At 64.4% G+C, this 54,716-nt stretch carries 58 protein-coding genes, 1 pseudogene and 1 riboswitch (1 of these 60 running past the window's edge); of the genes and pseudogenes, 29 read left to right on the top strand and 30 right to left on the bottom strand.

Annotation, left to right across the window (positions count from 1 at the left end):
* The first annotated feature begins 264 nt into the window (after positions 1-264).
* Entirely contained in the window at positions 265-774 is a 510-nt protein-coding gene (locus AB5T46_RS12690) for a hypothetical protein (protein WP_370564351.1), read from the top strand.
* Positions 771-980 carry a hypothetical protein gene (locus AB5T46_RS12695; RefSeq protein WP_370564352.1) on the top strand — a complete coding sequence of 70 codons (210 nt, stop codon included), beginning with the start codon at positions 771-773 and terminating at the stop codon, positions 978-980. The genes AB5T46_RS12690 and AB5T46_RS12695 overlap by 4 nt, the downstream gene beginning before the upstream one ends.
* A gap of 528 nt (positions 981-1,508) precedes the next feature.
* Here AB5T46_RS12695 and AB5T46_RS12700 read toward each other — a convergent pair.
* A complete protein-coding gene (locus AB5T46_RS12700) occupies positions 1,509-2,150 on the bottom strand; it encodes an NAD(P)-dependent oxidoreductase (protein WP_370564353.1) in 642 nt (213 codons plus the stop codon).
* A 30-nt stretch (positions 2,151-2,180) separates the two neighbouring features.
* Positions 2,181-3,137, bottom strand: a complete 957-nt coding sequence (locus AB5T46_RS12705; RefSeq protein WP_370564354.1) for a DMT family transporter — start codon at positions 3,135-3,137, stop codon at positions 2,181-2,183.
* A 56-nt stretch (positions 3,138-3,193) separates the two neighbouring features.
* Between AB5T46_RS12705 and AB5T46_RS12710 the strand changes: the two genes are divergently transcribed.
* Positions 3,194-3,673: a MarR family winged helix-turn-helix transcriptional regulator gene (locus tag AB5T46_RS12710; protein ID WP_370564355.1), complete on the top strand. Its 480-nt coding sequence runs from the start codon at positions 3,194-3,196 to the stop codon at positions 3,671-3,673.
* A gap of 13 nt (positions 3,674-3,686) precedes the next feature.
* On the opposite strand, the gene AB5T46_RS12715 is transcribed toward AB5T46_RS12710, so the two are convergent.
* Complete coding sequence (locus tag AB5T46_RS12715) at positions 3,687-4,151, bottom strand: transposase (RefSeq protein WP_370564356.1); 465 nt, start codon at positions 4,149-4,151, stop codon at positions 3,687-3,689.
* A gap of 144 nt (positions 4,152-4,295) precedes the next feature.
* Between AB5T46_RS12715 and AB5T46_RS12720 the strand changes: the two genes are divergently transcribed.
* Positions 4,296-4,754, top strand: coding sequence for a CPBP family intramembrane glutamic endopeptidase (locus AB5T46_RS12720; RefSeq protein WP_370564357.1), 459 nt, complete (start codon positions 4,296-4,298; stop codon positions 4,752-4,754).
* Positions 4,755-4,789: 35 nt separating this feature from the next.
* Here the strand turns inward: AB5T46_RS12720 and AB5T46_RS12725 are convergent, their stop codons facing one another.
* Positions 4,790-4,966, bottom strand: a complete 177-nt coding sequence (locus AB5T46_RS12725) for an aminoglycoside phosphotransferase family protein (protein WP_370564358.1) — start codon at positions 4,964-4,966, stop codon at positions 4,790-4,792.
* 103 nt (positions 4,967-5,069) lie between these two features.
* A riboswitch (cobalamin riboswitch) is annotated at positions 5,070-5,371 on the top strand.
* Positions 5,372-5,588: 217 nt separating this feature from the next.
* Here AB5T46_RS12725 and metE point away from each other — a divergent pair.
* Positions 5,589-7,898, top strand: coding sequence for a 5-methyltetrahydropteroyltriglutamate--homocysteine S-methyltransferase (gene metE, locus AB5T46_RS12730; protein ID WP_370564359.1), 2,310 nt, complete (start codon positions 5,589-5,591; stop codon positions 7,896-7,898).
* A 193-nt stretch (positions 7,899-8,091) separates the two neighbouring features.
* Here the strand turns inward: metE and AB5T46_RS12735 are convergent, their stop codons facing one another.
* The 3 genes from AB5T46_RS12735 to AB5T46_RS12745 all read right to left on the bottom strand — a co-directional run bounded on the left by AB5T46_RS12735 (position 8,092) and on the right by AB5T46_RS12745 (position 10,323).
* Positions 8,092-8,853 carry an NADPH-dependent F420 reductase gene (locus tag AB5T46_RS12735; RefSeq protein WP_370564360.1) on the bottom strand — a complete coding sequence of 254 codons (762 nt, stop codon included), beginning with the start codon at positions 8,851-8,853 and terminating at the stop codon, positions 8,092-8,094.
* Positions 8,854-8,893: 40 nt separating this feature from the next.
* Positions 8,894-9,694, bottom strand: coding sequence for an SDR family NAD(P)-dependent oxidoreductase (locus tag AB5T46_RS12740; protein ID WP_370564361.1), 801 nt, complete (start codon positions 9,692-9,694; stop codon positions 8,894-8,896).
* Positions 9,695-9,759: 65 nt separating this feature from the next.
* Positions 9,760-10,323 (bottom strand): hypothetical protein, encoded by a 564-nt coding sequence (locus AB5T46_RS12745; protein ID WP_370564362.1) that lies wholly within the window; start codon positions 10,321-10,323, stop codon positions 9,760-9,762.
* 253 nt (positions 10,324-10,576) lie between these two features.
* Here AB5T46_RS12745 and AB5T46_RS12750 point away from each other — a divergent pair, with 253 nt between their 5' ends.
* Positions 10,577-11,329: a GntR family transcriptional regulator gene (locus AB5T46_RS12750; RefSeq protein WP_370564363.1), complete on the top strand. Its 753-nt coding sequence runs from the start codon at positions 10,577-10,579 to the stop codon at positions 11,327-11,329.
* Between the two features lie 268 nt (positions 11,330-11,597).
* On the opposite strand, the gene AB5T46_RS12755 is transcribed toward AB5T46_RS12750, so the two are convergent.
* The 8 genes from AB5T46_RS12755 to AB5T46_RS12790 form a co-directional block, all read right to left on the bottom strand.
* Positions 11,598-12,026, bottom strand: coding sequence for a Dabb family protein (locus AB5T46_RS12755; protein WP_370564365.1), 429 nt, complete (start codon positions 12,024-12,026; stop codon positions 11,598-11,600).
* A 220-nt stretch (positions 12,027-12,246) separates the two neighbouring features.
* Complete coding sequence (locus tag AB5T46_RS12760; RefSeq protein WP_370564366.1) at positions 12,247-13,734, bottom strand: alpha-L-fucosidase; 1,488 nt, start codon at positions 13,732-13,734, stop codon at positions 12,247-12,249.
* 97 nt (positions 13,735-13,831) lie between these two features.
* A complete protein-coding gene (locus AB5T46_RS12765; protein WP_370564367.1) occupies positions 13,832-14,113 on the bottom strand; it encodes a hypothetical protein in 282 nt (93 codons plus the stop codon).
* Positions 14,114-14,300: 187 nt separating this feature from the next.
* Positions 14,301-14,537, bottom strand: a complete 237-nt coding sequence (locus AB5T46_RS12770; protein WP_370564368.1) for a hypothetical protein — start codon at positions 14,535-14,537, stop codon at positions 14,301-14,303.
* 2 nt (positions 14,538-14,539) lie between these two features.
* Positions 14,540-14,902, bottom strand: a complete 363-nt coding sequence (locus tag AB5T46_RS12775; protein ID WP_370564369.1) for a transposase — start codon at positions 14,900-14,902, stop codon at positions 14,540-14,542.
* Entirely contained in the window at positions 14,881-15,024 is a 144-nt protein-coding gene (locus tag AB5T46_RS12780; protein ID WP_370564370.1) for a hypothetical protein, read from the bottom strand. The genes AB5T46_RS12775 and AB5T46_RS12780 overlap by 22 nt, the downstream gene beginning before the upstream one ends.
* Positions 15,025-15,048: 24 nt before the next feature.
* Positions 15,049-15,393, bottom strand: coding sequence for a 5-carboxymethyl-2-hydroxymuconate Delta-isomerase (locus AB5T46_RS12785; protein WP_370564371.1), 345 nt, complete (start codon positions 15,391-15,393; stop codon positions 15,049-15,051).
* 36 nt (positions 15,394-15,429) lie between these two features.
* Positions 15,430-15,924: a lipocalin-like domain-containing protein gene (locus AB5T46_RS12790; protein ID WP_370564372.1), complete on the bottom strand. Its 495-nt coding sequence runs from the start codon at positions 15,922-15,924 to the stop codon at positions 15,430-15,432.
* A gap of 108 nt (positions 15,925-16,032) precedes the next feature.
* Between AB5T46_RS12790 and AB5T46_RS12795 the strand changes: the two genes are divergently transcribed.
* Positions 16,033-16,872 (top strand): LysR family transcriptional regulator, encoded by an 840-nt coding sequence (locus AB5T46_RS12795; protein ID WP_370564373.1) that lies wholly within the window; start codon positions 16,033-16,035, stop codon positions 16,870-16,872.
* A 160-nt stretch (positions 16,873-17,032) separates the two neighbouring features.
* Here the strand turns inward: AB5T46_RS12795 and AB5T46_RS12800 are convergent, their stop codons facing one another.
* On the bottom strand, positions 17,033-18,979 hold the full coding sequence (locus AB5T46_RS12800; RefSeq protein WP_370564374.1) for a tetratricopeptide repeat protein: 1,947 nt from the start codon (positions 18,977-18,979) through the stop codon (positions 17,033-17,035).
* 122 nt (positions 18,980-19,101) lie between these two features.
* Here AB5T46_RS12800 and AB5T46_RS12805 point away from each other — a divergent pair, with 122 nt between their 5' ends.
* The 10 genes from AB5T46_RS12805 to AB5T46_RS12850 all read left to right on the top strand — a co-directional run bounded on the left by AB5T46_RS12805 (position 19,102) and on the right by AB5T46_RS12850 (position 27,228).
* The gene (locus tag AB5T46_RS12805) at positions 19,102-20,442 is read left to right on the top strand and encodes a vanadium-dependent haloperoxidase (RefSeq protein WP_370564375.1); all 1,341 of its coding nucleotides are present in this window, start codon (positions 19,102-19,104) and stop codon (positions 20,440-20,442) included.
* A gap of 250 nt (positions 20,443-20,692) precedes the next feature.
* The gene (locus AB5T46_RS12810) at positions 20,693-20,944 is read left to right on the top strand and encodes a hypothetical protein (protein ID WP_370564376.1); all 252 of its coding nucleotides are present in this window, start codon (positions 20,693-20,695) and stop codon (positions 20,942-20,944) included.
* Between the two features lie 117 nt (positions 20,945-21,061).
* A complete protein-coding gene (locus tag AB5T46_RS12815; RefSeq protein WP_370564377.1) occupies positions 21,062-22,222 on the top strand; it encodes an IS30 family transposase in 1,161 nt (386 codons plus the stop codon).
* 139 nt (positions 22,223-22,361) lie between these two features.
* A complete protein-coding gene (locus AB5T46_RS12820; RefSeq protein WP_370564378.1) occupies positions 22,362-22,742 on the top strand; it encodes a nuclear transport factor 2 family protein in 381 nt (126 codons plus the stop codon).
* A 566-nt stretch (positions 22,743-23,308) separates the two neighbouring features.
* Positions 23,309-23,587, top strand: coding sequence for a hypothetical protein (locus AB5T46_RS12825; RefSeq protein WP_370564379.1), 279 nt, complete (start codon positions 23,309-23,311; stop codon positions 23,585-23,587).
* Positions 23,588-23,768: 181 nt separating this feature from the next.
* Positions 23,769-24,434 (top strand): isochorismatase family protein, encoded by a 666-nt coding sequence (locus AB5T46_RS12830; RefSeq protein ID WP_370564381.1) that lies wholly within the window; start codon positions 23,769-23,771, stop codon positions 24,432-24,434.
* Between the two features lie 675 nt (positions 24,435-25,109).
* Positions 25,110-25,862, top strand: coding sequence for a hypothetical protein (locus AB5T46_RS12835; RefSeq protein WP_370564382.1), 753 nt, complete (start codon positions 25,110-25,112; stop codon positions 25,860-25,862).
* A gap of 120 nt (positions 25,863-25,982) precedes the next feature.
* Positions 25,983-26,237, top strand: coding sequence for a GNAT family N-acetyltransferase (locus tag AB5T46_RS12840; protein ID WP_370564383.1), 255 nt, complete (start codon positions 25,983-25,985; stop codon positions 26,235-26,237).
* 134 nt (positions 26,238-26,371) lie between these two features.
* Entirely contained in the window at positions 26,372-26,788 is a 417-nt protein-coding gene (locus AB5T46_RS12845; protein WP_370564384.1) for a MarR family winged helix-turn-helix transcriptional regulator, read from the top strand.
* 44 nt (positions 26,789-26,832) lie between these two features.
* Positions 26,833-27,228 carry a tautomerase family protein gene (locus AB5T46_RS12850; protein WP_141623696.1) on the top strand — a complete coding sequence of 132 codons (396 nt, stop codon included), beginning with the start codon at positions 26,833-26,835 and terminating at the stop codon, positions 27,226-27,228.
* A gap of 145 nt (positions 27,229-27,373) precedes the next feature.
* Here AB5T46_RS12850 and AB5T46_RS12855 read toward each other — a convergent pair whose 3' ends face one another.
* A complete protein-coding gene (locus AB5T46_RS12855) occupies positions 27,374-28,078 on the bottom strand; it encodes a quinone oxidoreductase family protein (protein ID WP_370564532.1) in 705 nt (234 codons plus the stop codon).
* A pseudogene (locus AB5T46_RS12860) lies at positions 28,064-28,225 on the bottom strand (alcohol dehydrogenase catalytic domain-containing protein); the annotation flags it as partial. The gene AB5T46_RS12855 and the pseudogene AB5T46_RS12860, both read right to left, overlap by 15 nt.
* 499 nt (positions 28,226-28,724) lie before the next feature.
* Here AB5T46_RS12860 and AB5T46_RS12865 point away from each other — a divergent pair.
* Positions 28,725-29,990 (top strand): cation:proton antiporter, encoded by a 1,266-nt coding sequence (locus AB5T46_RS12865; protein WP_370564385.1) that lies wholly within the window; start codon positions 28,725-28,727, stop codon positions 29,988-29,990.
* Positions 29,991-30,262: 272 nt separating this feature from the next.
* On the opposite strand, the gene AB5T46_RS12870 is transcribed toward AB5T46_RS12865, so the two are convergent.
* The 3 genes from AB5T46_RS12870 to AB5T46_RS12880 all read right to left on the bottom strand — a co-directional run bounded on the left by AB5T46_RS12870 (position 30,263) and on the right by AB5T46_RS12880 (position 33,348).
* On the bottom strand, positions 30,263-30,796 hold the full coding sequence (locus tag AB5T46_RS12870; RefSeq protein ID WP_370564386.1) for an SMI1/KNR4 family protein: 534 nt from the start codon (positions 30,794-30,796) through the stop codon (positions 30,263-30,265).
* 112 nt (positions 30,797-30,908) lie between these two features.
* Positions 30,909-32,015: an alpha/beta hydrolase family protein gene (locus AB5T46_RS12875; RefSeq protein ID WP_370564387.1), complete on the bottom strand. Its 1,107-nt coding sequence runs from the start codon at positions 32,013-32,015 to the stop codon at positions 30,909-30,911.
* Between the two features lie 553 nt (positions 32,016-32,568).
* Positions 32,569-33,348, bottom strand: coding sequence for a hypothetical protein (locus tag AB5T46_RS12880; RefSeq protein ID WP_370564389.1), 780 nt, complete (start codon positions 33,346-33,348; stop codon positions 32,569-32,571).
* A gap of 289 nt (positions 33,349-33,637) precedes the next feature.
* Between AB5T46_RS12880 and AB5T46_RS12885 the strand changes: the two genes are divergently transcribed.
* On the top strand, positions 33,638-33,928 hold the full coding sequence (locus tag AB5T46_RS12885; protein ID WP_370564390.1) for a helix-turn-helix domain-containing protein: 291 nt from the start codon (positions 33,638-33,640) through the stop codon (positions 33,926-33,928).
* A gap of 31 nt (positions 33,929-33,959) precedes the next feature.
* Here the strand turns inward: AB5T46_RS12885 and AB5T46_RS12890 are convergent, their stop codons facing one another.
* The 4 genes from AB5T46_RS12890 to AB5T46_RS12905 all read right to left on the bottom strand — a co-directional run bounded on the left by AB5T46_RS12890 (position 33,960) and on the right by AB5T46_RS12905 (position 39,438).
* Positions 33,960-35,111 carry a serine hydrolase domain-containing protein gene (locus AB5T46_RS12890; protein WP_370564391.1) on the bottom strand — a complete coding sequence of 384 codons (1,152 nt, stop codon included), beginning with the start codon at positions 35,109-35,111 and terminating at the stop codon, positions 33,960-33,962.
* A 339-nt stretch (positions 35,112-35,450) separates the two neighbouring features.
* Positions 35,451-36,584 (bottom strand): Gfo/Idh/MocA family protein, encoded by a 1,134-nt coding sequence (locus tag AB5T46_RS12895; protein ID WP_370564392.1) that lies wholly within the window; start codon positions 36,582-36,584, stop codon positions 35,451-35,453.
* Between the two features lie 118 nt (positions 36,585-36,702).
* Positions 36,703-37,770, bottom strand: coding sequence for a DUF418 domain-containing protein (locus tag AB5T46_RS12900; RefSeq protein WP_370564393.1), 1,068 nt, complete (start codon positions 37,768-37,770; stop codon positions 36,703-36,705).
* A 222-nt stretch (positions 37,771-37,992) separates the two neighbouring features.
* On the bottom strand, positions 37,993-39,438 hold the full coding sequence (locus AB5T46_RS12905; protein WP_370564533.1) for an SMI1/KNR4 family protein: 1,446 nt from the start codon (positions 39,436-39,438) through the stop codon (positions 37,993-37,995).
* Between the two features lie 799 nt (positions 39,439-40,237).
* Here AB5T46_RS12905 and AB5T46_RS12910 point away from each other — a divergent pair.
* Positions 40,238-40,978: a LysM peptidoglycan-binding domain-containing protein gene (locus tag AB5T46_RS12910; protein WP_370564395.1), complete on the top strand. Its 741-nt coding sequence runs from the start codon at positions 40,238-40,240 to the stop codon at positions 40,976-40,978.
* 98 nt (positions 40,979-41,076) lie between these two features.
* Here the strand turns inward: AB5T46_RS12910 and gcvA are convergent, their stop codons facing one another.
* Positions 41,077-41,973, bottom strand: coding sequence for a transcriptional regulator GcvA (gcvA, locus tag AB5T46_RS12915; protein ID WP_370564396.1), 897 nt, complete (start codon positions 41,971-41,973; stop codon positions 41,077-41,079).
* A 137-nt stretch (positions 41,974-42,110) separates the two neighbouring features.
* On the opposite strand from gcvA, the gene AB5T46_RS12920 reads away from it, so the two are divergent.
* The 9 genes from AB5T46_RS12920 (at position 42,111) to AB5T46_RS12960 (ending at position 50,184) form a co-directional block, all read left to right on the top strand.
* The gene (locus tag AB5T46_RS12920) at positions 42,111-42,506 is read left to right on the top strand and encodes a RidA family protein (protein ID WP_149193053.1); all 396 of its coding nucleotides are present in this window, start codon (positions 42,111-42,113) and stop codon (positions 42,504-42,506) included.
* 1 nt (position 42,507) lies between these two features.
* Positions 42,508-43,656, top strand: coding sequence for an NADH:flavin oxidoreductase (locus AB5T46_RS12925; protein WP_370564397.1), 1,149 nt, complete (start codon positions 42,508-42,510; stop codon positions 43,654-43,656).
* Between the two features lie 250 nt (positions 43,657-43,906).
* Positions 43,907-45,331 (top strand): circularly permuted type 2 ATP-grasp protein, encoded by a 1,425-nt coding sequence (locus AB5T46_RS12930; protein WP_370564398.1) that lies wholly within the window; start codon positions 43,907-43,909, stop codon positions 45,329-45,331.
* Positions 45,331-46,272 carry an alpha-E domain-containing protein gene (locus AB5T46_RS12935; RefSeq protein ID WP_370564399.1) on the top strand — a complete coding sequence of 314 codons (942 nt, stop codon included), beginning with the start codon at positions 45,331-45,333 and terminating at the stop codon, positions 46,270-46,272. The genes AB5T46_RS12930 and AB5T46_RS12935 overlap by 1 nt, the downstream gene beginning before the upstream one ends.
* Before the next feature lie 2 nt (positions 46,273-46,274).
* Positions 46,275-47,090 carry a transglutaminase family protein gene (locus AB5T46_RS12940; protein WP_370564400.1) on the top strand — a complete coding sequence of 272 codons (816 nt, stop codon included), beginning with the start codon at positions 46,275-46,277 and terminating at the stop codon, positions 47,088-47,090.
* 27 nt (positions 47,091-47,117) lie between these two features.
* Positions 47,118-47,309, top strand: a complete 192-nt coding sequence (locus AB5T46_RS12945; protein ID WP_370564401.1) for an Ntn hydrolase family protein — start codon at positions 47,118-47,120, stop codon at positions 47,307-47,309.
* A 74-nt stretch (positions 47,310-47,383) separates the two neighbouring features.
* Complete coding sequence (locus tag AB5T46_RS12950; protein ID WP_370564402.1) at positions 47,384-48,262, top strand: acyltransferase; 879 nt, start codon at positions 47,384-47,386, stop codon at positions 48,260-48,262.
* A 609-nt stretch (positions 48,263-48,871) separates the two neighbouring features.
* Complete coding sequence (locus AB5T46_RS12955) at positions 48,872-49,723, top strand: helix-turn-helix transcriptional regulator (RefSeq protein WP_370564403.1); 852 nt, start codon at positions 48,872-48,874, stop codon at positions 49,721-49,723.
* A gap of 77 nt (positions 49,724-49,800) precedes the next feature.
* Positions 49,801-50,184 carry a VOC family protein gene (locus AB5T46_RS12960; RefSeq protein ID WP_370564404.1) on the top strand — a complete coding sequence of 128 codons (384 nt, stop codon included), beginning with the start codon at positions 49,801-49,803 and terminating at the stop codon, positions 50,182-50,184.
* Positions 50,185-50,359: 175 nt separating this feature from the next.
* On the opposite strand, the gene AB5T46_RS12965 is transcribed toward AB5T46_RS12960, so the two are convergent.
* The 4 genes from AB5T46_RS12965 to AB5T46_RS12980 form a co-directional block, all read right to left on the bottom strand.
* On the bottom strand, positions 50,360-50,557 hold the full coding sequence (locus AB5T46_RS12965; RefSeq protein ID WP_370564405.1) for a helix-turn-helix transcriptional regulator: 198 nt from the start codon (positions 50,555-50,557) through the stop codon (positions 50,360-50,362).
* Between the two features lie 19 nt (positions 50,558-50,576).
* Complete coding sequence (locus tag AB5T46_RS12970) at positions 50,577-51,059, bottom strand: hypothetical protein (RefSeq protein WP_370564406.1); 483 nt, start codon at positions 51,057-51,059, stop codon at positions 50,577-50,579.
* A gap of 612 nt (positions 51,060-51,671) precedes the next feature.
* Positions 51,672-52,265: a tRNA (pseudouridine(54)-N(1))-methyltransferase TrmY gene (gene trmY / locus AB5T46_RS12975; protein ID WP_370564407.1), complete on the bottom strand. Its 594-nt coding sequence runs from the start codon at positions 52,263-52,265 to the stop codon at positions 51,672-51,674.
* A 100-nt stretch (positions 52,266-52,365) separates the two neighbouring features.
* On the bottom strand, positions 52,366-54,716 hold the 3' portion of the coding sequence (locus AB5T46_RS12980; protein WP_370564408.1) for an amino acid adenylation domain-containing protein. The gene runs 1,447 nt beyond the window's last position; 2,351 of the gene's 3,798 nt are visible here — the last part of the coding sequence; its start codon lies off the right edge, out of view — the gene reads right to left on this strand; its stop codon occupies positions 52,366-52,368.

Below are 54,716 nucleotides of genomic sequence, written 5' to 3' on the forward strand. Positions count from 1 at the left end.
ATCCGACGGCCTCGCCTGGCGACGGGGAGGGTACGCGGTCGCGCAGAAGCAAAGCCGCGGGTCTTCGCTTCCACATGGGCTGAAGGCATCGAGACCGAGGGTCTCGTCATCGCCCGCTCCCCCTTTCCGGCCGAGGGATAGCCCAGCTGGTCGGGGTGCTGTCCCGACGTCGGTGTCCAGGCGCGCTATCCCACGCCAGGCCCGGTCCTGCGGTCCAGCGCTTCCGCGGGAGACTGAGGCACCCGGCCCGGCTAGACTCCGGCCATGGCCTTCAACGTCCGCCAGATCTTCGCCGCCCTCAATGACGCCCGGGTCGACTACGTGGTCGTGGGCGGGCTGGCGGTCATCCTGCACGGTTATCTGCGCGCCACCGCGGATCTCGACCTTGCGATCGGCCTGTCTCCGGGCAACGCCAGGCGTGGCATGCGCGCACTCGCTTCGATCGGCCTGCAGCCGCGGCTGCCGGTGGCCATGGATGACTTCGCGGATGAGGACAGGCGCCTGGACTGGCTGCGCAACCGCAACATGGTCGTGTTCCCGCTGTGGGATCCTGCGAACCCGCTGCGTTCTGTGGATGTTTTCATCGACGAGCCCATCGGGTTCGGCGACCTCATGGCGGAGGCCGTGGTCAAGGACGTGGATGGACTCGAGGTCCGGATCGCCTCCATCCCCCACCTGATCGAGATGAAGCGGCGATCGGCGCGTCCCCGCGACCTGGAGGATATCGACAAGCTGCAGCAGATCCTGGCCGCCGAGCAGGAGGGTGGGTCGTGAACCCTTCTCCGTCGCCTTCGCTGGAATTCAGTTTCGAGGACGCCGAGCGCGCGCAGCTCATGGACTGGGTGCGGCTGAGCGCAGGCACGAAGATCGATTTCTTCGAGGAGATGGTGGAGTTGGCATACCGCAGTGGCGCGCTGGCGCCGGAGCGGCTGGCGCTGCGCGACAGACAGGCCCGGCCACCTTCGTCGGATGGCCGATAGCGGTGGATCTGTGCGGCCCGCTGACGTGGCCAAAAAACGGGGTCAGGTTCACTTCTTAAGAACAGGGTCAGGTTCACTTTCTTGCTGAGGTGTCCTGGCCTTGGGGCATCCGGTACGGCCGGTGTGCCGGGCAGGCGGCGGTGAAGAGTTGCGTCTTGGCTTCCACCATGGCCTTGAAGTCGTCCCCGCCCAGCGCCCGTTGCTGCTGCAGGTAAGCGCGGATCTCGGCTAGTGGCTTCGTAGGGAAAGTGAACCTGACCCCGTTTCGGACCCCGTTTCGGACCGGTGCGGCCGTGGACAGCCCCCGGTCCAGTGGTGCCGCTGCACGCGTATCCACCGCTCGAATACGCCAGGCCGTCGCGCAGCTTGCGCCTGCACTGATCCGGCTGCTCCAGTCGCGCGCAGGTGGGCGGGGCGGAGACGCCCCGCTCGGCGATAGGTTGCATGCGTTGACAGAGCAATAGCGGTGAAAAAACGGTCACCCGTGCGACGCTTGTGTCGGTGCTGTCCGCATGGTGCTCGGCCAGTTCAGTACCCAACTGTGAAAGCACTCCGGACGTGCTTAGGCATTTCTGCTTCATCCAGCATCGCCACCGCGAAGTCTTCCATTGAAATGCAAGACGCACCGTTTTCATCAACGACCAGCGTATCGGTGCCAAGACGATAGTGGCCAGTGCGGTTGCCAGGCTGCAGCATTGCGGCTGGCGAAAGATAGGTCCAATCCGCGCGGGCCTCACTCAGGCAAAGTTCGTACTGCGCCTGAGAAGCACGAGCGATCGCAACCGTCGATGCGGGCAGGAAGTTTGGTGCGCTCAGCACCGTCTCGCCGCTGCGTCCCGGTAGCAGCAGCCGCGCCGCGCCGCCGACCAGAAGAACACGTACCCCCGCGGCTGCCGTGCTGTCCAAAACCGAACGGGTCAGTGCGACCAGATCTTCCTCGTGTCCATCCTGCGGGCGGAGCGCACTGATGACCAGGTCTTGACCTTCAACGGTGCGGGCGAGTTGCTGAAGATCGGATACATCCGCGGCGCAGGGAATCACGTTCTCGGGCAGCTTGCTGAACTGCGCCTTCGTCCTCACCACGCCGGTGACGTCGTGTCCGCGCCCCAGCGCTTCAATTGCGATGCGCCTGCCGACATTCCCGGCGGCTCCGTATACGGTAATCTTCATCAAGTATCTCCTTCGTAGAAGGCTGGTGGATTATTCGGACTTGGCCTTGCCGAGCGTGAGCAGCGCAATGCCAGCGGTGATCAGGACAGCGCCCACGAACAGCCCCTCGGGTGGCGCCTCACCCTGCAGAAATATCGCGACCGGTACGCCTACAAGAGCGCCGACGGAGCCCAGCAGGCTCAGCAGAACCGGTCCACCTGTTTTCTGCAGCATGAACAGCAACAGGAACATTCCCGCGAAGGCCACGGCCTGTACCGCGATCAGGACGAGCGGCAGACTCTGGTCCATTGGAACGGCGAGCGAGAAGCCCGGCAAAAATCCCGCCCCAACCAGCATGACCGCAGCGGCGAGCAGCATTCCCGGTGCCAGCGCATCGGCCGATACGCCTTCGGGCCAGCGCAGCGTACGGTAAAGATTGCCGATGGCCAGGAGGATTGGCCCGACAAGGGCAAGGAGAATCCAGAATCCATCCGCATCGGGCGCGGAGAATTTGCGCGCCGCGAGAACACCGGCTCCAGCCAACGCCACCACCACGCCGGCTGCGCGGCTCATCTGGAATCGTTCGATTCGCCAGGCTAGCGCCCCCACATAGGTCAGCAGCGGCGGCAGTGAGATGATCAGGGCGATAAAGCTGGCGCCGATATGCGGAATGGCCGCAAAGAAGATCAGATTGGAGCCTGCAACCCCCACCAGCGCAGACACTGCATAGTATTCAAGCGTGCGCGCATTGACCGGTGGCAGATCCCGGCGCAGTGCTGCCACGACCATCAGGATGACCGCCGCGCCGACGATTGACCAGCATAGAAACGCCAATGGTGGCAGATGCGCCTCGCCCGCGAGTTTTGCCAAATTGGTCGATAGTCCCAGCAGTGCCCCGCCGGACAAGAGACACAGTAACGGAACCAACCAAGCTCTTTTGCGGGCAGGTACGGGTACGTTCGTTGCAGAGCCCGCCATGTTTTGCCTCAGTTGCATATACCTTGACATCAAGATATATGCAGATACATCTTGATGTCAAGGTTCTTTGTGCAAAACTAAGCCCCATGGACCATGTCGACAGAATCCTTGAGCAATGGCGGCAAGAACGACCCGACCTCCAAGTCGCGCCAATGGGCACGATCGGGCGAATTAAACAGCTTCATTGGCATCTCATGCGCAGGATGGAGAAGACGTGGTCGGTGTACGGCTTGAACGGCGCGAGTTTCGATGTTCTGGCAACCTTGCGCCGGACGGGCCCACCCTATGCGCTCTCGGCGGGCGGGTTGATGGCATCGACGATGGTGACCTCGGGCACGATGACGCATCGTATCGACCAGTTGGAAAAAGCGGGGCTGGTCGCACGGGCCAGGAATCCCGATGATGGTCGCGGATTTCTGATTTCTCTTTCTCCGCAGGGGCTCAAGCTGATCGATGAAGCGGTGACCGCCCATGTCGAGACACAGGCAAAACTGGTCGCCGCCCTGACCGATGAGCAACGCACCCAATTGGATGATCTGCTGAGGCAGTTCTTGCGCGGATTTTAGTGCGGTGATCTATCTACAGAATCGATTGCGGCCGCTGGCCGAGATTGGCGGCGCAGCTCGACCAGCGGTATGCAGCGGGATCGTCGGTCATGCGGGCACGCACCGGGTTGAGTTCGATGTATCGATAGCAGGCGATCACGTAGCTTTCGCTGTCCACCAGGCAGGCCTTGTAGCGGCCTTCCCACAGCGTCCCGCTGCGCCCGTGCCGGGCGTTGAACAGGCCGACGTACTGGCGCCCCAGCCGCTGCATCATCCGGCCGATGCTGCCTCTTAAAGGAGGCGTCGCCAAGAGATGGACGTGGTTGTCCATCAGGACATATGCGTGCAGGCGTACGCCGGTGGACAGCAGGGCGTCGCCCAGCAAGGTCAGGTAGCGAAGGCGGTCGCTGTCGTCGAGGAAACAGGGCAGGCGATTGTTACCGCGTGGCACGATGTGCTGCGGCACCCCGGGCAGATCGAACCGTGGAAATCGGGCCATCGGCAGATCGTGGGCCGGGACCGGCGCGTGCGACATCATCATCTGCCGCCGCGCCGCGTCGGGCGCAACCGCACCCCGGTGTCGGAAAAGCTAACCTGACCCCGTTTTGCCCACCGGCTTCCGCTGCCGGTGTGGGGCCTGTTCGTGCTGCGCTCGATCCTGTTCACACTGCTGGTCGTGGCGGTCGGAGAGGAGGCGGGGTGGCGCGGCTGGATGCTGCCGGAGCTGCAGAAACGCATGAGTCCGCTGGCGAGCACGGTGCTGATCGGGATCGTGTGGGGGCTCTGGCACTACCCGCTGTTCGTCAACGGCCAGTATCCCGAAGATCCGCAGATGGTGTTCGCCAAAGTGGGCGTGTGCGTGCTGCTCGGCATCCTGTTCACCTGGCTCTACAACCGCAGCGGCGGGAATCTGCTCCTGGCGGTGGTCCTGCACACGGCATTGAACAACACGGTACGCGTGGTTCCGTTCACCGAGTACGCCGGACTCGGCATGATGGCGCTGCTGTTGGTGCTGGTGATCGTCGATCGGATGTGGCGTCGGCGCGGGCCGGCCTCGACCGGGAGCAACCCGGCGGAACCCTCGGACATCGAACCTTCCTGAACTCCTGATTTCTACAAAAAGGGCGTTTATTCTTCCTATACTCCCGCCCGCCACGACATCAGCAGCCCGCCGAGCTTCTCTTCGGCTTCGTGCGCGATCTTCAGCATCGCCGGCTCGCCGCGGCGGCGCACGGGCATCAGCGAACGGCTGTGGGTGATGAAGGCCGCGCCGTCGGGCGTCAGGCCCCAGCGGCTCAAAAATTCCTCGAACATGCCGGACAGGCCATCCGACGCCTCAGCCGCAGTCGCAGCCGCAGTCGCAGTCGCAGTCGCAGTCGCAGTCGCGCAGAAGGCTTGACGGCGCCGGCCGGCGGGCGTAATTTGCCCTTGCCGAAGGTTTTCATCTCTTCATCCAGATGAAAAGATGAAATTAAAAGGGAAGCTGGTGCGGATCTTCCGATCCAATTCCGGCGCTGCCCCGCAGCGGTGTGTGGAAACGAACGCTGTCGTCCTCCAAGACGCCGGCGATTAGGCGAGCCCAGCTGTTGCAGGAGCGGCTTTAGCCGCGAGCTTTTCCGGTTGCGACGACCGACAAAGCGCTCGCGGCTAAAGCCGCTCCCACAAAAAAGCCAAGCTCAAGTCCACGAGCCCGAAACCTGCCCCGGCCGGAGCGCGAAAGCGCGTTCCGCCTGACCTGGAACTTCCGCAGGGAAGTGGCCGGAGCCGATGCCGTGCCTTGCGCGCGGCGTTTTCTCCTGCGCCTTCCTCACGCAGTTCCGGCTCGCCCGCGGGGGCGAAGGTCGCTGGCGTGGCGGGCGGTTCGCATTCGCGTGCGGACGAACGGCGCGCGGTTCCTTCGTTCCTCAAACGCCAACGCATCGAGGAAACGCAAAAAATGAGCATCGTCACCAACCTGGGCTTTCCGCGCATCGGCGCCAAACGCGAGCTGAAACGAGCGCTGGAAGCCTACTGGCGCGGAGAGTCAGGTGCCGAACAGCTGCAAGCCGTCGCACGCGAGTTGCGCCATCGCCACTGGCAACTGCAGAAAGCCGCCGGCGCCGACATCGTGCCCTGCAACGATTTTTCCCTGTACGACCACGTGCTGGACACCGCGTTCTGGCTGGACGCGATTCCAGATGCATACCGCAAACTCGCCGACCGCGATCCGCTGGCCGGCTATTTCGCGCTGGCGCGCGGCGCGCAGAAGGACGGCATCGATCTGCGCGCGCTGGAAATGACCAAATGGTTCGACACCAACTATCATTACCTGGTGCCGGAGCTGCATGCCAGGCAAAGCTTCCGACTGCGCGGCGACAAGCCAGTTGTCGAGTTCCTCGAAGCCAAGGCGCTGGGTTACGACGCGCGGCCGGTGCTGCTGGGGCCGGTGAGCTTCCTGCTGCTGTCCAAGGCCACCGACGGCAGCGACCGGCTGGCGTTGCTCGACCGGCTGCTGCCGGTGTATGCGGAGCTGCTCGCCAAGCTGAAGGCTGCGGGCGCTGACTGGGCGCAGATCGACGAGCCCTGCCTGGTCCTGGACCAGGACAACGACGACCATGCCGCTTATCGCAAAGCATACGATGCGCTCGCCGGCGCCGATCGCCCCAAGCTGCTGCTGACGACCTATTTCGGCGCGCTCGGCGACAATCTCGCGCTGGTGGCCTCGCTGCCGGTCGACGGCCTGCACGTCGACCTGGTGCGCGCTCCCGAACAGCTCGAGGCGGTACTCGACGCGCTGCAACCGGCACAGGTGTTGTCGCTGGGCCTGGTCGACGGCCGCAACGTCTGGCGCACGGACCTGGATCGTGCGCTGGCGTTGGCGCAGTTCGCGCGGGCGCGCATCGGCAGCGAACGCCTGCAGACCGCGCCTTCGTGCTGGTTGCTGCATGTGCCGATCGATGTGACGTTGGAGACGGCGCTGCCCCCCGACCTGCATGCCTGGTTGGCGTTCGCGCGACAGAAGGTGGAAGAGCTGCGCGTTCTGGCCGATGCGCTCAACGGCCTGGTGTCGACGCGCTCGACGTTGGAAGTGGCGCGCGATCGCCTGGACACGCGCCGCCGATCGAAGAAAGTGCATCGTCCTGAAGTCGCCGCACGCCTCGCCGGTCTCGACGCCGCTGCCACGAAACGCACTTCCGCTTACGAACAGCGCCGCGACACGCAGCAGCTACGCCTCGGCCTGCCGCCGTTCCCGACCACCACTATCGGTTCATTCCCGCAGACGCATGAGGTGCGCGAGGCGCGCGCGCGCAACAAGTCCGGGCGCTTGTCCGATGCCGACTACGATCGATTCATCGCCGTAGAAACCGAGAAGTGCGTGCGCTTCCAGGAACAGATCGGAATCGACGTGCTGGTGCACGGCGAGTTCGAGCGCAACGACATGGTCGAATACTTCGGTGAGCAACTCGACGGCTTCGCCTTCACCAGGCTGGGCTGGGTGCAGAGCTATGGCTCGCGCTGCGTCAAGCCGCCGATCATCTTCGGCGACGTGCAGCGACCCGCGCCGATGACGGTGCGCTGGTCGCAATACGCGCAGTCGCTCACCGACCGGCCGATGAAAGGCATGCTGACCGGGCCGGTGACGGTGTTGCAGTGGTCGTTCGTGCGCGACGACCAGCCGCGCGCGGCCACCTGCCGGCAGATCGCGCTGGCCTTGCGCGACGAGGTGCGCGACCTGGAGGCCGCCGGCATCGGCGTGATCCAGATCGACGAGCCGGCGCTGCGCGAAGGCCTGCCGCTGCGGCGCGCCGATTGGCGGACGTATCTGGACTGGGCCGTCGAATGTTTCCGCATCAGCGCCGCGGGCGTGGCCGACGGCACGCAGATCCATACCCACATGTGCTACTCGGAGTTCAACGACATCATCGATTCGGTGGCGGCGATGGATGCCGACGTGATCTCGATAGAGACGTCGCGGTCGCGCATGGAGTTGCTGGATGCGTTCGTGAAGTTCCGTTACCCGAGCGGTATCGGCCCGGGCGTGTACGATATCCACTCGCCGCGCGTTCCCGATGTCGCGGAGATGGTCGGTTTGCTGGAGAAGGCGCGGGAAGTGCTGCAGTCCGAGCAGATCTGGGTGAACCCGGATTGCGGGTTGAAGACGCGCGGCTGGCCGGAGACGCAGGCGGCGCTGGTGGCGATGGTGAGTGCGGCACGGGCGATGCGGAGTTGGAACAGGCGGGATGCGGCTTTTCCTCCCTGCTCGTGAGGGAGGATGCCCGAAGGGCAGGAGAGGGGCGCGAGCGGAGCGATGCGCGCTTTTGCTAACGAATGCAGGCGTCCATCCGATTCCTCCCCGGCGATCCTTCATCGCCGCCGCGATGCATCGGAGTTTGGCTACTCGCTCGTGAGAACTAAGCCTCGCTCATGTTCTTCTCTCCTGAACTTAGATTTTTTTAGGCTTAAAGTGGATTCAACGAACGGTTCATTGCGATGACATCGGCATGGGCATCGGCATGGGTCGGCTGGTTGGCATAGAGCCTGCCATATCCCTCTCTCCACTCCTTGTCGCGTATCTTCTCCGCCCTACCCTTGACCGCCGCCCTGATCCCTTCCCGCGTCTTTGCCGCACCGTAGTCGCAGCAGTAAGCGGGCGTTGAAGGCTGCTGCCGCCACGATTCCTCCAGCGAACCGCCATCGACCGGATCGAACCCCATTTCATTCACCAGCCCCATCACGATCCGTTTGGCGCGAGCGTCATCGCCCGCCACGGGTATAGCCAGCCGATCCGGCAAGCCTTCGGGCTTCCCCAGTTCGGAGAGGGCGTGGAAAAGGATGCTGTTGAACGCCTTGAGAATGGGGTGGCCAAGCTGCCGGGATAGCCAGACGCTTTCCGGCATACCGGCATCGATCTCCGGAATACGCGGATCGCGCACGTCGGGATAATAGTTCCCCGTATCGATGATCGCCACGCCTTCCGCAGCCCGGTCGAACAAGTCGCTGGGAAGCTTCGCCACGGCCGGAAAGGGAATGGATAGCAACACGACGTCCGCGCCTTCCACGGCTCCGTAGATGTCGGCAGCATCGGCCCCGATTTCATCCGCGAATCGCTTGACTGCCTCGGAGCCGCGCGAATTGGCGACACGCACGCCGTGGCCCTTCTCGCTCCATCTGCGGGCTATGGTTCCCCCGATCTCGCCGATGCCAATTACGCCGATCTTCATGATTTCACCTTTCTGCGGTGCTTCCGCGCCTGGACGAACTTCACGCATCTGCGACCGCGCCGCAGGTCAGGTTGACTACCGCAGCGGTCATCGCACCTGCCCGATCGGAGGCCAGAAACGCTGCGGTCTCCGCTACGTCGGCCAGGGTCGGCAGGCGTCCGAGCAACGTCGTCTGCGCAGCGCCGTCGAGCCATTGCGACACCGACATACCGGCGGCCTCGGCCTTCGGACCGAACAGCTCGCCGGTGTAGGACCCCGCTTCGGGGGCATCGGCGATGGCGTGGGACCGGATGCAGATCACGCGCACATTGCGCGAGGCGAGTTCGCCCGCCAAAGCCCGCGAAAACGCTTCCGTCGCGGCACAACTCACGATGTGGCCGAGGTGGCCAGGCACGGTCATCTTCCCTGCAGGTGCGGTCAGCGTCAGGATTACGCCTGGGCGCTTAGATCCCATGTGCTGCGCGACGGCCTTGGAGGTGGCGAACAAAGGTCGCAGAACACCGTCGATCGGCACCATGAAAGTTTCCATCGAAAGGCCGGCTAGCGACGTACCCTGATCGTGCATCACGCTGGTGGCATTGAGCACGATGTCGATGCTGCCTGCCTTGGCCGCCACCGCGCCCGCGTGCTCGCAGACAGCCGCTTCGTCGAGTACGTCGAGCTGCGCCGTCTCGACTTCGCCGCCGGCCGCCAGGATGTCGCGTGCCACCTTGTCCAGCCGTGCCTGCGTTCGCCCGACCAGGAATACCTTCGCGCCTTCGCGGGCGAATACGCGCGCCGCGGCTCCGCCAATGGCACCGCCACCGCCGTAGATCACCGCGTTACTGTCGTTCAGCAGCATCTTGACTCTCCTTCCGGTTATGCGCCGCTTACCATGCGGGCGTGTGAAACTGTTGGCCGCCTTTTCTATTTCTCGCGCTCAGAGACTGGCGGCTGAATGCGCCGGGCACCGGCCAGATAGCGATCGTTGTCGAACGGCTCGGCCCGATTGCCTTGGAAAATCCACATTTGCCGGAGCGTCCGCGGCAGATCGCCGAGATACACATGCAGCGCGCCCGAGCGGCCGCTGCCGGTATTGGCGACGGCATGCACCGTATGCGGCGGCAGGTGCACCAGCGCAGGCGCGGTGAAGTCGCGCCTTTCCGGAACCTCGAGCGTGCCGTCGACGACGGGATAAACGAAGTTGGTTTCGCCGCCCTTGTAGATGCCGATCAACGCGTCCATCAGGTGGTTGTGGGGCGGGTACTGCAGGCCAGGCGACAGCGTGATGTGGTAGATCGTCAGGTTCGGGCTCGCATGCAGCAGCACTTCTTCGTCGTCCTCTTCATGGACGAGCACACCGGATGAGTGGAAGCGGTTGGTAAGGTCGTTCAGCACCGTTTTGATGTGTTGCAGGGGATGGGGACCCTCCGCGGCGTCGACGAGATCCTGGGTAGCTGCGTGCAGGACCGAGCTGACGGAAAGGGGCATCTGATTACTCCCGGCAGGCGCTGGAGGCTTGGTCGCTGCGCTTTGCCCGCGCGCGCGCGGACAGGCGCAAGTCCGCGCAAGCCGATCTCGAAGCGACAAGTACCTGATTTATCTCATGACTCTGTGATTCGCCCGGATCGACAGGCTTGAATCGTTCCATGCCGGCCCCTTTTATGAGATGCTCAACTTAATCTACTGAGATGCTCAATCCTAGGAAATGCGATTGTCAGTGTCAACAGGTAGCCTTATCCGAATGACTCGTTCTAAATCCGCAGCCGCAACATCGGAATCGGCTCCATCCACCGGCAGGGCCGCGCCGCCACCGACCGCCGACCTGCTCCGTAGCGAAGCGGCGTACGAGCAGATGAAGATCGACATCGTCGCTTGCGTCCTGCGCCCCGGCGAAGCGCTGACCGAGAAGCAGATTGGCGATCGGTACCAGATCAAGAAGGCGACGATCCGCTCCGCGCTGACCCGCTTGACGCAGGAAGGACTCGTCAAGAGCGAACCGCGCCGCGGCTACGTCATCGCGCCGCTCAGCTTGCGGGACATCAACGAGATCTTCGATGTCCGCAGCCTGATCGAGCCGGAAGTGTTCGGAGTGGCGGCGTCCAGCCTCGGGAAGCGGGAGCTCGAAGATGTCAGACAAGCGGCGAAAAGAGTACTGAAGCCGGAAACGCTCCGCAGCCACGTGGCGTTCCTCGCCTCCGATCGTGCCTTCCGGCTTACGCTCGCGGAACTCTCGGGAAATTTACGGCTGGCGCAACTGCTGGGTCAGATACTCGACCAGTCCGAGAGAGTCCTGCATCTGGGATACAAGTCGTTCGACTTCACTGAATTGATCATCAGCCAGCAAAAACAACTGGTCCGCGCCTGTGAGTTGAGCGACGCTTCCGGCATCGTCAAACTTGCCCGTTCGCAGTGCCTCTTCCTCAAAAAGCAGGTGCTCGAGGCGTTGATTGCGGGTTCCAAGCTGCAAGAAGCCAACCTTCAAGCCTTCACTTAAGGAATCCGGTCCAGGCATGCCGCAGCTTTCAATCGGGTAGTGCTGAAAAGGTAGGAAAGGGTGTCAGGGACCAAAAGCGGGGTCAGGTTCACTTTATCTCCTGATCTGGGGCGGCCGCGCGCGGCCCGAGGCAAGCGGAACGTTGGGTCACGGGCTCGGACAAAAAGGACAAAAAGGGACGGAGGGAATTAATCCATCTTCGTGCCATGTTCGCCTCCCGCCGCGGGCACGGCTCACTGGTCACATCACATAGGTTTGAGCAAATGAGTTACGGCGCGACGGCCTTGACGTCATACACGACCACGCGCTGCCACAGGTGCTCGCAGTCGGCGACGAACTGCTTGTGAATGGGATGGACCTGGTAGGCGTTCTGCCCGGCCACGTCGTCGAAGAACAGGATTTCCGAGGCGCTGTAGCTGCCGTCGACGACGCCGCGCTGCTCGGTATCCGCCGGCACGCCGATGTGGATGCCTCGCACGGTGTCGACGCCCGCCAACGTTCGCAATCCGGCGAGCAGCTTGGCGAGATCCTCCTTGGAATCCGGATTCTTCAGCCAGAAGAACACGTGGTGCACGACCGGCGGGAACGATGCCTTGCTGGCGGACATGGAAGCGGCGGCGCGGGCGCCGGTGGCGGCCACGCCGGCAGCCAGGGCGGTGGCGGCGACGATGATATTTCGGCGGCTGTGATCGGTCATGATCCGGGTCCTTTAACGGGGTCAGGTTCACTTTTTGGTGAGGTGTCCTGGGGTGCGGCGGCCGGCGCGGTCGGTATGTCGGGCGGACGGCGGAGAAGCGTCGCGCCCGCCTGGACGGCCAGTGCGGAATCGAGCGAGTTGGCGGCGATCTCCAGCAGCGGCCGCATCGCGCGCCCTCCGGCCCGGCGCGACCTACTCGGCATATGTCAGCAGACCCTGGTCATGGCGACAGGTCCAGCCGGACGACGCTGACCTCGGGATCCGGTGCCGCAGCCGGCAGGCGCAGGCGCAGTTCGCCGTCGCCCTGATCGATCCCGATCCGCGCATCCGGAGCCGCCAGCAGGCGGGCGCTGGAAACCTCCTGCGCCAACGGCAACCGCAGCACATTGTCCCGCGGCCAGTCGAACACGTGCAGGTACAGCCTCTCCGCTGCGCCGCCTTCGGCCGGCTTGCGGGTGATCCGGCCCCAGGCCGGCGCCTGGCCGTGCAATAGGCCCAGCGGCGTCGCTGAGGTGCCATGGATGGCCTCGCCGTTGATCCGCATCCAGCGGCCGATGCCCGCCATCCGCTGCAGCGCGCGCTGCGGGAACTCTCCTTCAGCGGTAGGCCCGACGTTGAGCAGGAAATTGCCGCCTTTGCTGGCACTGTCGATCAGGTGCCGCAGCAGGACGCCGGTCGATTTCCAGTCCGCCTCGCTGTCGTTCACGAATCCCCACTTCTGGTTCATCGTCATGCAGCTTTCCCAGTAGCTGTCGGCGCCCAGGCCGGTGGCGGGCACTTCCTGCTCGGGGGTGTGGAAGTCGCCCGGCATTCCCGCCGGACTGATGCCGGCCATGCCTTCGCGCGAGTTGTAGATGCGGTTGTTGATGATGATGTCCGGCTTGAGGCCGCGCAGGAATGCATCGAGGTCGCGCGCATCTTCCTGCGTCCACCAATCGACCCATTCGCCGTCGAACCACAGCACCTCGACGTCGGCCCGTTCCACCAGTTCCTTCAGTTCGGTCTTCATGTCGCGCACGTAACGCGCCTTCTGCTCAGGATCGATCAGGGTCGGACTGAGCGTGCCGGGCTTGCTCTCGCGTTGCGAAGGATCGTGCCAGTCCATGATCGAGTAGTACACGCCGAAGTGCAGGCCCTGGCGACGCACCGCCTCGGCCAGCGGTTCGATCACGCTCTTGCCGTAGGGCGTGCGCCGGGCGATGTTGTAGTCGGTGCCCTGCGTGTCCCACATGGCGAAGCCTTCATGGTGCTTGCTGGTGAGGATCACGTACTTCATGCCGGCGTCCTTCGCCGCGCGGGCCCAGGCATCGGGGTCGTACTTGACCGGATTGAAGCGGGCCGCCAGTCGTTCGTATTCGGCCTTGGGGATGTCGGCCTCCTCCATGATCCATTCCCCGTAGCCGCGCCTGCCCTGCCATTCGCCCGCCGGCACCGCGTACAGGCCCCAGTGGATGAACAGGCCGAAGCGTGCATCGGTCCACCAGTCCATGCGGCTGGCCTTCTGCGCCGGCGTTTCCTTCCCAGGGGACGTGGATGGAGCCGTCGGTGGGGTGGCGGACGCTGCCCGGGCGTCCGGCTGGCGGCTGCAGGCAGCCCCTGCCGCGAGAGCCAGCAGGCTGGGGAGGAGGAAACGCAAGAACCAGGGCATGTCGAGTTCCGGAGGCGCCGATGCGGGCATGGCTGCAAGCTGCGAGTAGGACATTAGCATTGGTCCAACCACAGGTTGGGCCACCCCTGATTTCTCGGACAGGCTAATTAGGCACCATCGCCATCTTGTCGTACTCGGCCGGCGAGGCGGGGCTTCGTCAACCTTCCGGCAGGTCGCATTTCATCTTGGCGTCCACGTAATAGGGTTTGGGGACATCCGGGTTTTCGCTGGTCCTGTCGAACACGACTTCGAACGAATCGGCATCGGGCGTGCCGCCGCGCTCCGTGCAGGCTTCCTCCAGCTTTTCCTTCACGGCGGCGGTACCGGCCTCCCGGTCGGCGCCGTCCGCACTGTTGGTCAGGTTGACGATTTCAGCAAACGCCAACGGACTCACGCTCAACAGGCATCCGGCGAATGCGATGGCATGCAGCTTCCCCATGGTGACTCTCCTTGGTTGATGGTAGTGATCGATCGCTCATGGGGTCTTTGCGGCCTCGATCGCTGCACGATGCGCGGTGACCTCATGCGATGGCGTCGCAGACTAGCGGAACGCGGTTAACGTTCTGTGTGGAGACGAGCTAGAGGGAACGGAGGTGATTAATCCGTCCCCTGAACCTGTCGGAGCCTCAGGGCTTCTGCTGGCGGGTGTGGAGGGCGAGGGCTTCGGCCTCGCCGAGCGGCAGGCCGGCTTCGGCGAGGGGCCGGTAGGCCGTGCGGCGCGTCCCGGCGTCCGGGCCCAGTCGCCGGTAGGCGGGATGCGGCTGGAGGCGGGCATCGCACGACGTGCTGCGGAGCGCCGGCCAGGTCGAAGCGGGGTTGGCGGGCCATGCCAAGAACAGGGTCAAGAACAGGGTCAGGTTCACTTTTATGGTGAGGTGTCCTGGGGTGCGGGCGGTCGGTGCGGTCGGTGTGCGGGGCGGACGGCGGCGAAGCGTCGCGTCTTGGCTTCGACCATGGCCTTGAAGTCGTCCCTGCCCAGCGCCCGTTGCTGTTGCAGGTAGGCGCGGATCTCGGCCAGTTGGTCCGTGGGCAACGCTTCGTCGAGGAGGGCGCGCCAGTGGCTCCGGCGTTCGGCCTGCGTGGTGCCGAGCGCCTGCCACGCGTCATGTTCGCCGAGTCCCGAGGTGGGTCGCTGTCCCAGATAGGCGGGGCAGCTGGACCAGCGGTAGGCCGCGGGGTTTTCGACCATCCGTGCACGGACCGGGTTCAACTCGATGTAGCGATGCATCGCAGGACGTAGTCCTCGCGGTCGACCAGGCAGGCCTTGTAGCGGCCTTCCCACAGCGTGCCGGTGCGCCCGTGCCGGGCATTGAACAGGGCAACGTAGTTCCGCCCGAGCCGCTGCATCATGCGCTCGCAACTCAACCGTCGTGTCTACAACATTTCTCGATTGAGATAGGTCGCTTTCTCGAACTCCGCGACGTTCGTAGCGATTCGATGGGTAGTCGGGAACATGTCAACCAGTTCGCTGACTATCCTCTTCGAGAGATTTGCGCGCTGCTCGATGGTTCGTCCCTGCATGATGTACGAGAACTCGTGGATGAAGTCTTCCTTCCCCCCGCCAACGGCGTAGACCAGGAAAGGATTGCCCCGGACCTTGATATCAGGCTCATCGAACAATCCCGTGGAGTTCACGGCGTGATGCAATCGTGCAAGGATCTCTTCCTCGCTGCGCTGTCGCAGTATTCCCTGCGAGCAATCAACCACGAAGTGCGGCATGTTGTCTCTCGTCTCCCGATCTTGGGGAAGGGCGATTCAATCGAGTCGTCGCCAGACCGAAATCGGGATGCTGCCGTCCGCCCGTGGCGGTACCTGGTAGCTCAGTTCCCTGCCTTCCAGCTTGTACTGGCGTCGTTGCACGGTGCCTTCCCAATTGGGGAAGGATGAGCCCTCGATCGAAAAGACAAGCCGTCCCGCCTTTTCATCGATCGTTACGGTGCCGTAATGGGTGCTGCTGCCCATCACTGCGGACTTGAATTCATCGGTGCTGCCGTCAGCCTTGCTACCGGTGGCGAAACGCAGGCGTTCGGATTTGAGTATCTGCAACGAGTATCGGCCTTGGGTGTCGACGATCAGTCTGCCCTTGGGCTGCTTGCCATAGTCTCGTGCCAGTGCGCCACCGGGCAGGATCTTGTCCGCGGCCACCAAGGTCCAGGTACCGTGCAGCGGGAATTCATGGGCCGGTTCAGGCATGCCGCGCGTGGCCAGCCCGGCCAGCATCGCGAGCATCACACCGCTCATGCGTTTCATCGTAGGGCTCCTTTGGCAACGGGGATCGGAGCCCAGTCTAGATCGCTTGCATGATCAGGAAAATGCATTTATAGATATATCTGTCATTTCAGATCCGAATCTTTCCGAATGAAGGCGATGGATGTCGATGCGGTCAAGGCCTTCGTGCTGGCCGCCGACCTGCAAAGCTTCACCCGCGCGGCCGACGTGCTGGGAACCACCCAGTCCGCGGTCAGCCTCAAGCTGCGCCGGCTGGAAGACCAGCTGGGCCGGCGCCTGCTGGAGCGCACGCCTCGGCATGTGCGCCTGTCCGCCGAAGGGCTGGCGTTTCTCGGGATAGCACGCGAACTGGTTTCGACCCATGACCGCGCGGTCGCCGCGTTCGAGGTCGAGCGGCGCCGGCTGGCGATCGGCATCAGTCATTTGCTGGTCGGCGGCGAATTGCCGTCGCTGTTGCGGCGGATGCGGGACCATGATCCGGGCTTGCTGGTCGAGATGCGCGTGGCCGGCACGCGCGAGCTGATGCAGGCCTACGAACAGGGTGAGCTCGATGCGGTGCTGGCGCTGCGTCCGGAGGACCGCCGCAAGCAGGGCAGGGCCGCTTTCGTCGAGGCTTTTTCCTGGTTCGCGGCCGTCGGCTGGGAGCCCCATGCCAACCAACCCCTGCCGTTGGCAACGCAAGGCGAGTCGTGTCGCATCAGAGCGGTGGCGATTCGTGCGCTCGACAAGGCCGGAATCGAATGGAGTGAGGTTTTCGTTGGCAAAGGTGCCGCGATCCTCGGCGCCGCTGCGGCCGGGGGATTGGCCGTGGCAGTGTTGGCGCAACGCGCCGCACCATCCGGCACGGTCGATATCGGCGAAAGCCTGTCCTTGCCGCCGATCCCCCCGCAGGATGTGATGCTCTACACCGCACTCAGTGACCGTCGATCGCGTGAAGCGCTTCGTGTGCTCGCGCTGGCATTTCGGTGAGCGAACGTCAGAGTCATGGGGGTGAGGCGATCAAGAACAGGGTCAGGTTGGGCTACCCCTGATTTCTCGGACACCACAAAGCGAGGACAATCCTTGCACGGAGGTGTTCGATGCAGAAGCGTCAGCGGTTCACGGCGGAGTTCAAGCCCTTCACAGGCGATCAATATTCCTCGTCCTCGAGATGCATGCGTCGAATCAACGCGCGGAAGCGGGGCTCCTGATGCAGGGTGAGCCAGCGTACGTCCACCAACAGGAAGCTCATGTGGACGTCACGTTCGGCATATGCGCGTTCCAGCATGTCCAGCGCTCGCTCTCGGTCCCCCAATGCGCTGTAGACCGCCGCCAGGCTGCTCGCAGGAACATAGCCGGTGCGTGCGCGCCGCTCGAGATCGGCAAGCACCTGCTCGGCCGCACCGCGATCGCCTGCCTGGACATGCGCCCGGGCAAGGTAGGACAGGACGATCGAGCTGTCTCCGGACAACTCACGCGCCCGGCGCAGGTCGGTGATCGCCTGGGCGTGGTCGCCGCGTCCCAGTGCGGTGCCGGCGCGGATGACCATCGCGATCCAGAAATCCGGTTCCAGTTGCAGCACTTTCTCCAGCCGCTGGCGGGCCTCGTCGACATGACCGGCATTGCCGACGAAAACCGACACCAGGGTGTTGACCAGAGGCGATAGCGGGTCGAGCAGCGCGGCGTAGCGCGCCTGGCTGGCCGCTTCGTCCGCGCGGCCGATATTGTTGAGCAAATGGGCGAGGGCGAAATGCGCCTCGGCCAGATTGGGATCCAACGACACGGCGTGCCGGAGCGAGGCCTCCGCGCGTGCCCAGTCCCAGTCGTACCAGAATTCGATGAAGCCCCTGGAAGAATAGGCTTCGGCGGAGTCCGGATCGATCGCCAACGCTTGCGTGACTGCCTGCTTGGCGAGCGGGAACATCGCACGCGGATCGCGTTCCCCTGTGATGACCAGCGCGCGATAGGCGAAGGCGGCGCCCGCCCAAGCACGGGCGCAGGCGGGATCGCGATCGGTCGCTTGCCGGAACGCGGCAAGCGCTTCGGTCAAGCGCCTCGGGTCCGGGCGGAAAATCAGGTAGCGGCCGCGTAGGTAGGCGCGATAGGCTCGCGCGTCGCTGCCGTCGCAGGGACTGCTGTGGCGTGCGCTGGCCGTATCCTCCAGCGATAGGGCGGAGATGACGGCTTCGGCCAGCACATCCTGCAGCGTGAACACCCGCTCGGGAGCTTGGTCGAAGGTGCCGGCCCACACCGTCCGGCCGTCGGCGAGCGACAGCAGTCGCGCATTGACACGGATCGAGTTTCCGCGTTGCTGGGTCGAGCCTTCGACAACGAAATCGGCACCAAGCGTTCTACCCGCCCGGAGCGGATCGACCTTGGCGCCGGTGAAGCGCTGCACCGAATTCAGCGACAGGACGCGCATCGAGGTCGCGCGGCTCAGCCGGGCGATCAATGTTTCCGCCATGCCGAGTTCGAGCATCTCATCCCGACCGTCGCCTTCCCGGCCGATGGCGCGGAATGGCAGTACCGCCAGGGTCATCGTGGCGGTCGCTGCGTTCGTCGCGACCACCGGTCCCTGCATCTGCCCGCGCCAGGCTATGCCCGCCGCCAGCGTGGCCGCAAACAGGACGACGGCCAGCGCGCCGCGGATCAGCCAGCGCCATCGCGTGGGCGCTGCAGGCGTCGGCGCTCCCCGATCGGCCGATGTCTGCGTCGTAGTGCCGGTATCGGCGCCCGGCGGGGCGGCTGCCGCCGGCACAGGCAGCGCCTCGTCTTCCACCGTCGCCACGAAGCAATAGCCGCGCCCAGGCACCGTGACGATGTAGCGATGGTCGCCGGCGCCAGTGCCGAACGCCCTTCTCAGTGCCGAGATCAACTGGGTAAGGTTGTTCTCTTCGACCACCCGGCCGGGCCAGACCGATGCCAGCAACGCATCCTTGCCGAGGATCTGACCGCGATGCTCGATCAGCTGCAACAGCACGTCGATCGCCTTGGGCGTCAGCGCGACGGCTGCACCGTCGGGAGCGAACAGCTCCCGGGTCATCGCATCGAGGCGGTAGCCGGCGATTCTGTAGTGGCGATGGACGGGAGCAGTCATGCGCTTTCAGGAATTCTCATGTTTTCTCATCGGATAAAGCAAGACTTATCGGCCACGAAGGCGGAACGTTCCGGCGCGGCAATGGCATTGCCGTCCACCTTTCTCTTCTCAAGGAGATCATCATGCACCTTCCTCGCCGCGCCCCAGTCGATAATGCCCGCGGTGCGCGCAGCCGGCGCCGCCACCTTCGTTCCGGGTTGTTGGCCGCCTGCCTGGGCCTGTTCGCCGCAGGCCCTGCCGGCGCCAATGCGGTGGTCGACTGGAACACCATCTTCGAACAGGTCGCGCCCGCGGCCGGCGCGCCGCCCCAGTGGACTCGCCTGGGCGCGATGACCCACATTGCGATCCACGACGCGCTGAACGCCATCGACCCCCGCTACCGGACCTACAGCGTGGTGCCGCCGGCCAACCACAACGCCTCGCCCGACGCCGCCATCGCCGCCGCCGCGCACGGAGTGTTGATGAGCGAGCTGAGCCGTCCGCCCGAAACTTCCTTGAAGGCGGCCTCGCGCGCCCGGGTGCAGGCCGTCTACGCTGCGGCGCTGGCAGGGATCGCCGATGGCCCGGCCAAGAGCCAGGGCGTCGCGGCCGGACAGGAGGCGGCTGCGGCGATCATCTCGCAGCGGACGGGCGACGGATCGGCGACGCCGCACCTGCCCTATACGCTAGCCCCTGGGCCGGGGGTCCATCAGCCGACGCAACCGGATCTGACCGCGCCCCTGTTCGGTGGCTGGGGCCAGGTCAGGCCGTTCGCGATGAACAGCCCGTCGCAGTTCCGCGCGGCGCCTTCGCCGCTGTTCAACCTGCGCGGACTCGTCTACGCGCTCAACTACCTTGAGGTGCAAGCTCTCGGCGCAGCCAGCGTGCGCGCGGCGGCGCCGGATTCCGAGCGCAGCCGCATCGCGCGGTTCTGGCCAGGCGGCGGCGCCAACGGCAATGCTGTTGCCCGGACGATCGTCGCAAACCGTGGCCTCGACAGCTGGCAGCATGCACGCTTGTTCGCGCTGTTGAACATCGCCAATGCCGACGCGGCGATCGCCGCCTTCGAAACCAAGTACCGGTACAACTTCTGGCGCCCGCTCACCGCGATCCGCTGGGCCAGCGACGGCAACCGGTTTACCTGGTCCGATCCGGCGTGGTTGCCGTATCTGCCCACGCCGCCATACCCCGAATACACCTGCGGCCTGACGGCAAATACCGGCAGCAGCACCGGGATCCTGCGCCGCTACTTCGGCACCGACAATGTGCCCTACGCCCTCACGGTCACGATCCCGCGGCCGCCGCCGCTGCCACCGGAGACCCTGACCCGCAGCTACGCGACGCTGTCCCAGGCCGCCATCGAGTCGGTGGATGCGCGCGTGTATGGCGGTATTCATTTCCGCTCATCGTGCGTGCAGGGTCTACGCCAGGCCGAGAAAGTCAGCCGTTTCGTCTTCAATCACTATCTGCGGCCGCTGAGATAGAAACGCATGGCGGCAGATCTCGGATGTAGCACGGCACCCGAGCGGATCGCGCGACTCTCGATCCGCTTCTGCCTCAGCGGCCCTAACAACGTAGTCCTCCTTCTCGCCAACAGGGGCGACGGAATGCAGCGCAGATCGCGCCGACTCTAGGCGATGAATCGCTTTTTACAGTTCGCTTACCTGAATTTCACAACCGCCTTCGCGTTTGATTCGTAATGAATCCGTTCGGATCACTCTCGGGAGAGGGACAATGAAAAAGCACTCCATCATCACCACTGTTTTTGCGCTCCTATTGCCCATCGGCTCGGCGATGGCCGCCGTGGTGCATGTCAGCGGTCACGGCGTGAGCCACGACCCTGGCATCGCGCTGGAGGATGCGCGCGCCGATGCCGTCGCCCAATGCACTGCGCAAGGCGGGGTACCGGTGGAAGAGGTGTATTACCACCTGTCCTGGGCGGCGCGGTGGCTTGCGTCCTCGGTCTGGTCATGCGAAGTGCCATGACACGCGCACGGCGGGCAGCTGTCGATGGACTATGAGGCGATGTTCCGCTGACGAACGCGGGTTCAATTGATCGATGCAACACACTGAAGACTGCCACGAGCAGCGGGAGTGTTGCAGATGAAGTACAGGAAGAGGATCTACTACACCGACGGCCAGAAGGGCCTGATGTGGGATCGCTGGCAGCGGGGCGAGTCCCTGCACCAGATCGCAGCGCTGTTTGATCGGCGGCATACCTCGGTTCGAAGGATCCTGGCTGAGTCCGGTGGCATCCGTCCGTCTCAACGACGACGCTCGGTGCGCGTGTTGAGCCTGGCCGTACGGGAAGAGATCTCCCGTGGCATGGCCGCGGGGAAGTCGATGCGTACGATCGCCGCGTCCTTGGGCCGGGCCCCGTCGACAATCAGCCGTGAGCTTGGACGCAATGAAGGCCGCCAAGGCTACCGGGCCAGCCAGGCCGACCAAGCTGCTTGGGATCGGGCGCGCCGACACAAGCCCTGTAAGCTGATCCTGCACCGGGCCTTGGCACGGCAAGTAGCCAGCAAGCTGCAGCAGCAATGGTCACCGCAGCAGGTAGCCGGCTGGCTCCAGCGCACCTATCCCGACGACACGAGCCGTCAGGTGTCCCACGAGACGATCTACCGCACGCTCTACATCCAATCCCGCGGGGCCCTGAAGCAAGAGCTTCTGGCACACCTGCGGCGAACCCGAGGCATGCGCCGCTCGCGCCACCACACGCAGAAGACACCCGACCACGGCAGGATCAAGGACACGATCTCGATCAGCGAGCGCCCCGCTTCAGCCGAGGATCGGGCAGTTCCGGGTCACTGGGAAGGGGACCTGCTGTTCGGAGATCGGAACAGCCAGATAGCCACCTTGGTGGAGCGATACACGCGTTACGTGATGCTGGTGAAGGTTGATGGCAAAGACACCGAGACGGTGGTCAACGCCTTGATCAAGAATGCACGCCGTCTCCCGAAACAGCTGTATCAGTCGCTGACTTGGGACCGGGGCAAGGAGATGGCAGCACACCGCCGCTTCACTTTGGCCACCGACATCCAGGTCTACTTCTGTGATCCACACCATCCGTGGCAGCGCGGCTCCAACGAAAACACGAACGGGCTGCTGAGGCAGTACTTCCCCAAGGGCGTCAGCCTGTCCAACGTGTCCCAGGCCGAACTCGATGAGGTGGCGCGGAAGTTGAACGAACGACCCCGGAAGACGCTAGGCTACGAGACGCCAGCCGAGCGATATCGGCAAGTCGTTGCGTCGATCGGTTGAATCCAAGATCGGAAGCGGTCATTCGCGATCTGCGCCCAGCAATGAAAAATAGTTCAAGACCGATGTCGATTTCCGGGAGGCTCATTCGTCGTCACGATAGGAAGCCGAAGAAATTCGCCCAACTCAATGAGGTGAGAGGATGAACACCAGCAGCGAAGTTACCCGAGAAATCGAAGTTACCCGCGAAATCATTGAACGTTTCCATAACGCGTTTGAGACGCACCGCCCCGATGACCTCGACGATCTAATTGGCGAAGGCTGCGTTCTCGAAAATACGGCGCCAGCCCCGGACGGCGCGCGATACGATGGTCGTGAGGCATGCCTCGATTTCTGGAAGGGCATCGCATCCTCTGCGAATCTTGTCTTCGAAGCAGAGGAGATTTGGGCCAGCGAGGACCGCGGGATCATCCGCTGGAATCTTCGCTGGGGCGAGAACGAGACGGACCGGGTTCGAGGGGTAAACATCATGCGCGTTCGGGGTGGAAAGATCGTTGAATGTCTGGGATACGTGAAGGGATAGGGAGCATGTTATTTGCGCTCCCGTTGGCTGTGCGCCAAGGTCGTAGAGCGCGACAGTTTCACTGCGAAGTTCCAAAGATCGGCACAGCCTGCGACGTGGTATACGCTCGCGGCATATCAAGCGTGTCGGTTGCCAGATTCGATGTGCCATGTGAGCAAGCATATTGGAATAGTTGGTTGTTCTGCTGAGGGGTCTGCTTTGTGTTGCCGGACGATGTCGTGGCGGCCAGCCACGCTGCCGAGCTGGCTCACCACACCCTGCCTCTGCTGGGGCACGCGATCCATGACGGGGCGGACGCCGTGCGTGAGCTGCTGGTTGCGAGCAATAGGGACGGAGTGAAATCAGTCGACCCGCTTCTGCGGAAAAAGTGTTTGGAAAATGTGTCAGGGGCAGTTTCCGACCTTGTGCCGAGCATCTATCCGCCGGCCGGTTTCAAGGAAATTGTCCCTGACACCTTCGCTTGAGAATTTCACTTAGCGCTAAGATTTTTCGCAATCACGCTTGCATCACTATATTTAGACATAAGATATTAAAGTTGCCTCCCTATACGAAGGAGGAGGAGGCGCATGACCTCCCACATCTGGCCGGGAGCCGGCCGACAACGCCTTTTCGTGTCTCTCGTGTGCCTGCTTGTTGCAGGAACGATGATCGGTTTGTCGGCGAATCTCGCCAAGCTCGCCGCTGAAGCGGGCCTTACACCTTTTGCACTATTGGCGTGGTCGGTTCTCGGCGCCAGTCTGGTCCATCTGGGCGCGGCGATCTCGCGGTCGCCCTGCTCGATGAGGCGGAGCGCCCCAAGCACCATCGAGCAAGATTCACCGTCGCTTATTGACGCGCCTGGGTGAGGAGCATGTTGCGCTCATGGGATCAATGTCGCCCGCCGTTCAGATGTACGACCAGGCGAAGTCATTCGCGGTCGGCACGCAGGTGGAGCAATCGTTCCACCGCGACTTCGCGGTGAACACCGACCGCGCCGCCACTTAAGATGGTCGGCGGCGCACCGAGTTCAAGCCAAGGAGAAATCAAATGACCGAGTTGAACAATGGAAGAATCGGCGGACCGGCCAAGAGCCTTCTAACGCCCGAGAATTGCTGCCTGATGATGATCGACTATCAGCCCGTGCCCTTCTCGACGGTACGGTCGATGGACCCGCAGCTGCTGATCAACAATGCGATCGGCGTGGCGAAGACCGCCAAGGCTTTCGGCGTGCCGACCATCCTTACGTCCGTGTTGGAAGAGCGGTTCGACGGCCCCTTCCTGCCGCAGCTTCGCGAGGTCTTCGATGGACGCGAGGCGATCAATCGGACCGGCAACAACCCTTGGGAGGACGAGCGGGTCGTCGCTGAAATCGAGAAGACCGGCCGCCAGAAGATTCTCTTCGCGGGGCTTTGGACTGGCAACTGCATCGCTCTTCCCGTGCTCTCCGCTATGGAGGACGGCTTCGACGCCTATGTGGTCGCGGACGCCTGCGGCGACGCCAACGAGACGGCGCACGCGATGGCGCTGCAGCGGATGATCCAGGCGGGGGCGCAGCCGATCACCTGGCAGATCCTGATGCTCGAACTGCTGCGCGACTGGGCGAACGAGGACAAGGCGGCCGCCGTCAACGAGATCGCAAAGCAGCATGCCGGCGTCCAGGGTCAGGCTGCGATCTATTTCGAGGGCATGGTGGCCGACAGGGCGGAGCGGTGAAGCGCGGCAGGGGCGAAGACACGTTCAAACATCCCTGGTCGATCGCTGAGGAGCTCATGCGATGCAGTTCTCCCGTCACCACCAGAGCCTTGGCGAGAGGCTTGACGTCGCGCCGGGGCAACGCGCGAAACAGCGCCATCTCAAGTAGTTCGTAGTCGCTCAGAGCGTCCGCGCCGGCATTGCGGAAGCGCACACGCACTTGGGTCTAAAAAAGGGGTCAGGTTCATTTATCCGCTGACCGCGGCGAGCGACCGCGGGGCCTGGGCTCCGTCGAGCGCCGTGTCAGCGCTTCGATCTGGCGTTTGAACTTGTCGGAACCCCAAGGGCTTCTGCTGGCGGGTGTGGAGGGCGAGGGCTTCGGCCTCGCCGAGCGGCAGGCCAGCTTCGACGAGGGGCCGGTAGGCCGTGCGGCGCGTCCCAGCGTCCGGGCCCAGTCGCCGGTAGGCGGGATGCGGCTGGAGGCGGGCATCGCACGACGTGCTGCGGAGCGCCGGCCAGGTCGAAACGGGGTTGGCGGGCCATGCCGGGCGACCGGTGGGAGTGGAGGCCCAGCGTCGGGGGAAGCGTGCGCCTGCGCCATCGGAAGATTCCGGGTTATGGCGAATCTAGGGATATCCCTAGATTCCACGCGCAGCACGGCCGGGTATGCTGCGGTCGGCATCACGGAGACTGGCCATGTTCATCGATGGGATCCGGCACACTCCCTACATTCCGACGACCAGTGCTCCGCCTGCGCCGGTGGAGCCGGGGACGCCCGATTACTACCAGCAGCGGTACGACGACTTCGCCGCCCATAATCCGGGCGTGCAACCGCCCGACTACTACCTCGAATACGGCCAGAAGTACGCCGATCGGTTCAGCTCGCTGGACGACAGGGATCTTTCGGCCGAAGGCCTGGCGTGGCGCGACAACACGCTGCTGGCGCTGCAGCAGGCCATCGAGGACAAGCGGATCAACGATCCCGAGGGATTCGCCGAACTCGAGAACGATCCGGAGGCGTTTCGCCGGTTCGCCTTCGAAACCCATCCCGCGGCCTATGTCGATTCGGGGCTGTACGACTTGCCCGTGCAGGATCTTCTGGTGATCGCGGGTACGCCCGACATCAACGACGTGTTGAGCCAGGAGGGGATCGACCAGTCCCTGATCACGGTTGGCGAGCTGGATCCGGGTGACGTGCCCGACATCCTGCTCTCTACCGGCGAACAGTACGTAAGAGACAACGGTGTGCTCGCATTCACGCCGTTCGGGCCCGGCCTGGAGCTCGGGACGCAGGCGCAACGCTTGTGGGAGCGGGCCACGGAGCAATCCTGGATGCCGCCGGGCGTGGAATGGGTGGTGGCGCCGTTGCCGACCCTCGACAATGCGCTGCCGGATATCGACCTGCCCGGGCCGCTTCCGGATGATGTTCCTCTGGTCCCGTTCCTGTAGCTCAAGGCGGGCTGCTGTTGATTCGGCGGATATCGTGGAATTCGTAAGGCGGGCCTGAGTCCGCCCTACGCACGCTGGTCGGATTCACTTGCCGGATGAAGCCAGTCGCCGGTAGGCGGGATGCGGCTGGACGCGGGCATCGTCGTGCCCGCGCATTGGTATTTGCCGTTCATCGGGATCGACCCGTCCCAACAGGGCAAGGGGTACGGCGCAGCATTGATGAAACACGCCGTCAACGCATGCGATCGCGATCACGCGATGGCCTATCTTGAATCCAGCAACCCAAAGAACATTCGTCTCTATGAACAGCACGGATTCGAGTTGTTGGGCACCATTCAAGTGGGGACGTCGCCGCTCCGCAAATCGCGGGGATAAAAAAGGTCCCAGGTTCATTCTCGCTGCAGGATAAGAGCGGACCAGGGAGCGCGGAGCCCCGCGATCTGAGCGGGGGAGGGTATCGGGCCCGGCAATAGTTGCATAGCTAACTAAATGGCGCTAGTCTCTACCGCATGTTCGATCGCTGCCTGTACTTCAATACCGCCGCCTTGTCGCGGATGCTCGAGCGCGTCTGGACGCAGGCATTCAGTCCGTTCGGCCTGAGCCCCCCGCAGGCATTCCTGCTGCGTGCGGTGATCGCGCAACCGGGGCAGTTGCAGCGCGAACTGGCCGACGTCCTGACCATCACCCGCCCTACCGCGACGCGGCTGCTGGATGGGCTGCAACAGCGGGAATTGATCGAACGCCGCAGTTCGGGCAACGACGGCCGCGAGCTGGAAATCCACCCCACCGCCGCCGCGCTGGCGATCGCCAACGATCTCAACCGCGCCAGCGCGGCCGTCACCCGCCGCCTGCAGAAGACGCTGGGGGAACGGCGCTTCGGCGACGTCGTCGCGCAGATGCGGCAGGTACGCGAAATGCTGGGCTGAACCATGCCCATATAGTTGCATAACTAACTAAAAGGAGAACCGACATGCCCATTCTCAACGTCAAGGTTGCCGCGGTGCGCTCGCAGGCGCTGTCGAAGGCGATAGCGTCGCTGCTGCAGGACCTGACCGCGCGCGTTCTGCGCAAGGACCCGGCGGTGACCGCCATCGCCATCGATTTCGTCGCCCCCGAGGATTGGTACGCCGGCGGACGCAGCCTCGCCGAGCAGCGCAAGAGCAGCGTCTATTTCGACATAAAGGTCACCGACGAAACCAATACCAAGGACGAGAAGGCGGAGTTCATCCGCGAGGCCTTCTCCGGGCTGGCCGCCTTGCTCGGAAACCTGCACGAGGAAAGCTATATCCATGTGCACGATGTGCGTGCGGCAGCCTACGGCTACGGCGGCGTCACCCAGGAAGCGCGTTACCACCAGCGCGGCTGACTATCCGGACGTCTGGTCGCCCGCCGTGCCAGGTTCCAGATCGAAGCGGTCGCACGCCAGCCGGATCTGCGCGGGCTGAGGAGTTTTCCAAGGTGGCGTGGAGCCGGAAAAGTGTCAGGGACAATTTCTGACCTCCAGTCACGGCTCAGGAAGCGACGCGCAGCACGATCTTGCCGCGACGGCCGCCGGCCTCGATCAGCCGATGCGCCTGCGCCGCGTCTTCCAGCGGCAGCGTGCGCTCGATGACAGGGACGAGCAGGCCCTTTTCGACCAGTGCGCCGATGAGCTCCAGGCGTTGCCGCCGTTGCGTGGTGAGCACCAGATGCAACTGGATGTTCCGCTCCCAGCCGCGGATCAGGTTCTGCGGGAGGGCATGGTCGACGATGGAGACCAGGCGTCCGCCGTCGGCGAGCTGGCCGCAGCCGCGCTCGATGGCATCGCCGCCGATCGTGTCGAGCACCAAATCAAACCCGCGGCCGTCGGTCGCATTCGCGAGCCGCGCGTCGAGGTCAGGTGCGCGGTAGTCGATGGCAATGTCGGCGCCGAGGCTCTTGACGAAATCGGCCTGCTCGCTGCGGCAGGTGGTCACCACGAAGGCCCCCGTGGCGCGTGCGATCTGGATCGCATAGATGCCCACGCCGCCCGTTCCGGCATGCACCAGGATCCGCTCGCCGGGTTCGAGCTTGCCGCGCTCGATCAGACATTCCCAGGCGGTGCCGGCTGACAGCGGCAACGCCGCGGCTTCTTCGAAGCCGAGCCCGGGCGGCTTCAATGCCACGATGGCCGCATCCTCGACGTGGTGGGTCGCGTAGCCGCCTTCATTGCTGAGGAGGCGCGGAACGTAGTACACCTCGTCGCCGGGCCGCAGGTCCCGGACCGCTTCGCCGACGTGCTCGACGGTGCCGGCGATATCCACGCCAAGACGGCCAGGCAGCGGAGTCGTAGCGGCATAGTCCCCGCGTCGCGTCTGGATGTCGACCGGATTCACGGAGGCGGCCTTGACCCGGACCCAAAAAAGGGGTCAGGTTCATTTATCCGCTGACCGCGGCGAGCGACCGCGGGGCCTGAGCTCCGTCGAGCGCCGTGTCAGCGCTTCGATCTGGCGTTTGAACTTGTCGGAGCCCCAGGGCTTCTGCTGGCGGGTGTGGAGGGCGAGGGCTTCGGCCTCGCCGGGCGGCAGGCCGGCTTCGACGAGGGGCCGGTAGGCCGTGCGGCGCGTCCCAGCGTCCGGGCCCAGTCGCCGGTAGGCGGGATGCGGCTGGACGCGGACTAAAGGGGACGGAGGCAATTAAGCCGTAGGATGGAGCCGCCGAAGGCAATTGCGTCATCAGCTAGAAGGGACGGAGGGAATCAACCCACCTCCGTGCCCGGTTCCCGCCGGGGTCGCCCTCTTGGCCTGATGGCGGCGGGTCATTACATCCGGGCCGGGTATGATCAGCCACCCCGGCCCCGGGCTTTGTTGGCCCGATCTTGAAGCCGGATACGCTGCAAGGACGATGGACGCCTACGCGCTCGCAATATTGATAGTGGGTTTGGCGCTGCTGGGCGCCGCGTGGGTGCCTCATCTCGTCAAGCGCAATCCGCTGACCTTCCCCATCATTTACGTGGCGGTAGGTGCGTTGCTTTACACGCTGCCCTTGCCGCTGCCGCCGGCCGATCCGGTGCGCTATCCGCTCATTACCGAGCACCTGACCGAATTGGCGGTAATCGTGGCCCTGGTGGGCGTGGGCCTGCGCATCGACACGCGCTTTGGCTGGCGGCGCTGGGCGCTCACCTGGCGGTTGCTGGGCATCACCATGCCGCTGACCATCCTGGCCGGCCTGTGGCTGGGCCAGGCCTGGCTCGGCTACAGCGTGGCCACGGCCATGCTGCTGGGTGCAGTGCTGGCGCCCACCGATCCGGTGCTGGCCGGGGACGTTCAGGTACATGCGCCCGGGAAGGGCGGCGAGGACTCGGTTCGCTTCGCCCTGACCTCGGAAGCCGGATTGAACGACGGCCTGGCCTTTCCCTTCGTCTGGCTGGCGGTGGCCTTGGCGTTGGCCTCCGCCGGCGAGCCGATGGACTGGGGCCGCTGGCTGGCCCTGGATGTCCTGTGGAGGGTGCTGGGCGGTGTGGCGATTGGCGTGCTCGTGGGCTACACCCTTATGCACCTGATCTTCCGCAGCGAAAGCGAACCCACGCTTTCCAAGAGCGGTGAAGGACTGGCCGCCCTGGCGATCACGCTGACCGTCTATGGCGTGGCCGAACTGTGCCATACCTACGGATTCCTGGCCGTGTTCGTGGCCGCATTGGTGGTGCGGCAGAAAGAACGGGACCACGACTACCACGGCGTCCTCGACACCTTCGCGCAGCAGTGCGAGAAGCTGCTGATGGCCTTGATGCTGCTGTTGCTGGGCGGCGCGCTCGCCAGCGGAATCCTGTCTGACCTGGACTGGCGCGGCGTCGTGTTCGCGCTGGTTTTCGTGCTGGTGGTACGCCCCCTTGCCGGCTGGCTGGGGCTGATCGGCGCGCCGCTGGCGACGCGGGATCGATGGGCCATCGCCGTGTTCGGCGTGCGGGGCATCGGCTCGCTGTATTACCTGGCCTTTGCCATGAACCATGCCGCGTTCCGCGATGCCGGTGAACTGTGGGCGGTGGTCTGCCTGACGGTGGTGCTGTCCATCCTGGTCCACGGCTTGACGGCCAGCGGCGTGATGGCCTGGCTGGATCGACGCAGGCGAGGTCGTCGATTCCGCACGACCAAAGGGGACCGAGGCAATTAAGCGACTAAAGGCGGAAAAGGTGCCAGGGACGAATGGCGCTTACTTAAGGTTCTTTTGCCCGATTTCGAGATACCACAGCCCTGCGTCGCCGCTTCGTAGGAGCGCGCCATGCGCGCGCTATTTCGAGGGCATGGTGGCCGACAGGGCGGAGCGGTGAAGCGAGGCAGGGGCGAAGACACGCTCAAACACCCCTGGTCGATCGCTGAGGAGCAAATCCGTCGAACGGTCCGATGTTGTCACCATCGCTCCACCCAATCGGTGCCACCTCTTGACTATAGGAAATCCGGCTTCAGTCCGGCCAGAAACTCGGCGAAGCTGCCGGCGACTGTGCCGACCTGGCTCCATCCATAGCCATCATCGCCAAACGTCTTTGCCTTAACCACGAGATAGAGAATACGACCATGATCTTTATCGTTCAGGTCCATGAGACAGTGGCCGTAGCCGCTGTCGAACGTAAACGGATAGACTTTCTGGGGCAGGCGCTCGCCGCTGTTTCCATAAACGGGGTCCATGTACCGCTTGTAGGCTTCAAGGATATATGGAGGGCCGGAAATCGAAGTCACGTCCGCCATTTTTGACTTTCCGCCGGGAAGCCGAACCTTTGTCTTGAACGTGAATATCTGCCGATTTTGGAGCGTTCTGGAACCGTATTTGAGGCAATACTCCTTATATTCCGCCGGCAAAACAACTCCCTGCGACTGCTCAAATGCCTCCAAATCGGCTTGCGTGATCGGCTTTTCCGGCCGCCCCATTTCGTCCGGCTTATCGAGGTAGGCCTTGAGATCGCTTGGCATATCCAATTGCATTTATTCGGTTCCTTTCATTGGGAATGATCTCGGCGGTCCGGGCTAGAATAGCTCGGAATCGATCATTGATGCGCCACCGATGTGGGCAACTCCACCTTCCGGCAAGCGATCGTCAGTCCCCGACAAGCCCATGGGCGGCAAGCCAGCTTGACAGTATGGCGAAGTACTCCGGCGAGTCCGGTCGCTCGGTACCGTCGTGCTTGGGGTCGAGTGTGGTCTTCAGGTCCGCCGTCATTTGCATGGCGTGGTCGGCGCCGGCAATCACATGGAACTGCATGTCCGGCATTTGCGACGCGACGATTTCCAACCGCTCGACCGAACGAGCGACAGGTACGACCGCGTCGTCGGCGCCGTAGATGACCAGTGCCGGCACCGTAACCGCCTCGAGGTTCTTCAGCGGATCGTTCGCGATCTCCTTGCGCCAACCGGAAACAGCCCGGTCCGGCACGGTTTCGCCGATGTAGAGGTACTTGAACCAGGGCTTGGTCTTGGCGACGTCCACTCTCTTCTGAGCAGCCTCCCGACTGGCCGTACCCCGCATGTAGTCGTCCACGGCCTTCCGCGCCGCGACCATCTGGTCGATATCGGCTTGGGAGTAATCGTTGGCCCTGAGGTGGTTCGTCGAGGAAAACATCATCTGGACGTCCGCGGTGACGACGGGGGCCGAAACGGCGACCACGAAGGCGATATCGCGACTCCGCGATGCGGCGAGCGGCGAGATCCAGCCGCCCTGGCTCAATCCCCAGGTGCCGATGCGCTTCGGATCGATGCGTGGATCCGCTTTCAGGCTCTGCACGGCGGCGATCGCATCGTCGGACAGAAGCGTGAAATCGCCTCCGGCATCCTCCTCGCCGGACTGGCCGGATCCGCGCCGATCATAGATGAAGACGGCCATGCCAATCGCTGGCAGGATCGTTTCCAGGTGATCGTAGAGCGACGAGGTGCGCAGCGGTGACGACGCGCTGTGGGTCACGACGACCGCGGCCACGGGCTCGGGGCTGCTCGGCATGTAGAGGGTCCCCGAGAGTTCTGCATCACCGCGTGTGAACCGCCGATCCTCCGCCACGACATGAGTTGTCGCAGGAGCGCTCCATGGAAGCGCGGATGGCTTCTTCTGCGTCGCCGCGGCTGGCTGGAGCGAGCCGAGAATCACCATGAGCGCGCACAGACAAGCTCCCACGGCGAAACGCGCGGGTGCAGTCGGAGAAGTTCGAATCATGAGTCGGGCCTCTTTTGAATTGCCGCGTCGGCAGTTTGGTGTGTGGGACTCAGCCAGTTGCGTCGTACCGGGCACTCTCCGGGTTCTTCTTATGCAAGAACACCGCAGATGTACCGTTGCACGCGCAATTCCCGTGCCAAATACAAGCGGTTGATTCGGAAAAGTTTTTTCTTGCACAAAGAGTGTCCGCCCGGACACCCGCGGCGTCCGCGCGGACGCTTTCCCCGACGTTCCACGTTCCCGTAGAAGGGAAGCAGGGGTCAGAGTCGACTTTCCGAGGTGGTGGGATCGGTGCTCGTCCGAATTGTCCCTGACACCATTTTCCTGGCGATGGCCGTACCGGGACACTCTGGGAGGGGCGCTGCGCTAGCGCCCGGCTTCGAGCGGAAAAGGTGTCAGGGACAGTTTCCGATCTTGTGCCGAGGATCTATCCGCCGGCCGGTGCCGAGGATCTATCCGCCGGCCGGTTCCAAGGCAAATTGTCCCTGACACCTTTCTTGCTTGCGGCGAGTCACCTGCTTGATTGCCTCCGCCCCCTTTGATTGGCAACGGCCTAGTGGCTGCCCGATTCCGCAGGCAAGCACCACAACGCTTCGATCTTGCACAGCCTCGCCAGCATCTCCCGGTACTCCTGGGTGATCGCCGCCGTTTCCAGCTTGCCGAAGTGCTGGATCATGAATCCGTGCGGGCCTTCGATGGTCACGAACGGATAAGGAACCAACGCCGGCTTCGGGCCACCGACATCCTTGTTGGATACGTTCGGCGCGTAGTGCATGACGTGCGGATTGTTCGTGGTTGCCACGCGGTCGCTCTCCTCCGGGTTGTCGTACGTTCTGAGGATCGGCGATAGCATGTAGGAGACACCGGCCCGCTCGGGCGGCTTGTAGTACCCGGTCCGGTAACGCTGCTGGATGATCTCCTTCAGTTCCGCGGCGGGCATGCCCTTCGCCTGCATCGTCGCGATATCGAAGAAGACGCGCATGTGCGCCTTCGCGCCCGCGGCATCGAACGACACCGGATAGAGAATGTCGTCCCGATACTCAGCGAACCGCCACGATCCCCGCATCGTGTCTTCGCCGGTCCTGGCGACGAAGGTGTGGAATCCATTGTTGCCCTCGCGGGCGAGCTCAAAGCCCGTGCCGGGATTCAGAACATAGACGGTCGCGTCGTCCCTGAGGTGCGGCGGCAACGCGCTCAGGGCCAGTTGCATTTCCAGGTCCCGCGGCAACGGCTCGATCTTGCCCGTCGTCCTGGAACCCTGGGTGTCCTGGGCGCTCGCCGAGACAGAGAAAAGCAAAGCTGCCATCAGCGGGATGATCCGAAGCTTTCTCATACTGACCTCCGTTCGGTTGCTTCTGCTTGCCATGCAAGCCGGAATCCGGCGTTGTCGGGAAAGGTGTCAGGGACATTTTCCTAAAAGCTAAGCGTGAGCACAGCCCTGATTGTATGCGGTGGAATCGCAGACAGCAGGCCCGATCGCGCGGCCAGATACCCCTCCTGGCCAGTGATGTTCGAGGCCAGGATGCGCACCGCGGCCTGGCGGTCGGCGATGACACACCGATAGCGCGTCCCGAGGCTCAGCGTGGTGACGGCGGGCGCTCTGAACGCTGATCCAAGGCCACTTGGCCAAGCCGTTGCCGATTGCCAAGCTGGCGAAACTTGCCGGCGTAAGCACCCGCACGCTTGCTCGGTTTTGTCAGCAGGAGTTCGGCCAAACTCCGTCATCCGTCGTTCGGCGAATGCGATTGGAGCAAGCCCAGCGCATGCTGGAGCACACCGCACTGCCACTTAAGACTATCGCGACGAGAAACGGGATCGGGGATGAAGCGACCTTGTGGCGTCTTTTTAGACGCGAACTTGGCGTAGCGCCCGCAGAGTACAGAAGGCGCTTCAAACCGAACTCGGCTACTTGAAGGCGGTGTTCGGACGCTTGGAAGAACGGGGTCACCCTGGCACCTTTTCCCCCTCCGTCCCCTTTCTCTTTCCTGCTTTGAGGATCTTCGCGACCTCGGTATTGAGCCACCAGGTGTCGGAGAAGCCGAGGTTGCTCAGCGAAATGAGCATTGCATGCTGGTCGGGAAAGCGCTGGTAATTGCTAATGTAGCCGTTGTTGCCGCCGTCGTGGCCGAACATGCGCAATCCATCCTGCGAGCGGGCAACGATTCCCAACTGGTAACCCTTCGCGAGGCCGGGGCCTCCCATCATCTTCTCGAGCGTGGCGGGGGAGACCACCCGCCCTTCGGTAAGCGCGTCGTCGAGCGCCGCGAAATCGGCGGCGGTCGTACGCACCGCGCCGGCGCCCTGTTGGATGAAGCTCCAGTTGAGCGCCTGCTCCAGCTTGCCCGGCTCGCCGTTGTATCCCTCGGCCAGTCCGGGCTCGTGCACCGAGACGGGATGGCCCGCGATCGTGTTCGCGGCCTCGAGACTGGAATCCTTCATGCCAGCCGGCTGGAAGACGCGCGACGAAACCAGTTCGGCGAAAGGCAACCCCGACGCGTGCGCCACGGCATCGGCCAGCAGTTCGTAGTTGAAGTTGGAGTACGCGAACTGCGTACCCGGAGTAGTTCTCAGCTTGGCGCTTTCCGGCGCCAAGCCTGACATGAGCGCGCGCATCGCGGCAGGATGATCGCTGTGGAAGCGACGGGTGAGATCTTCGGTGAGATCCGGTATGCCAGAGGTGTGTCGCAGCAGGTGCTCGACGGTCACCACGCGCCAGGCTTCCGGCGCGTCGGTGACGTAGTCCGTGATCGGCGCATCGAGGGCCATCCCGCCTTCCTCAACCAGGCGCATCACCGACAGGGCGGTGATGAACTTGCTGATCGAATAGATCTTGAACCGCGTCGTGAGGGTCACCGGCGCATCATTGACGCGATCGGCTTGTCCACAGGCATGCGTGAAGGCGTCCCGGCTTTCGATGCGCACCAGCACCACGCCCGAAAACGTGCCGGCGGCGCATTCGGTCGCCAGCCGGGTCCGGATCGACGCGAAAGGATCCGGTCCGGGTCCGGTCGCATGCGCCAAGGACGACAGCGCGAGCAGGAAGAACAGGAGGAAACGATGCATTGTCTGGGTCCGGTCGATGTCGATGGATGGCATTTAACCAGTGCATGCGGGTCCACAACAATGGTCGGTTCGTCACGAGCGCACCATCTTCGCAATCCGTGCACACTTGGGGCCAGCCAGCGTAGCCCGGGTAAGCGACGCGCACCCGGGAAAGAAAGGGTTCCAGGTTCCGAGGTTTCCCCACGTTTTCCTTCGTGGGATCAGCCGTTAACGGTGATCTGACTGGAAACAAGTGCGCGCATGGCGCAGTCTTCAAGGTGACTAAGCGAAAGGAAAAGGTGTCAGGGACAGTTCCCGACCTTGTGCCGAGGATCTATCCGCCGGCCGGTTCCAAGGCAAATTGTCCCTGACACCTTTCTTTGATTCTTCCCTTCAGCCCAGGCGCAGCTCCTGCCTGCCGCCGGTTTCACAGGCGGCATAGATGGCATCGATGATCTTCAGGTCTTTCAGGCCTTCTTCGCCGTCAACGGGTACCACGGGTGTGTTCCCGTCAAGCAGGATGCCGGCCATCTCGTCCATCTGGATGGTCTGGTGCGTGGCGTGCGGTTGCGTGAGTTCGCCTTTGTGGGTACGGCCCTGGATGGGGCCATAGCCCGTGGCGGGTTGCAGCTCGGCGAACCCCTGTTCTCCGGTCATGAAAAACCGGTCCAGATGGTTCATCTGGTAGGTGGACAGGCAGGAAGCCACCGCTCCGCTGGGGAAGCCCAGTTGGAACTGGATGGTTTCGTCCACCCCTTCCTTGAACTTGACCGGGTCGGTCTTGGTTTGCTGCGCGGTCACCCATACCGGCTCTTCGCCCACCATGTAGCGGGCGCCGTTGATGGCGTAGATGCCGATATCCATCAATGCCCCGCCGCCGGCCAGCGCCTTGTCGAGCCGCCACTGGCCGGGATCGCCGATGCGGAAGCCGCACAGGCCCTGGAAGAACAGGATTCTTCCGAAATCGCCTGCCTTGCGCATGCGGACCACTTCCAGCGTCTTGGGCTCGAAATGCATCCGATAGCCCACCAGCAGCTTCACGCCGGCGTCGGCGCAGGCGTCGACCATGTCCTGCCCTTCCTTGGCGTTGACCGCCATCGGCTTTTCACAGATGACATGCTTTCCCGCCCTGGCGACGCGAATCACCTGATCGCGATGAAGCGCATTGGGGGTGATGACGTAAACCGCATCGATGTCCGGATCGTCCTTGATGCGGTCGAAGTTTTCATAGTTGTACCGGCTCTTTTCCGGCACACCGAACTTCGTTCCCCATTCCTGGAGCTTGGAAGGCGTTCCACTGATGAGCCCGGCGACCCTGGCGCGCTTGCAGGACTGCATGGCTTCCGCCACCCGGGCGGCATAGCTGCCCAGTCCCATGAGCGCGACGCGCAACGTCGTCCCCTGGTTGCCGCCGGTGCTGGCGGGATCCGCATCGGCGAGTGCCCGATATGGCGACAGCATCGGCACGACCACGGCCGAAGCCACCAGCTTCTGCAGGAAGTTGCGACGAAGGTGGTCCATTGTCATGGCGGTTGACGTGGTTTCTGGTCACACGGTTGAACAACTGTACCAACCAAATGGGACGGAGGGAATTAATCCACCTCCACCGTCACGCCCGTAGGGCGCGGATCATCCCTTTCATCTTTCATCGCACCGCCGAGTACATCACCCGCCGGGCCAGCGCCTCGAACGGGCCGCGCCGCCCGGTGTGGCGCATCCACTCGGCCAGGGCGACCGACGCGACCCAGACGCCGATCGCGAGCAGGGCGGTGGTCGCGACCGTGAGGATGTCGGCCAGGCCGAGCAGGAACGGCGTGAATACCACGAACCACACGGGCGACTGCAAGAGATAGCACGTCATCGACCGTTGGCCGACGGCGGCGATCGCGGCCACCACGCCCCGGTTCCGCAGGCGGGTGGCGAGCAGGCAGATCAGCGACGCGTACCCGAACCCGCCCAGCACACCGGTCGCGTCGTGCAGCGGGCCGATCAGCTCCAGCACCTGGTCGCCCGGGCGGTCGTACGCGCCGGCGACCAGGAGCGCCGCCGGCTGGGCGCCGAGCACGGCGGCCAGGATCCCCACGGTCGCGACGATCCGCAGCAGCGCACGGTGCTCGGCGGGCCGCTCGAGAACCCGCCGCCGTCCGGCCCACAGGCCGATCGCGAACGGGCAGGCGAACCCGATCGGTCCGAGGAGCGCGACGTACGCGGCGACCAGGCTCCGCTCGGCGAACATGGTCGCGAGGTCGGGCGGCAGAGCCGCCGCATCCGGGCCATCTGTGCTGATCGAGAACGAGTCCATGCCCGGCAGCGCGGTGAGCACGAAGAACACCGCCGCCACGGCCAGCAGCCAGCCGTCGGAGCGTCGCACCAGCAGGATCCCGACGAACAGCAGCACGCCGTACATCACGAGGATGTCGCCCGCGTAGAACAGGAGGGCGTCGAGCAGGCCGATGACGACCAGGACCAGGGAGCGGCGGCGCAGGATCCGGTTCACCACGCGGGGCTCGAGGGCGGCGTTGCGTCGCACGATGTGGGCCACGCCGTAGCCGAACAGCAGCCCGAACATCGGGAACGCCCGGCCGTCCACGAAGGTGGAGACCAGCCACGCGACGGCATCGTCCGCCCGGGAGCCGCCGGCCGGGAACCCGCCGACATATCGCTCTCCGAGCAGGAAGTAGTGCGAGTTCGCCAGCGCGATGAACAGCAGCATCACGCCCCGCGCGAGGTCCGGCCCGAGCGCCCGCTCGGACAGCTCCGTGGGCGACGCCGTCGCGGGCAGAGGTTCAGCCCTCATGGGCCTCATGGGCCTCATGGTGCCAGGTGGGAAAAGGTGTCTGTGAAAAGGTTGCTGCCATCTGAACGGGCCACCCGATCGACGGCGTTGCGGACGAACCAAAACTGGGTCGTCGACCTCTTTCGCCTCGACGTGGACTCATATCGCCTGCGCGATCTGCCACGCCTTGACCTCGACCGTGAGGCCGTGTTCGGGATCCCATTTCGCATCCGTGTGGATATGGAAGTCCGCGTCGCTGAGCACGGTGACCGTCAGCTTCTTGCCGAGCAGTTGCCAGATTTCATCGCTGCGGGCGAGCCTGGGATAGCAATCCGCCCACTCTTCCTTCTCGTCATTCGTCATCGCCTCGAATTCCGGATACATGCGGCCCGTATAGATCTGGAAGCCCCGAGCCTCGAACACCTGCTTGAACTCCCTGCGGGCCATGACCTCCTTGATGAAGGCGATGCGCATGCTGTTCAGCGCATCTTCCTCACCCTCTACCCGTAGTTCGGCGGGAAGTTCGCTCCAGGCCGGCGTCACCTTCTTCTTGAGCTTCCACTTGTAGGTCGCATCAAAGGTGAAGGTGCCCACGCCCTTGATCCGTACATCGTCAATCGTCGCGTCGTGGCGGCGCACCAGCGTCCAACGGCCCTCGTCCTCATGGGCGAGGAAATGTTCGGTGAGCTGAAAACCGTCGCCGACCCGGCTTTCTGCCGTCAACAGCCGGAAACCGTTCTTCCCCTCACTCCCGACAAGGGGAAAGTCGAACACGCGCGGCGCGCCAAAGACGATCTCACTGCGCTGAAGCGGTGCAGGAAACAATCCGCTCCGGTTGTCCCCCGGCCGCGAAAACCAGCCGGCCTTCTGCGAAAAAATCGCCGCGTTCGCAATGCCATGTCCGTAGAAGCGGTACTGGTACTCGACATTACGTGCGCCATCGAAGACGAACGTCTGCGGTGTCTTGAAAAACGCTGCGAGCAGGCTTTCGGGATCCGCCGCCGTCGTCGGTTCGATTCCCTGCGAAGTCAACTGGTTTTCCAGCAGCCTGTTGAACAAGGCGTTGTTACTCCTCTCGGCGATCGGCGCCAGCTCCCTGTCCGGGTCGAGGTGGGAGAGGAAGCCCGCGAGATCGTCCGCAAGCCGAAGCGGCTCGGGTACTTCGTCCTTGTCGCAGTGAGCGACGGTATGCGCCGCCCAGATGGAACCGCGGCCCTCGTCCGAGAGTCTCACGAGGAGCCGCAGCGACACATGCGGGTTCCCGCCCTTGATCTGGCCGAAAGGGAAATACTCCCTAGGCTCCCCGGGCAGCCGGGTGCCCTCCCGGCCCCTGACGAAGTCGTTGTAGCCCGACACGGCGAACACCTGGTTCTCCGCCGCCTCGAAGGCGAGAACCTGGAGGTATTCGCCGAACGGGACGAGAAGGCTCCCCTTGCGGTACTCGATCTTGCGCCAGCCGACATTTGCCAGATACCAACGGAAATCATCGGGAAGGGGCCCGCCCAGGAGATTCTCCAATCGCTCGATCACCTCCAGTTCGTACCGGAACGGTGCGTAGGAATCCTTCTCGTAGGGAAGTCTTTCGACGGCTTGAATTATGGTCATGATGGGCACCCTGTTCGATCGTCAATGCGGCTACAATGCTTGCCCTCGTCGACAGCGTCATCCAGGTTGGAAACGGGTTGGAAACGGGGTCAGGTTCGCTTTCTTATCGCATAAGCAATAGTTAGGCTTCTCAGGTCCATGGCTATGTACCCATCAGAGTCAGAGCTCGTCGCTGCCTTAGATCACCACGATGAGCTGGTACGGCTATGCGCCGCCGGGCGCTTGCCCTTTTGGGACTTCTGCGCAGCGTACGACAACTTCTATTGGGCATATGCGCTGGACGGTCATGAGTCCGATTCTGCTGGCCAGGTCGTGTTAGATAAATTCGCGGACCGCATTGCTCCGCACCGAGACTTGGCCGAGGCCGTCCTGGCCAAAGTCTGCTCCGACACTAACGCTGAGAAAGGTAGCTACGGTAGGGCCGGCCGCTTTGGCCCCGACGAGGCTGTGGTTCGGCTCAAGCTTGTCGCCGCTGGCCTTCCGCATGGAGAGGCCTAACAATTCAGGCTCTTCCCGGCGAAAAGAGGCCGGCGAAAAGGGCCAGGCTAGCCTGACACTTTTTTGCGTTTTTTGACCGCCGTGTCGTTCAAATTGTCCCTGACACATTTTTGTCCAGCTTCGACTGGGAACTGTGCGCGGCTGATCGGATACCGACGGATGCTGTCCCGGGTGGGCTGAGCGGGCGGGTGCGCAGTCAGGAAGTGGACTGCTGATAACCTGGGGTGAACCCTAATGGTGATGCCGGTGCCGCCGCGCCTATGCTGCGATTCCCACTTCCCGTAACGTAAGGATGGCGGCAATGAGCGGCGAGATCCCCTACACCGGTCCAAGCTTCCAGGATTCCGCACTGGTGACCCTGGACGAACTCCGGGCCGGAACGACCCAAGCACCCGCAGGCACCACGGCCTACGAGGTGAAGCCGGGCGACAACCTGACCAAGATCGCGCAGGAGAACGGATACGCGAGCGTGGAAGAGCTGCTGGCGAACAATCCCCAGTATGCGGAACGCAATCCCGATCTGATCTATCCGGGCGAGGTGGTCTTCGTGCCTGCAGCCCAGGATCCGCAGACCCGGGCGGAAGAGGCCGCGCAGGCGCATAGCGAGAGCGTTGCGAGCGGGGAGCCGAACGTCGATGGTTCCGATCAGAAGTTCTACAACCAGGCGGCATCTCACGCCGCCGGACTTGCGCAGACGACGGATGAGACGGCGCAGGCCTGGATCGAAGCAAACGAAGCGGCCGAATCCCACAGTGCGCGTGTTGCGAATGGGGAACCGAACGTCAGCGGTTCCGATCAGCATCTCTATAACCAGGCCGCGAATGGCGCCAGCACAGACTTCGAGACGGCTGCGCAGGCGGAGATCGAGCTCGGATCCCGTACCTTCGCCGAGAGCAACAGCTCTGAGGATCGCGCCAGCGCCGCCATCGAGGCCGGGGAAGGTATCGCCCAGAGGCTGGAGGGACAGGGGCTTCCCGAAGCCGCTGCACGTGTGCGTGAACTGGCACAGCAGCAGGCGGAGCAAATCCGTAACGAGGGCTGAGGTCATCGCATTGGGGAAAGCTGTCGCGTTTCTCGGCCCGACGGCGCAGGCGGGCGAGGGCGATCATCGGCCGGTACCCTGCCCGGAGGCAGAACTCCTTAATTTCCGCCGTCTCCCTTTTTTGCTTCGGCGCGCAGCCACTCCGCGGCCGCGGTCGCGGCCGGGTCGCGTGCACCGCCTTCGGGCATCACCAAGTGATAGGTGTGGCCGGCGATCGATGGGCCGAACGGCTGCACCAGGTGGCCGGCGGACAGTTCCTCGCGCACCAGCGCCAGGCTCAGCAGCGCGATGCCCTGGCCGGCCACCGCCGCCTGGATCGCATGCCCCTCGTCCGAGAACCGCAGTTGCGCGGTGGATTCGGCGGCGGACCGCCCGGCCTGCGCGAACCAGACCTGCCAGGTGGGGTTGAGCGGTAATGGGCGCCGCCACTCGAAATGGATCAACGGCGCCTTGTCGAGATCCGCAGGCGACGCGATGCCGAGCGCGGGATTGGCCACCGGCGCAAACCAGTCGGTGAACATGGCTTCTGCCACGAGTCCCGGGTACGGGCCGCGCCCGTAGCGGATGGCGATGTCCACCTCGCTGCCGGCCAGGTCCACGGGCTCGTCCGACGCGTGCAGTTGCAGATCGATGTCAGGGTGCAGGCGATGGAAGCCCGCCACCCGCGGTACCAGCCACTTCGTGGTGAAGGCGCTGGTGGCCGAGATCGTCACCCGGGCCCGGCGGCGGGTTCGCGTCAGGCGCTCGAGTGCGGCCTCGAATGCATCGAAGCCGCCGCGCAGCACCGGGTACAGCTGCGCGCCGGCCTCGGTCAGCGCCACCTTGCGCGCCTGCCGCCCGAACAGCGGCACGCCGGTGAGCGCCTCGAGCGCGCGGATCTGGTGGCTGACCGCGGTCGGCGTGACTGCCAGCTCGCGCGCGGCGTGCTTGAAGCTGCCGTGGCGGGCGGCCGCTTCGAACGCGCGCAGGGCGGACAGGGGCAGGCGTCGGCGCATCGGGATAGGGATGAGATGAACTCACCTTATAGCTGACGATTTCGCGTTTGTCGACGAGGAAATTTGGCGTCAACATGGACGCAAGCCGGAATTAGAGATGAATCCAGCTTCCCTTTCATCGAACCGAGGAACCGATCATGCGCGAACGCGTCGTCACCCAGCCCGACCACTACGCTCCCTACCTGCTGTCGCAGGGCATCCGCTACGGCAACCTGCTGTTCGTCTCCGGCCAGGCCGGCGCCGGCGACGACGGCCGGATCGTCCCTGGCGGCTTCCGCGCCCAGGGCGAGCAGGCCTTCGCCAACCTGCGCCGGGCGCTGGAGGCCGGCGGCTCCAGCCTGGACCAGGTGATCAAGGTGACTATCTTCGTGACCGACATGGGCCACTTCCAGGACGTGGTGGAACTGCGCCGGACGTTCTTCTCCGAGCCGTATCCGGCCGACACCATCGCCGAGATCAAGGCGCTCTACGACCCGGCCGCGATGATCGAGATCGAGGCGATCGCCGCCGTCGATCCCGCCGGGAGCCGCTGACATGGCGGCGGACGGACATCCGCTGCAGCCGGATTCGGCAAGCGTCGCACCGCTGTTCGCGCCGCTCGCTCTCGGCGGCCTGGCGCTGCGCAACCGCACGGCGGTGGCGCCGATGACCCGCGTGAGCGCCTCGGCGGATGGCCACGCGACCGCGCGCATGGCGGACTACTACCGCGCCTTCGCCGCGGGCGGGTTTGGCCTGGTTGTCAGCGAAGGCATCTACACCGACCAGGCCCATGCCCAGGGCTACCTGTTCCAGCCGGGCCTCGCCGACCACTCGCAGCGCGAGGCCTGGCGGCCGGTGGTGGAGGGCGTGCACCGGCACGGCGCGCGCATGATCGCGCAGCTGATGCACGCGGGCGCGCTCTCGCAGGGCAACCGCTTCCGCGCCGGCACCCGCGGCCCGTCGGCGGTGCGGCCCAAGGGCCGGCAGCTGGCCTTCTACCGCGGCGACGGTGAATACCCGTTGCCGCAGGCGATGACGGAGGACGAGATCGCCGATGCGGTGCGCGGCTTCGCCGACGCCGCGGCGCGGGCCCGCGAGGCCGGCTTCGACGGTGTCGAGATCCACGGCGCCAACGGCTACCTGCTCGACCAGTTCCTCGCCGAGGGGGTCAACCTGCGCGACGACCGCTACGGCGGCGACGTGCGCGGCCGGCTGCGATTGACGGTGGAGGTGGCGCAGGCGGTGCGCGCGGCGGTCGGTGCGGATTTCGTGGTGGGCGTGCGCGTCTCGCAGGGCAAGGTCAACGACTTCGGCCACAAGTGGAGCGGGGGCGAAGACGCCGCGGCCGTCATCTTCGGCACGCTCGGCCGGTTGCCGGTCGACTACCTGCACGTCACCGAGTTCGAGGCATGGCAACCCGCCTTCGGCGAGGGCCCCAGCCTGGCGGCGTTGGCGAAGCGGCACGCGCCGGTACCGGTGCTGGCCAACGGTTCGTTGCACGATCCCGCCCAGGCCGCCGGCATGCTTGCGCGTGGCGAGGCGGACGCGGTCACCCTCGGGCGTGGCGCGCTGACCCATGCCGACTGGCCGCAGCGGGTGCGCACCGCCGCCGCGATCGCCCCGTTCGACCGCGAACTGCTTTCGCCGATCGCCGACCTCGCCAACGCCGATCGCCGCCAGACCAGAAGGGATGGAGGGAATTGACCGACTCTCACATCCGCGCCAGGGTCATGCCGCGGCCTGTCGCTTGGCCTGACTGCGACCGGCCTGTTCAAAGGCCTTCTCCACCATGCGCTGGAATCGGGCGTCGCCCAGCGCTTTCCTGTGTCGCATAGGCGCGGATGCGGCCATCGACCGCTACCCCGCCTGGAAGTAGGGGATTCCCTCGATCCCCTTTCATCCTTTCTTTATGGCGCGCAGGTCACGGTGTGTCTTACGTTTTCGCAGGATCCTGATGCCCAGCACACCACTCATCTTCGACGAAATGGGCTGGCCAGACGCCATCCGGCCGCAGTACTCGCTGATCGACGCCTGGTTGAAGTCCGCCACGGCGGAGCAGCTGGCGCTCAAGCGTCGCGAAGCCGAGGTCCTGTTCCGGCGCATTGGCATCACGTTCGCCGTCTACACCGAAGGCGGTGACGCCGAGCGGCTGATTCCCTTCGACCTGATCCCCCGCGTGCTGGCCCAGGCCGAATGGCAGCGGCTGCGGCAGGGGCTGGAGCAGCGGGCGAAGGCGCTCAATGCCTTCCTGCACGACGTCTACCACGACCGCGACATCATCCGCGCTGGCCGCATTCCCGAGCGGCTGATCCTGCACAACGCCGAGTTCCGGCCGGAAATGAACGGCCTGGACCTGCCGGGGCGGATCTATTCGCACATCTCCGGTATCGACATGGTGCGCACCGGACCCGACGACTACTACGTGCTCGAGGACAATTGCCGCACGCCCTCGGGCGTGTCGTACATGGTGGAGAACCGCGAGGTGATGCAGCGGCTGTTCCCGGACCTGTTCCGCCAGGCCCGGGTGGCGCCGGTGGCGCATTACGCCGACGAGCTGCTGGAAACCCTGCGCTCGGTCGCGCCGCCCAATTGCCATGGCGAGCCCACCGTGGTGCTGCTGACGCCCGGCACCCACAACAGCGCCTACTACGAACACGCCTTCCTGGCCGACGAGATGGGCATCGACCTGGTCGAAGGCGCCGACCTGCTGGTGCGCAACGACATCTGCTACATGCGCACCACCGCCGGCCTGGAGCGCGTGGACGTCATCTACCGCCGCATCGACGACGACTACCTCGACCCGCTGGTGTTCCGCCCCGAGTCGGCGCTGGGCGCCGCCGGGCTGCACTTCGCCAACCGCGCCGGCAACCTCACCATCACCAATGCCGTTGGCGCGGGCATCGCCGACGACAAGGCCGTGTACATGCACGTGCCGGAAATGATCCGCTTCTACCTGGGCGAAGAGCCGCTGCTGTCGAACGTGCCCACCCACGATTGCAGCAAGCCCGACGAGCTCAAGTACGTGCTCGAGCACCTGGACGAGCTGGTGGTGAAGGCGGTGCACGGCTCCGGCGGCTACGGCATGCTGGTCGGCCCGCACGCCAGCAAGCAGGAGCTGGAGGATTTCCGGGCGCTGCTGAAGGCGAAACCTGAGACCTATATCGCCCAGCCGACGTTGGCGCTGTCCACCGTGCCCACCTTCGTGGAATCGGGCGTGGCGCCGCGGCACGTGGACCTGCGGCCCTTCGTGCTGTCGGGCAGCGACAAGGTGCGCGTGGTGCCCGGCGGGTTGACCCGGGTGGCGCTGCGCGAGGGCTCGCTGGTGGTGAACTCGTCCCAGGGCGGCGGCACCAAGGACACCTGGGTGCTGGAGCAATGATGCTTGCGCGTACCGCCGGCGGCCTGTTCTGGCTGGCCCGCTACATGGAGCGGGCCGACTACGTGGCGCGCCTGCTGCAGGTGGCCGGGCACATGAACGCCGTGCGCGTGGACACCAACCGCAGCAGCGAATGGGAGTCGGCCATCGTCGCGGCCGGCTGCGGGGAGAGTTTCGACGCCACCGATGAGTCGGCCGACGAAGCCAGCGTGATCCGCTTCCTGGCCTTCGAGCGCGCCAACCCCTCGTCGATCGTCAACTGCATCGAAACCGCCCGCCGCAACGCCCGCGCGGTGCGCACTTCGCTGACCACCGAGATGTGGGAAGCGGTGAACCAGACGTCGCTGGAACTCACCGACTTTACCCAGGCGCCGCTCGATGCCGACCGCCTGGCCGAGTTCCTGGACTGGGTGAAGGCGCGCGTGGGCCTGTTCCATGGCGTCTGTTCGAACGGCATGCTGCGGCGCGACAGCTTTCACTTCATCCGTGCCGGGCAGTTCCTCGAGCGCGCCGACAACACCGCGCGCCTGCTGGACGTGAAGTACCACGTGCAACTGCCCGAGGTGGCCGACGTCGGCGGCGTGGTGGATTACTACCAGTGGCTGGCCATCCTGCGGGTGGTCGGGGCCCGGCGTGCCTACCGGGTGCTGTTCAAGGGCCGGGTGCAGCCGGCGCACGTGGCCGAGCTGCTGGTCTCGCGCGCCGTGTTTCCGCGCTCGCTCGCCTTCTGCTACGAGCAGATCACCCAGCACCTGGACGCCATCGAGGCACAGGACCCGCAGCTGGCCGCCGACGCCCGTCGCCAGGCGCACGCCATGTACGCGCAGCTGCGCTTCGCCCGCACTGATCAGGTCATCGAAGACGGCCTGCACGAGTACCTCACAGATGTGATCGACCGCACCCGCGACCTGGGCGCCGAGATCGCCAAGGGACATTTGTTCTGACCATGTTGCTCACCATCGCCCACGACACGCGCTACCACTACGGCCAGCCCGCCTGGCTGGTGGTGCAGGCCCTGCGACTGTGGCCGGCCCCCAGCACAAGCCAGCAGGTGAAGTACTGGCGTGTGGAGGTGAACGGCAAGGCGCTGCCGCCCACGGGCGTGGACGGCTTCGGCAACCCGGCGGCCACCCACGCCATCGATCGCCAGGTGAGCGACCTGCACCTGGCGGTGCATGCCCAGGTGCGCACCAACGACCGCAGCGGCGTGCACGGCGACGATGCCGGCGGGCTGCCGCCGATGTTCTTCCTCAAGCCCACGCCGCTGACCCTGCCGTCGCCGGGCATCATCGCCCTGGCCGACGCCGCGGCGGGCGAGGGCGAGGCGCTGGAGCGCCTGCACCGCCTGGCCAATGCCGTGCGCGACAAGGTGGACTACGTCAGCGACACCTCGGACGCGTGCACCAGCGCCGCCGAGGCCTTCGAGGTCGGCACCGGCGTCTGCCAGGATCACGCCCAGGTGTTGATCACGGCCGCCCGCCACCTGGGCTATCCGGCGCGGTACGTCAGTGGTTACCTGTGCCCGATGGAAGCCGGCTTTCCGGCGGCCAGCCATGCCTGGGCCGAGCTGTTCGTGGACGGGCTGGGCTGGGTGGGTTTCGACCCGGCCAACCGGGTCTCCCCCGACGAGCACTACGTGCGCGTGGCCTGCGGCCGCGATTACCGTGACGCCGCCCCCGTGCGCGGCATGCGCCGCGGCGGCGGCGACGAGACCCTGGACGTGGATGTGAGCATCACGCAATTGGCGCAGACTACCCAGTAGGGTTCCTTGGTTTTACGGAGATCCTGAGTGACCTACTGCGTTGGCTTGCTGCTCGACCAGGGCCTGGTGGTGTTGGGCGATACCGACAGCATCGACGGCGTCGTGGAGCAGCGCATGGACGAAGGCGACGAGTACTTCGCCATGATCCGGGAACGCTGGTCGAAGGCGCTGAGTGAGGCGCACCAGCGGATCCCGGCGCCGGACTGGTTGTCGCCGTAGGACAGGGTGCCGCGCCAACGAACCTGGCCCGATTTCCGCGACAATGGGCCTCCTGTCGAGGCCTTCGCACCCCCATGCTCCGATTGCGCGTGACGCTGATGTCCCTGCTGCTTGCGGCCAACACCGTGCTGCACGTCGTGCCGCTGCTGGTGGTGGCGTTGGTCAAGGCGGCGCTGCCGCTCGATCGCCTGCGCAAGGCCAGCAATCCCGTGCTCACCGGGTTGGCGGAAAGCTGGATCGGGGCGAACAGCTGGATGGTGGACCGCTTCTTCCGCACGCGTGTCCATGTGCAGGAGGATGTGGCGCTGCAGAAGGATGGCCACTACCTCGTGCTGGCCAACCACCAGAGCTGGGTGGATATCGTGGTGTTGCAGAAGGTCTTCAACCGGCGCATCCCGCTGCTGCGCTTCTTCCTGAAGCGGCAGCTGTTCTGGGTGCCGCTGCTTGGGCTGGCATGGTGGGCGCTGGACTTTCCTTTCATGGGCCGCCACACGCCCAAGCAGATCGCGCGCCGTCCCGAACTGGCCGGACGCGATATCGAAGCCACCCGCCGTGCCTGCGAGAAATTCCGCGAGATCCCGGTGGCGATCATGAACTTCGTCGAGGGCACGCGGTTCACGCCGGCCAAGCACGCGAGGCAGGGCGCGCCGTACCGGCATCTGCTCAAGCCCAAGTCGGGCGGCGTGGCGTTCGTGCTGGATGCGATGGGCGAGGGCCTGCACGCGATCCTCGACGTCACCATCGCCTATCCCGGCGGGCGGCCGTCGCTGGTGGACCTGCTGGCGGACCGCGTCCCCGGGGTTCACGTGCACGTGCGCCAGCGCCCGATACCCGATGCGTTGCTGCACGGCGACTACCAGAACGACCGCGCCTTCCGCATCCGGTTCCAGCAATGGATGAACGGGTTGTGGCAGGAAAAGGATGCGGACATGGCGCGCCTGTTGGGGGACTGAGGCAGGCTCGATCGAGCGCGGGAAAAAGGTGTCAGGGACGAATGGCGCTTGCTTAAGGTTCTTTTGCCTGTTTGCGTGGACATGCAAGGCATCAGCCGGGCGGCCCAGGCACACGGCCGGAGTTCCGTAGGAGCGCGCCATGCGCGCGATGCCGCGGGCATTGTGCCGCCATGTGATTCCGTCTACCGGCGCGCCTTCCGGTTCGCGGCGGGACCGCCGATGACCAGGACCGGAAACGTCGCCGGTATCGCGCGCATGGCGCGCTCCTACGAAGCAGCGGCGTAGGGCTGTGGTATCGCAATAGGGCGGAGCACCTTAAGTAAGCGCCATTCGTCTCTGACATCTTCTTGCGATTCCGGTTTTACCTGTTGTCCTCGATCACCGAAAAAGGTGTCGAAAAAGGGAAACGAAAAAGGTGTCAGGGACAATTTCCGACGGAGGGCTGGGGGAAAAGGTGTCAGGGACAGTTTCCGACCTTGTGCCGAGGATCTATCCGCCGGCCGGTTCCAAGGCAAATTGTCCCTGACACCTTTCTTTCCTTTCTTTCTTTCCGGATGTCGTACTATTCGCCCGATCGATATCGATCCCCGCGCAGGGTGACCTCCCAGCATGAGCGTTGTCTCTTGGCGTGAAGAGTCCGAGCTGGGCACGTGGACGCAACTCGTCTGGCGGCCGAGCCCGCTCGCCGGGCTGGTCGAGTCCATCTCACTATTCGAAGGGAAGCTCAGGCGGCGGCGAGAGCGTTACTACCCGACGGGCGAGCTCGACCTGATCGTGCAGTTTGACGCGTCGTCCGAGCCGTACCGCATAGTTGAGGGCCAGCCGGCGGCCCCGTTCCCGCCATTGAGCCTCGCAGGGCTCATCGTGGCTCCGGTTGTGGTTGAGGCTCCCGTCGCGACGTCTCGCGTGCTCGGTGTACGTCTTCGGCCCGCAGGTGCTTTCTCGCTCTTCGGCGTTCCGCTGCGCGCGCTGACGGGGAACACTTTGGACCTGCACGACGTCATCGGCAGCGAGGCGCGTCGCCTCGGTGAGCGCCTCGAAGAGGCGGGCACTGACGAAGCGCGCCTACGGCTCATGGGGCGGTGGATCGCGGATCGGCTCGCAGGACGTCCTCGCACAGATCCGTGCGTCGCCTACGCGGTCTCCGAGATTGAGCGCGCGGGCGGGAGGGTACCCATCGCGGACATCCTCGGGCGGCTCGGCGCGTCCCCGAAGCGCTTCACCCGCTTGTTCGAGGAGCAGGTCGGCGTGAAACCCAAGCTCTTCTCCCGCATCGTCCGGTTCCGTGAGCTGGCGGGGGCGCTTCGTGCTGGGGCCGATTCCCTCAGACACACGGCGCTCGCCCACGGCTACTACGACCAGTCGCACATGAACGCGGAGTTTAGGGAGTTCGCGGGCATGTCCCCCGGCCAGTTCCTGGCCGCCACACCATTTCCGGAGTCCCTGAGCCTGGCCGACTGAGTGCGGCGGTTTTTTCCAAGACTCCAGCCCTGTTGTCTCTTACAGTGTAAGCACCGAGTCGAAAGGAATACCGTTCAATGTCTGGATCGAACCTTGTAAGTGTGGTGGGCGTGCTGCCTGTCACTGATTACGCAAAGGGCGTGAAGTGGTATCAGAAATGGATCGGGCGTGCCCCCGACGTCGAGCCCATGGAAGGCATCGCCGAGTGGCAGCTCGCCGAGAACGCTTGGATTCAGGTGTCCGCTGATCCCGAGTCCGCGGGCCATACCACCGTTGTCGTGGGCGTCAAGGACATCGACGCGCAGCGCTCTGAATGCGCAGCCGTCGACGTCGCTGTGGGCGATGTCAGGGACTACGGATTCATCAAGGTCGCGGAAGCGGTCGATCCGGCAGGCAACAAGATCATGTTCGTGCAGGAAGTTCGCAGGGCTAGTAGGTTGTTGAAAAGCGACGACGGATGAGGAGACGGAGGTGCTTAGGAATTCCTACTTGCCCCGATAGACGCGTACCAGCCAAGAGACGGTGGAAGGTGGAAGTCAGTGCGGGTCGGCTCGCAGTCGTGCGACCGGTTGGACGACTATCGCATCGTTCAAATTGTCCCTGGCACCTTTTTGACAGACACCTTTTTGACATCGTTCAGGCATCCGTCTTGTCGAACACTTCCTCGACACTGAGGCCGAAGGCGTCGGCGATGCGGAAGGCAAGCGGCAGTGACGGATCGAACCGGCCGTTCTCGATGGCGTTGATGGAATTGCGCGAGACACGCACGCGGTCGGCCAGTTCGGCCTGGCTCCAACTCTTCTCGGCACGCAGCACGCGGATGCGGTTTTTCATGTTGACACTGGCCTGCACGTCATGACTGTTCTCGCATTCCTCCCATGCGCCGCTGCCAGATCGCGGATGCGAGAATGACGGCAACGAACTGTATGAGGACGACCAGGATGAGGCCAAAGAAGAGCGCCAGCTGCACGGCGCCGCGATCGGACATGTCCGGCGACCCGGTGCTCAGCATGTTCGCCAGGTCGATCAGCCAGTTCGTCACCGGCGACAGCAACAGCAGCAGTATCGTGGCCATCGCGCCCCAGATCCAACCACGGGAGCTGGCGAATCCTTGGCTGGCGATCTGCACCTCGTCCAGGTGCCGCTGCAGCCTGTGCGAAATGAGAAGGGCGTAGCCCATCACGAAGATCGACACCGCGGCAGTCAGAGCCAGGACGAACGTATCATTCTGCTGCTTCAACCACGGGATCGCGGCAAAGAAACCGACGACTACGATGACGACCGGCGAAAACAACAGCGCGTACCGGCCGATCTTTCCGAGAGGGTTGGTTGTCATGAGAGTCTTCCTTTGCAAAAGGGAACGCGGACGACGATTCCGAGGAAACACAGCGCGACTGCGACCCCATCAAGGCCGCGAGCGGAGGCAGGTGGACCGAAGAGGGACGAAACAGTGAGCGCGCAGTGCATGCACTGTGTGCTTCCCAAAAAGAAAAGCAAGCTTGTCATACTCCCGCGCTGATGACAAGTGTTATTTGCAAATGAGTCGAGGAGAGCCTTCCCCGGAGCCCGGCCCGCTGCGAAAAATGTGTCAGGGACGAATGGCGCTTACTTAAGGTGCTTCGCCCTATTGCGATACCACAGCCCTACGCCGCTGCTTCGTAGGAGCGCGCCATGCGCGCGATACCGGCGACGTTTCCGGTCCTGGTCATCGGCGGTCCCGCCGCGAACCGGAAGGCGCGCCGGTGGACGGAATCGCATGGCGGCACAATGCCCGCGGCATCGCGCGCATGGCGCGCTCCTACGGAACTCCGGCCGTGTGCCTGTGCCGCCCGGCTGACGCCTTGCATGTCCACGCAAACAGGCGCAAGAACCTTAAGTAAGCGCCATCCGTCCCTGGCACCTTTTCCCCGCGACACGCGAGCAACCGATGGCGGATGCATCGAGCGCGCTATCGCTGGTCCAGTTCGTAGTGGATCAGCACCACGCATTGCGATGCGAACAGCATTCTGGGTCCCAGCGCGATCTTCTTCGCGCCCAGGCGCTCCAGGCTGTGGAACGTCTTTTTCGGCATCGGGATGTGGTCGGTCAGCAGGAAGCACGGATTGCCGTCGAACACCTGCTCACGGATCGATGTGCCTTTCCGGTCCATGACGAACAGCTGGTGATCTTCGGCCAGTGCCTGCACCAGCCGCTCGAAACTCGTGGTGCGCACGGTGACGCCCGGTTCCACCGGCCGCATCTCGTCCTTGCCCATGCCCCTGGACGCATCCAGCGCCTTCGCGATCCTGCCCAGCAGGGCCTGTTCGTCGAAGCCGCCGATGTCCTGCATGGCGTTGGCGTCGAAGCAGATCGTGCGGCTGAAGTCCCGGGTGCTTTCCAGCACCAGATGGACCGTGACGTCCGGGCGATGCGACTGGGCCACGAACACCGCGTTCATCAGCGTGTGCGCCAAAATCTCGGGATGCGCCTCCTTGCCCACGGACGCCAGCAGGGCCTGGCTGTCGGTGGGGGCGGCGCGCGCCCTGAGGACGAAGGTTCGCATGGGTGTCCTGGCCGGTGGGGCGTGCGCACGCCGCGGGACGTGCGGCGCGCGCATTGTCCCTGTAAATCGGGGCCGGGGTCGACGCGGCGCCTCCTTCTGCCTATCGGAGCTCCGCGCCCGGGCCTTGCCGGTCGGCCATGCGCCCGATGAGCCAGACGAACGGTTCGACCTGGCCACTCAGCACGCAGCTGCCCTGGATGGCGCTGTCCAGCAGGCCCTGCACGTCGGACGCGCACAGGGCGGAAATCGCGCGGTCGTCGGCGAGTCGCAGCGAACAGGACGGTGTGTGCGTGGTGGCCGGGGCTGCCAATGTGACGTCTCGCCCATCGATCCGCATCGTGACCGGTGCTTCATCGTCTGGGAGCCCGATCGACACCGCCAGGCTCGGCGTCGGGCCTGCCACCGTGGCCAGCGCCCCTTGCAGGTAGTCGCCGAAGGCCAAGGCCCAGGCCTCCACGCCGGGTCGTCCCGGATGTGCGCCACGCGAACCCTCTCGGGTCCGCTGGCCCGGCGTGTCAGGGGCGTCACTGCGTGCAACCGATCGGTCCGCTTGCGATCCGCTGTCGCCGGGCACGTGACCGTCCGGGGCCTGCAGCGCCGCTTTGGCTTCGCGTTCCACGTCGATCAGCGTCTCGAGCGTTCTGTCCACGTCATCGCGCGTGTGCGATGCCGAGCAGATGAACCGCAGGCGGCCGCGTCCACGCTCCACGATCGGATACGTGACGGCAGTCGTGTGGATGCCACGCGCATGCAGGCCGCGCGCGATCGCATAGAGCGTGTCGCTGTCGGAAAAATGCGGGGTGACGATGGGGCCATCGCCCGTGCCCAGGTCGTAGCCAGCTTCGGAGAAGCGTTGCCGCATGTAGTGGGTGGTGTCCCAGAGCCGCTCCCGCAGCGTGTCGTCCACGCGCAGCCGCCGCAAGGCGGCAAGCGCAGCGGCAATATCGGCAGGCGTGGTGGTCGCCTGAAAGACATAGGCCCTGGCGGATGTCTTGAGCAGGGCGATGTGCTCCTCACGGGCGGCAATCACGCCCCCAAGGCTGCCGAGCGCCTTGCTGAGTGTGGTCATGATGAAATCGACCTGGTCGGTGATGCCCTCGGCCGCGCAGATGCCGGCGCCCCGGGGGCCGTAGAAGCCGAACGAATGCGCTTCGTCCACGAGAACGAGCGCGCCGTACCGTTTCGCCGTGCGCACGATGTCGCGCACCGGTGCGGTCCCCTCTCCCATGCTGTAGACGCCTTCGAGCACTACGAGGGTCGTGCGGTAGGGCGACGCTTCTGCTTCAAGGACCGATTGCAGGTCGGACGCATCGTTGTGTTGGAACGTTCGGATCTTGGCGCCGCTCAAGCGAGCGCCGTCCACGATGGACGCGTGACAGAGCTGGTCCATCACGACCACGTCCTTGTCGCCCAGCATGCCCGCGATCACCCCGAGATTCGCGGTGAACCCCGTGGAAAACAGGCATCCGGCTGGCTTGCCCACCAGCTCTGCAAACTCCTTTTCGAACGCCAGGTGGAGATCGGTCATGCCGGATGCGGTTGGGGACGTTCCCATTCCGGTGCCGAAGCGTTCCAGGGCGGATCTGGCTTCCTGGATGACGTCCTTGTCGCGGTTCAGGCCGAGGTACAGGTTGGTGCTCCAGATGATGGCCTCGTGCTCTTCACCGGTGTGCACGTCGGCGACAGTGCCTTTGTGGCCACTCCCGGTGCGGACCAGCTTGCTGTAAGGCTCCCGCCCTGAACGCGTGAGCAGGCTTTTGAGCTCCCGGATGAGCGTGCCCTTGTCGGTCGCGGACCAGGCGGACGCCTTCGCCGCCAGGAATGGAGGGTGGCCGGACCGGATCTGCGCCTGGAAATGACCCAGCGTGTCCGACGCTCCGCCGTTCGCATGGTCGTTCGAGTGATCTGTGGCGCCGCTCCCCAATACGTCGAGCAGATGATCGGTAACGGCGGTGGGCGTGGGGTGCTCGACAAGCGTCGATGCGGGCAGCTTCCGGCCCAGCACCGTGGACAGCCGATGGCTCAGCTCGACCGAGTCCAGCGAGTCGAGGCCGAGGGCTTCCAACGCCTGGTGCGGCGGAACCTGTTCGGGATCGCGAAGGCGAAGGAAGCGGGCGATTTCAACTCGGATGACCGACAGCAGGGCCGCATGCCGCTCGCCCTTCGACAGGCCCGCCAAGCGGTGCAACAGGCCCCCGGCATCGCCGGAGGCCATGGTGTCGGAATGCGGGCCAGGTGTGTCGGATGCACCGTAATCGCGACCCAGCTCCGGGCGCGGGAGCCGCTTGCGGTCGAGCTTGCCGTTGGGCAATCGGGGCATGTCGGCGAGGTGCATCACGACCTGGGGCACCATGTACTTGGGCAGCCGCTCTGCCACGTAAGCGCGCGACGCCTCGTTCGTCACCGCCTCACTCGTCACCTCCTTGTTCGGGCTCACCACATACCCGACGA

It is taken from the genome of Luteimonas salinilitoris, assembly GCF_041300785.1.
GTDB classification, from domain to species: domain Bacteria; phylum Pseudomonadota; class Gammaproteobacteria; order Xanthomonadales; family Xanthomonadaceae; genus Luteimonas; species Luteimonas salinilitoris.

Bases quoted from the DNA above. Each gene is read 5' to 3' on its own strand.
- AB5T46_RS12690 (WP_370564351.1), top strand. From the start codon at position 265: ATGGCCTTCAACGTCCGCCAGATCTTCGCCGCCCTCAATGACGCCCGG.
- AB5T46_RS12700 (WP_370564353.1), bottom strand. From the start codon at position 2,150: ATGAAGATTACCGTATACGGAGCCGCCGGGAATGTCGGCAGGCGCATC.
- AB5T46_RS12705 (WP_370564354.1), bottom strand. From the start codon at position 3,137: ATGTCAAGGTATATGCAACTGAGGCAAAACATGGCGGGCTCTGCAACG.
- AB5T46_RS12710 (WP_370564355.1), top strand. From the start codon at position 3,194: ATGGACCATGTCGACAGAATCCTTGAGCAATGGCGGCAAGAACGACCC.
- AB5T46_RS12715 (WP_370564356.1), bottom strand. From the start codon at position 4,151: ATGGCCCGATTTCCACGGTTCGATCTGCCCGGGGTGCCGCAGCACATC.
- AB5T46_RS12725 (WP_370564358.1), bottom strand. From the start codon at position 4,966: ATGTTCGAGGAATTTTTGAGCCGCTGGGGCCTGACGCCCGACGGCGCG.
- metE (WP_370564359.1), top strand. From the start codon at position 5,589: ATGAGCATCGTCACCAACCTGGGCTTTCCGCGCATCGGCGCCAAACGC.
- AB5T46_RS12735 (WP_370564360.1), bottom strand. From the start codon at position 8,853: ATGAAGATCGGCGTAATTGGCATCGGCGAGATCGGGGGAACCATAGCC.
- AB5T46_RS12740 (WP_370564361.1), bottom strand. From the start codon at position 9,694: ATGCTGCTGAACGACAGTAACGCGGTGATCTACGGCGGTGGCGGTGCC.
- AB5T46_RS12745 (WP_370564362.1), bottom strand. From the start codon at position 10,323: ATGCCCCTTTCCGTCAGCTCGGTCCTGCACGCAGCTACCCAGGATCTC.
- AB5T46_RS12750 (WP_370564363.1), top strand. From the start codon at position 10,577: ATGACTCGTTCTAAATCCGCAGCCGCAACATCGGAATCGGCTCCATCC.
- AB5T46_RS12755 (WP_370564365.1), bottom strand. From the start codon at position 12,026: ATGACCGATCACAGCCGCCGAAATATCATCGTCGCCGCCACCGCCCTG.
- AB5T46_RS12760 (WP_370564366.1), bottom strand. From the start codon at position 13,734: ATGCTAATGTCCTACTCGCAGCTTGCAGCCATGCCCGCATCGGCGCCT.
- AB5T46_RS12765 (WP_370564367.1), bottom strand. From the start codon at position 14,113: ATGGGGAAGCTGCATGCCATCGCATTCGCCGGATGCCTGTTGAGCGTG.
- AB5T46_RS12775 (WP_370564369.1), bottom strand. From the start codon at position 14,902: ATGCATCGCTACATCGAGTTGAACCCGGTCCGTGCACGGATGGTCGAA.
- AB5T46_RS12780 (WP_370564370.1), bottom strand. From the start codon at position 15,024: ATGATGCAGCGGCTCGGGCGGAACTACGTTGCCCTGTTCAATGCCCGG.
- AB5T46_RS12785 (WP_370564371.1), bottom strand. From the start codon at position 15,393: ATGCCGCACTTCGTGGTTGATTGCTCGCAGGGAATACTGCGACAGCGC.
- AB5T46_RS12790 (WP_370564372.1), bottom strand. From the start codon at position 15,924: ATGAAACGCATGAGCGGTGTGATGCTCGCGATGCTGGCCGGGCTGGCC.
- AB5T46_RS12795 (WP_370564373.1), top strand. From the start codon at position 16,033: ATGAAGGCGATGGATGTCGATGCGGTCAAGGCCTTCGTGCTGGCCGCC.
- AB5T46_RS12800 (WP_370564374.1), bottom strand. From the start codon at position 18,979: ATGACTGCTCCCGTCCATCGCCACTACAGAATCGCCGGCTACCGCCTC.
- AB5T46_RS12805 (WP_370564375.1), top strand. From the start codon at position 19,102: ATGCACCTTCCTCGCCGCGCCCCAGTCGATAATGCCCGCGGTGCGCGC.
- AB5T46_RS12810 (WP_370564376.1), top strand. From the start codon at position 20,693: ATGAAAAAGCACTCCATCATCACCACTGTTTTTGCGCTCCTATTGCCC.
- AB5T46_RS12815 (WP_370564377.1), top strand. From the start codon at position 21,062: ATGAAGTACAGGAAGAGGATCTACTACACCGACGGCCAGAAGGGCCTG.
- AB5T46_RS12820 (WP_370564378.1), top strand. From the start codon at position 22,362: ATGAACACCAGCAGCGAAGTTACCCGAGAAATCGAAGTTACCCGCGAA.
- AB5T46_RS12825 (WP_370564379.1), top strand. From the start codon at position 23,309: ATGACCTCCCACATCTGGCCGGGAGCCGGCCGACAACGCCTTTTCGTG.
- AB5T46_RS12830 (WP_370564381.1), top strand. From the start codon at position 23,769: ATGACCGAGTTGAACAATGGAAGAATCGGCGGACCGGCCAAGAGCCTT.
- AB5T46_RS12835 (WP_370564382.1), top strand. From the start codon at position 25,110: ATGTTCATCGATGGGATCCGGCACACTCCCTACATTCCGACGACCAGT.
- AB5T46_RS12840 (WP_370564383.1), top strand. From the start codon at position 25,983: ATGCGGCTGGACGCGGGCATCGTCGTGCCCGCGCATTGGTATTTGCCG.
- AB5T46_RS12845 (WP_370564384.1), top strand. From the start codon at position 26,372: ATGTTCGATCGCTGCCTGTACTTCAATACCGCCGCCTTGTCGCGGATG.
- AB5T46_RS12850 (WP_141623696.1), top strand. From the start codon at position 26,833: ATGCCCATTCTCAACGTCAAGGTTGCCGCGGTGCGCTCGCAGGCGCTG.
- AB5T46_RS12865 (WP_370564385.1), top strand. From the start codon at position 28,725: ATGGACGCCTACGCGCTCGCAATATTGATAGTGGGTTTGGCGCTGCTG.
- AB5T46_RS12870 (WP_370564386.1), bottom strand. From the start codon at position 30,796: ATGCAATTGGATATGCCAAGCGATCTCAAGGCCTACCTCGATAAGCCG.
- AB5T46_RS12875 (WP_370564387.1), bottom strand. From the start codon at position 32,015: ATGATTCGAACTTCTCCGACTGCACCCGCGCGTTTCGCCGTGGGAGCT.
- AB5T46_RS12880 (WP_370564389.1), bottom strand. From the start codon at position 33,348: ATGAGAAAGCTTCGGATCATCCCGCTGATGGCAGCTTTGCTTTTCTCT.
- AB5T46_RS12890 (WP_370564391.1), bottom strand. From the start codon at position 35,111: ATGCCATCCATCGACATCGACCGGACCCAGACAATGCATCGTTTCCTC.
- AB5T46_RS12895 (WP_370564392.1), bottom strand. From the start codon at position 36,584: ATGACAATGGACCACCTTCGTCGCAACTTCCTGCAGAAGCTGGTGGCT.
- AB5T46_RS12900 (WP_370564393.1), bottom strand. From the start codon at position 37,770: ATGCTGCTGTTCATCGCGCTGGCGAACTCGCACTACTTCCTGCTCGGA.
- AB5T46_RS12905 (WP_370564533.1), bottom strand. From the start codon at position 39,438: ATGACCATAATTCAAGCCGTCGAAAGACTTCCCTACGAGAAGGATTCC.
- AB5T46_RS12910 (WP_370564395.1), top strand. From the start codon at position 40,238: ATGAGCGGCGAGATCCCCTACACCGGTCCAAGCTTCCAGGATTCCGCA.
- gcvA (WP_370564396.1), bottom strand. From the start codon at position 41,973: ATGCGCCGACGCCTGCCCCTGTCCGCCCTGCGCGCGTTCGAAGCGGCC.
- AB5T46_RS12920 (WP_149193053.1), top strand. From the start codon at position 42,111: ATGCGCGAACGCGTCGTCACCCAGCCCGACCACTACGCTCCCTACCTG.
- AB5T46_RS12925 (WP_370564397.1), top strand. From the start codon at position 42,508: ATGGCGGCGGACGGACATCCGCTGCAGCCGGATTCGGCAAGCGTCGCA.
- AB5T46_RS12930 (WP_370564398.1), top strand. From the start codon at position 43,907: ATGCCCAGCACACCACTCATCTTCGACGAAATGGGCTGGCCAGACGCC.
- AB5T46_RS12935 (WP_370564399.1), top strand. From the start codon at position 45,331: ATGCTTGCGCGTACCGCCGGCGGCCTGTTCTGGCTGGCCCGCTACATG.
- AB5T46_RS12940 (WP_370564400.1), top strand. From the start codon at position 46,275: ATGTTGCTCACCATCGCCCACGACACGCGCTACCACTACGGCCAGCCC.
- AB5T46_RS12950 (WP_370564402.1), top strand. From the start codon at position 47,384: ATGCTCCGATTGCGCGTGACGCTGATGTCCCTGCTGCTTGCGGCCAAC.
- AB5T46_RS12955 (WP_370564403.1), top strand. From the start codon at position 48,872: ATGAGCGTTGTCTCTTGGCGTGAAGAGTCCGAGCTGGGCACGTGGACG.
- AB5T46_RS12960 (WP_370564404.1), top strand. From the start codon at position 49,801: ATGTCTGGATCGAACCTTGTAAGTGTGGTGGGCGTGCTGCCTGTCACT.
- AB5T46_RS12965 (WP_370564405.1), bottom strand. From the start codon at position 50,557: ATGAAAAACCGCATCCGCGTGCTGCGTGCCGAGAAGAGTTGGAGCCAG.
- AB5T46_RS12970 (WP_370564406.1), bottom strand. From the start codon at position 51,059: ATGACAACCAACCCTCTCGGAAAGATCGGCCGGTACGCGCTGTTGTTT.
- trmY (WP_370564407.1), bottom strand. From the start codon at position 52,265: ATGCGAACCTTCGTCCTCAGGGCGCGCGCCGCCCCCACCGACAGCCAG.